Below are 57,671 nucleotides of genomic sequence, written 5' to 3'. Positions count from 1 at the left end.
CTTAATTCAAATAGCACTTATTAATCATCTGATTAACATCATATTTTTAGTGACCATCACTGATATACTTACGTTTAAATTTTCATCATACAGTCAATAAATCATGCTTCGCTATTTAATTTTCCATTCCTCTTTTTATTTTAAGCGCCTGTACGAGTGGTACTACCAATATCACAAATGAACAAACTCTAAACTCTGATGAAGCCTATGAAAAAGGATACATCGCGCTTAGCCAAAAGAAATATAAGGCTGCTTATGCAGAATGGCTACCCTTAGCTGAGAACGGAGATGCTCAAGCACAGTACTCGATAGGCTGGATGTATAGTAAAGGACTGGGTGTTGAAAAAAGTGTCGCGAAAGCTTTAGATTGGTACGTTAAGTCAGCAAACCAAGGTTTTGTAGACGCTCAATATAGTGCTGGGAGAATCTACCTTTATTCTCTTCAACAATACGAGGATGCATTTACGTATTTTAAGTTAGCAGCAGAAAATGACGAAAATAAAGCGCAGTTTTATTTGGGTTTAATGTACTACCGTGGCGATGGCATTAGCAAAGATCTAAAAAAATCAGCACATTGGTTCTTACAATCAGCAAAGAAAGGCAATAAAGATGCACAGTTCTACATTGGTCAAATGTATGAACTAGGTGAAGGTGTCCTACAAAATGACAAGTATTCTCTACATTGGTTTAACTTAGCCTCAAGGAATGGACAGCAAGACGCACAATATAAGCTTGCTGTTATTTACTATCAGGGGAAAATGGTACCTAAAAATGATATCACAAGCTATATGTGGTTAAATATCAGTCAATACAACGGAAAAGATATTCAAAATATGAAAGGAATAATATTTGATGACTTAAGCCAAACTGATATTGATGAAGCTCAATTCAGATCAATAGAATGTGTCGAATCCCTGTATGAACACTGCAATTGGTAATTTTTGGTACGCAATCAGAACTATGCTGTAATGGTTTATACTCGCGGCTGTTTCCATAGCTCGAAAATAAAAACATTCCCTTCGTTAATATCCGAGGCTACGGTGATGAGAATGAGAATTTAAATTTTTACTTAGTTATAGCACGCACACTAGGAATGAGTGTTCGATAGGCAAAGTGTGAGCTTTACTCTCAGTTACGTTTCCGTTGTATTTTTCTCTCCCTATATTTTCACTAAATGTTTGAACTTCCCATATCATAACGCTCGACTCAACTGACGCCTAAAGAAAGGTCCTTCACCTACCGAGCGCACTATTTTTCTCAAGATCAACACACGCAATCTGTAACAGAGAAAAGTATCACCAACTTGCCCTACATAATCACCAAGCACACGACCAATGACTACTGCTGCAACACAAACTCGTGGGCCAATCGCAGCAAGAAGAGCAGCATCAAAAAACGTCTCATCATGGGATACAATTGCGGAACCGTTCCAAGTTCGAACCATATCCCTACTCACAAGAAGACTATCCCATTCTTTGGCTAATTTAACCTGCTGAAAGATATCAAGAGGTACTGGAATGACGGTAGTAAGTTCTTCGGCTGAACAGGCACCAACGATTGGTATGGTGTCTCTATCCAACTGACCTGTCGTTACATCAGCTAAAAATAAACTTTGTTCCGGCAATACTGAGCAAAGCAATCGCAACATTAATTGTTCATCCACTGACTGGCCAACCCAAACGACATAATCACCATCGCGTTCGAGATCCTGATAACTCTGCAATATGGGCAGTCCTATATGGTCGGATAACCATGACCATAAGTCTGGTTCATTAATAAGACCACATACCCCCTTAAACCAATTGCTACGTAGAGCACGTCCCTGCACAGTACCATAATTAATTAGAGGACCATAAGCCAACGGGTCACACAGCTCTACCACCCGCTTATTTTCATCTGGTGCAAGAAGAGAATTCAAAATGCCAGCAGCTGCGCCTCCTGTAACAAAGTGAGTCACCTTACGAAGGGTCATGACTAAACTCACTTATCATATCAGCACATCGTCTCTCTATTCTCATCATCGATCCTTGTCTGCTACCAACTGCTAATCACTTATCGATCTCCATAACCTTAGAATTCATAAGTTGGTTTACTCTATTGTTTCTATTCCCCGGTTAGACGAACAAATATACGTAGGAACGCAACATTTACCACGTTTTATCAAGGTCTTTTGCATAAAGCAGAATGGCTCGCTGGTAACTTTTGATTTTCTTACTCTCAGTGGTTGATAACAATAACTTAATTAGTAACGCCGTTGCTTCTTTGTGTCGTTCTAAGTTGTACAAACACATGGCATAGAACGGCTGTACTTCCAGTGAATCAGGGTATTCAGCAATGGTTCGCTCAAAATACTCTAACGCTTTAGTGTATTTACCCAAACTGCGATAAGTACTCGCCAACCCAAACAGAGCATCAAAACGTTCAGTTATGGAAAGATCCCCTTCCAATGCAAGATGATAATGTATAAGCGCTTGCTTCTCTTTGCCTTCATTATCATAAGACCAAGCCATGTATAAATTTGCTTTGGCTGCATATTGACTGTCATCCAATAGCGTACGCAGCAAAAGCCGAGACGCATGATAATTTCCGGCCTCTCTAAGATTGATGGCTTCGTGGATAATGGTTTTCATGTGCATCTCCTCTATAATTGACTAATAGAATGAAATTTATTTACACTCTGTGCTAACTCTCAAATCGTCCAACGATAAATTATCAATGATAAAATCTTAAACTAGATGAATAAATAGTAATAAAGGAATCCAATGTTTATAAGATTTATTGCCAGTATGGAGGAGGAAAAGCGACTCCAGCATACTCATGGTATCATTACCCAAGCACAAATGATGCTTGTCGACGGATTGATCCTTTACGAGTACCATCAGGTGCATATTAAAGAAATCTTCACTCAACTTAATGAATCACTACCATGTCCACCGTTCCACTCAAAGTCATGGCCAGACAATGCTATCTCTTGGTTTTTAGACTCAAGCGTCAAACATATATCACTCATGTATGAGCTAAAATATATATTAGAAGAATATGATACAAAGGTGGCGACATTACATTATTCAGACGTCGGCACCATTTTATACAGAGATGACTTTCAAGTGGTGGCTAAGTCTAGCCTCTTATGAAAAACAAAATAATATATTGATAATAAAATGAACCTTCTAAAAATATATACCCTCGCCAGTTAAAATGAGAACTGCAACCCAAGCTCATAGCTCACTTCCGCCTCATCACGCTCTGCATATTCTAAATTTGCAACTAAGCCAAACACTGAGCCGAATTGAAAGACGTTATTCCACTTAAACTCATCTCTTGCTAGATCTAAGAAATCATGCTGATAGGAAACTCCCATCAACCAATGATTAGCTATTTGTTTTCTAACCATCGCTTGACAGTATGTTCCACGCTCGGAATATGGTGAACTGTAATCACTATCAGCACGATAGTTTACTGCTCCACAGGATAAAGAGCTGGCCATTGCCCCTCCCAAACGCCCAATGAGTCCTCCGCCAGCTTGCCAACTATCTACCTCCGAACTAAATCGAGTGAGAAAGTCTGCTTTTCCTTCAACGAATACGTAGTCAAAAACTTGAGCACTGACATCTAAGTATAACCCTCCCATCGTCTTATTCTCTGTATTGTCATACTTATCGTTAAGGTAAGGTTTTAACGCTCCCGACTTAAAACTAGCTCCTTTATAACCAAATCCTATGTGAGAAAAATTATCAACAATCTCACTTGATGCAAAGCTTGAACACGAAACTAACAACATCAGAGGAACAACTTTAGTTATCATAATACGATATCCTGTGGCACTTTTTTGACATGAAAGTTTATTCTGTACATTGCATATTGACAGCAACATACGGAAATAAACTATAACAAATCAATATGTAACATCCGATAAATTTAAACGCAAACTATGCGTTGCGTTCACATTTCCATCGTTGTCTTAAAGCATGTTTAAATTCCAGTGCCAATCCTATCTAGGCTGTCATACCAATTCAAAACATGGCTAGTCAGCATTTCCCCTGTGAAAGCGTTACTCGTAGACAGCAGCCACTTCAACGTCCCATAGACGATATAGTCTGAATACATGGGCGCATCGCCCGATAAGTATCGTGTCTTAGCTAAATAAGATTCCAGTACTCTCATTTTTTTGAGTAAGTCGGCCTTTGCTAACTCTTGGCTGTTGCTTTGTACATTTTCTAAGCTGTCCTGAAAGTGTTTCTCTCTAGAGGAACGAAAGTAATCTTTATCGCGATCTTTAAGCTTGCAGTAAATGTCGAAGATGGCAATTTTGGCGATGTCCGAATGTAATGATGCTGCCCACTCATGGAAAAAAAGTGCCATTAAACGCCCTTTTTCACCGCCAAATAATGAAGGTGATTCAGGGTAGTGGGCCTCAAGATAATCAGCGATGTTAAACGAATCAGAGAGCACCGTTTCACCATCTTTGATGGCGGGGAGTGTAGAAAACTGCGCCTTAAACTGAGCCTGAATGTCGACAAAAGAAAGCTCAGTGGTATCAAACGCTATATTTTTGTGTATCAAGCACATTTTCGTTCGCCAACAATAAGGACTGAATTTTAAGCCATCGCCCCCACACAGTTCGTAAAAAGTGATCATAGGTGTCTTACTCCGAGAGTTGCTAAATAGGTGTAATGGTTGTGCTGGGCACAGTATGTTCAATCTTGGTCGCGGTTCTCAGTCGAGATTAAGTGGGTTCTTTAACTGCTAGAATACCTGCGGCTCCCAGCAGTAAAGCACCACTTCCTCTTGTCACAGCGGTAAGAGATAGTCGGCTCGCATCAACAATCCGTCTGGCCGAAAACGCATAAAACATCACTAAACTGAAATCAAGCAACGCCATGGTTGGGCACATCACTAATAGTTGAGGGAATACGGGTAAGTCGGGGTTGATGAATTGCGGAAAAAAAGCCGAAAAGAATAGGATGGCTTTGGGATTGCCAGCCGCGACTAAAAAGCCAGAGTAAAACAACTTTTTGTTTGAGGCCTGTAAATCTGATTCGTTGAGGTTTAAGTACTCAACTTGTGCCGGTTTAGCGAGGAGCATTTTTAGCCCCATGTAAACCAAGGTGATCACACCAAAGACTTTGATGACAGTAAATGCCATTACCGAATTGGCAAGAATGGCACCTAAACCCAAGGCGACTAACACCATTTGAATAAAGTTAGCTGAGATGTCCCCAAGGGCGGTATAAAGCACGCGTTTATGCCCATACTTCAGTGCATGTGCAATACCTAAAAATATGCTAGGCCCCGGTGTCGCGGTAAGAATGAGCGATGCCGCGACAAAGCCGAGCCAAAGGTTAAAATCCATTTTCTATCCTTAATTTTCCGTTAAACACTTCAAAAAATCGCCACTGACACACTATCATACCAGCGATTACTCCAACCACATATTGACCAAAGACATGACACCCATATTGTTGGTTTCGGTGCCATACAAATTGTCCGCGCGAGTGACGGTGAAATGATTGCGCCACAGAGGACAATAATAATAGTTCTGGATAAGCCAATCCTCCGCTCGATACAGCTTGTGCAGAAACTCCTCACTGTCGTTACTTTCCTGCATGAGCATATCAATAAAGGTTAATAGGCTTTGTTTTCCTCGTTCAGACAAACATAGACTAAACACATTGCCACAAAGTAGCCATTCGTAATACTGGAACGTCAGGTCGTCGCCAAATACGTAACAGTCGTAGGAGACATCAACAGCCACATCTTGAGACTGTCCTTGAAGACATACCTGCCAAATAACCCCTTTTTGAGACAACGCATCAAGCAAAGGTTGCAACTCCCTCATATGACTGTCTATCACTTCAATGACCACCGGACGAGATGGCAGTTTCATGTCGTGATTGAACAAGTGAAACCCCTTATCTTGATGGCAATCCATCACGCTGTTCGCTGCTCTTTTTTGGCTATCAAGTGTAAAGCGGCGGCTATGATGAACAAGCCAAGCTCTTTCTTGAGCGGACAAGGCGTTTGCATGATGATGAAACTGCAAAACAGTACACCCACTGCGATCGACTTTTTGTGGTTGAGCGGGTTGAGATTCGCAATAGAGCAGTTCTGCCACGTGCATAGGCGTTTGAGGTCGGGCATCGCTACACCAAAACTCTACTCGTTCAATATGGCCACCAAAGCCAAAATAGTGGTTGTTACGAACCAAACTCCAATACTGTTTTTCCAGACTTTCGACCCGATATGCTCCACATCCGATAGGTTTTGATGCCTGATAATCAAAAATCGCACTGTGCGAATCGGCTAATAAATGAAGCAAAACGGGGTCAGATTGACGCATAGAGAAAATGACCCACTGCTTATCTATGTCAATTCGCTCGACATGGCGAAATAGAATTTGATATGGGTGCGGCGTGTTGAGACGCATCTCGATATTTTTTTTGACCAGCTCCGGTGTCAGCGCTTCTCCATTGTGCATCATGATGTCATTACGGATGCGAAGACGAATTTGCTTGTCACTGTAATGAAATTGGTGTGCGATGTGAGGCGCAATATCATTTTGAACGGGGTCATAACGCACTAAGGTGTCGAACACGCTTTCGATCAATAAAATAGAACGAGCGGACTGTGCCAAATGTGGACGCCATTCAGGCAGCATATATGGCACTAAATACATTAAAGTGTTCTGCTTTTTCAGCTCCTGTTGTGCGTCCCCTAACCAGAGAGGCAAATGATCTTGAAATAGGCGGACTTCGCCAAATTGAGTGGCTAGCCGAAATGCATGGTTCATTCTGCCAGACCGAGCCATTTGCTCTAACTGAGTCAGCAGTGAGGCCTCAAAGCTTTTAAGTAGTGTCAGTTTAGAGCGGTGGCCACGTCCCTGACCCGACGCCCAATGGATAAGCCCAAAGCTTTCAAATGAAGCCATTAACTTGCTCACGTACCTTTCTGAACAGACCAAAACTTCAGCAAGGGAAGCAATATCAACATCATAAGTTTCATTGCGAGAAAAATGTTTCTCGAGTTGCTTTAAGCGTTGTAGATGACTCGTGGACAACAACTGAGAACCTACCATGTCAACCTCAAAATTATCTTCATTAGAAACGACGGCTCACTCTGTGACTTGGCGACATAACATAAAATAGTGTGTTTATGATCTCGCAGGCCGAGATTAATAGATATGGACTATCTGGCCGACTATGAATCCCACCAAGAAAACTATACCAGACAAACGAGGACGGCTTTGAGCTTGTATCACTGTCATCGTTTGAGGTGGTTCCGGTAAGTACTGTTTCGCGTTTAAAGTATAGAAGGTGTAGTCTAATGGATTCATGGTTCACTCACACAGTTGGGATCATGTCGCTATTATCAGGTAACAAACCCGAAGTAATAACGTTCTCTTTAATGTGAATAGTTCACCTTTTAATTAATAAAGGAAGGCTCTATTTTTCATCTGCCACCAAACCAACTAATTCAACAAACACGTAGAGGCAGATCAATCCCAGTCACATTCAATATTAGCAACCAACGCTACACCGATTAATCTTCAGGTATATATTATCTATAAAAACGCTTAACGCTACCCTAAGGACGAATTACCATTATAGGGATAAAGCAAGAATACGACCGCACAGCCTGCTAGCGGTCTGCTAACAAACTGTGCACATAGCCTTAATCAGCCTCTGCCGCTTCAACGGCTAACAAGTCTGCCATGTCGTTACCTTTATCTCCTGAATGGGCTTTGACCTTAAACACCTCAACGTATTTCTTTGAACGTAATTCGTCGATTTGTTGCCATAGATGTCGGTTCTTTACTGGCTTCTTGTCTGACTTACGCCAACCTCTCTCTTTCCAGTTATCTAACCAATCGTTGTAGCCCTTTACACAGAAGTCACTGTCTGAGTAGATGGCGTCACCATCCTGCGCATACTCTAAACCTTCGACTAATGCCATTAGCTCTAATTCGGCATTGGTGGTTTTACGCTTAATGGTGATGCTATCTTGATGCTCTAGTTCACCCTGCTCATTAAAAGCTGCGATACCAATCCCACCTTGTCTGCATCCGTGTTGATTATTTGGTGCCGCGCCGTCTACGTAAATTGAATAACTCATTTTTTATCTCTCTCTAATTGCAAAAAGGGCGCATGACTTTGCTTAGCCAGCGCCCCGTTGATGGTGTGATTTAATGTTTGTGTTACTGAAAGGATTCTTGGTTGTCTCGCATACTCAGACGCGATTCCATCCATTCCTCGATTTCACTTTCTACCCAAGCCACCGCTCGCCCACCGAGTGGTACACTCTTAGGAAAGTCAGTTTCATCTGCCATGAACTTGTAGATAGTTGAACGGCCTAGCCCTGTAATCGCCATTACGTCTTTGAGTCGTAGAAATCTCATTGGGAATCGTCTCCTGCTTTGTATATACCCATGAGATAAGCCGCCCCTGTAAAAAAATGCAGTCGGTCTACTCCAAGCTAGAGCCAAAGCAGTAACGCTTTTCTTCCCACGCTTCAGCAAGGCTGCTCATACGGTGAAAAAGCGTGTTCTTTATGTTGGCGTCTTTGCTACGACAACGAGTCCCCCCCCCATAATTGCCTCGGTCATTGAAAAACACCAATGAACGCGCTTCTCCGCTGTAGTGCTTTTCTATCGCTTCTTGCCAAGCCCCTTTAAGATGCTCCACCAATTCATTGCGCTTGTCCCAACAAATAGCGGAACCAAAGTGCTGGCTATAGTCAGTAAACAGCATCACTCGATAGTTGTGTGATGGCACCTTGTCTTCCCGCTTACGCCATACATAGAACAGAGAATCCGTATCAAGCTTTTCTTTAAGCAGATTAAAGTAATCGTTGAGGATACTGAGGTCGGTATCTTGATGGTCTTCTGGCAAGAACAAGTCCAAACGTGTGGCGAGAGCGATGTCAAAATGACTGAGTGCCTGTTCAAAGACATCGACCATAGAGGTCAGTGCTGACTCGTATAACCCCTTGTCGCTGTAATACAGCGGGTAATCTTCAAAAGTTCTATCTAGAGTAATGCTTGGGAGGTGGGTTCTATTTGACATGAGTAATACCTTTTCGTGTGTGAATGACATAGGTATTACTCACGTTGTATTTTTTAAGGTAAGTCGTGACAGCAACCAAAACTCATACTGCGAATATCGGCGTGTTTGGTGATGGTTAGGTGATCAGGCGCTTCAGAGCGACTGTGAACTACATTGAGTGGCTTAATCATTTTAGTTCCTATGGTTTGTTGTTCACCCCACAGGGACTGTGACTACCGTTACTTTTAAGCTGACTAACTACTAGTGCCAAAGTTTCTCGCGTTTCCCTCATAAATCTTTGAGTAAGGTTTAGCGAAATAGCAAACTCTTTTGAATAACTCATTCTTCGAGCTCTGAACATCAGATGAGTTAAGATTCAAGTAGTACACACCATTCTTGCAGAAATGGACTAGTGCAGGTTTATCCTGTTTGATAGCACTACACCAAGCTTGCTTCATTAGAGCCGCTAGACCCCCTTCTGATGCACCTACGTCACCGAGTCGATGATAGATGTCTTTATTCAAGAAAATAGCCACATGGTAGTGATACTGCTTAGAGGTATTCTTCTCTTTTGCCCAGATGTAACTGGTCTTGTTCTTTAAACCCCTTCCCCAGCTTTTCTCTTTACGTTTTATATCTACGTCCAATTTGGCATTTAGGGATTTGAAGAATCGGGTGATGACTTTCGAATCTGCATCATCGAAATCTTCGGGTAAGTGTAGGTCTATCCGAAACACGGATAGCCTAGGGTGATACTTCAATGCTTTCTCTATCAATTGAGAAATCTTGTAGAGGTGAAACTTGCGATAGAAGAATCGTTGCTTTCGTTTCGTTGGTTGAGGTAGGTCGTAGTTGTTGAATTTGTCTTCAGATGTGTACTGGTGATTCATGGTGTTGTTATCCCTATTCGTGTGTCTCTCATACACACAGGGAGTAACGTTAATTTTAGTAGTTGGTAGTTATGTATATTACCTATACCAACACGCTTCATATCAGTGTGATGAGATAACAGTGTCACAAACCACACCTCCAGCAATTTTTTCCCTTCTTTATCCTCACTAACCTGTATTTTTTCATTGAATTAGAGTGTCATTCGAACAACTTGATTACTCGAACTTTATGCAGCAAGTAAAAATAGGTAAAATCCATAGAAAAAAGACCAACATCATGCACTAAAAACTAGCTGTTGCTGGTAAAAATGGACGACATCAACAAAAATACAGGAACTTTTTTACTACGAAAATAAATCATAAAAACACTCAATATAGACATAGTAAAACATACTTAATTTCATCATTTATTCGTACGGAAAAACATCGTGAGCAAGAAGAGCATATTTGAAGAAAAATTAGCGGAGAGAGGACTCTTTCGAGTCAATAACGTGCGTTATTTGAAGTACTACCTGTTCTATATTTCTCAAAACACAGACATCTCATACAGCGTAGAAAGCGAAGATAAAGAAGAGTTACAACGAAAGATCAATATGGCAATCAACAACGTGCATACGAAAATTGATAGCCAAATAGAAAAGATGAATGAGCAAGCAATAAAGCACTTATTGCCTAACCGTTCCTTTCGTTGGATCGAAAAAAATGAAGATAGAATGGTCTACTTTGTTTGGTCAATGTTGAGGTTTTTTTCAACAAGAACCGACGATTTAGATGACCAAGAACGAGCATTTAGTTACGAATTTGCCGTACGCTACTGCTTACGGCACTTACATGATGAAGAAAGAAATCCATATCATATTTCAGGATTAAATAAGTTACCGCTTAACAGTGCTGAAGCATTGGAACTTGTCTATGATTTTTTTGACCAATGGGATGCAAAAGCCTCTGCGAAAGAAAATCTCATGAGCATTTTAAAAGAGAAATGGCGCTACATAAGTCATCACTTGAATCCAAACTACAGCTGGATAGAACCAAAAAACAAAGCACAGAACATATGGATTTATAACTACATCAAATCCAAGCTGGAATTTCTACCACACTTGATACAACCCGTGTCAGCAACGCAGTATTACAATAGCAACATTGCCTTACTCGACACCTTATTCACATGTGATCAAGATAAAATACCCAACCCAAATAGACGAAGAAATAAAAGGAAAAGTTCATCGAATGCTGAAAGTTCATCTCGTAGCGAAGAACGGTTCATAACCAGTAATGACGTTATGTATAAGATGATGAAGGCTTGGAAGCAAAAGCAGTTTAGAGAAAAGACCGGACGCGCATCAGCTAAATCTTAATCAAGCAATACCGCTCTTACTCTATGCATAAAGAGCGGTTAATCTGACCGTAAAGCAAAGACTAAATTAGGCCATCTTAGCTGAAGGTAATGGGTGGACGTTCGCTTCCATTAGCGATTGCAACTTGTTCCCCCATGCCTCCAGAACCTTCAACTGCTCATCAATATAATCGTGATGGTTATAGACTCTGAGCATACCTGGAAGCTGGTGGCCGACTGTTTTTTCAATCGCTACGATATCTAACCCCATTTCACTACAACGGCTGATAAAGGTACGACGCAAGTCATGAGGTGAAAAGCGCTCAAAATCGGTAGGTAGATTACGTTTGATCAATGCCCGTACTGCCGCAGGTTCTTGCACTTTATCGACCATTAGCTGGGGCCATACCAATTTCCACTTACTTGGCACACTGTCACGCTGCTCTTTTAGAAGTGCAAACAAGTAGCCACTCAAAGGTACTTTACGTGCATCTTGGCTTTTAGTGTGTCGCTCTTCTGAGCTGGCTGGTAATAGCCAAATTCCCTCATCAAAATCTAATTCACTCCAACGCATTTCCAGTACGGCACTGATACGCTGTCCACAACCAAGTAGGAACTGCATTAAACGGATGTTCGAGGGATCTGTACGCCATGACGGCATACTCGTTAACAGAATCTTTAACTCTGAAAAGCTTAAATTACGTTTTGTGACTTTAGAGCCGCCACCAACGTCTTTTGCTTTCAGTTGTGGTGCAGGATGAGTATCGAGCATATTTAGTGCTAGGGCATGGTTAATCACTTGATTGATAATTTTATGGCAAACACCAATAGCCCCTGCCATACGCTTACCATCTTTATCAACCTTCGCATCAAAGACCCTATTGAGATCATATATGCTTAAATCTGCCAATTTGATGTTACCGAGAATTGGCTTGATATCTCGATTGTAAATGGTCCTAGACTGGTCACCCCGTAGCTGTTTTGATAGCCGTTTCTCATCGAAGCTAATAAACGCATCATCAAAGGTCTTCGCTTCATCTTGCGCTCGTTTCTCTATATCCAGTTCAACCTTTGGGTTCTTACCATTCTCCAACCAACTTCGATAACGGCCAGCTTCCTTTCGCGCCTGATCCAATGTCATCCCGCGCTCTGGTTTGATCTTAATGTATCGACCCATAGAGATTTTTTCGTGTTTCTTCCCTACTTGAAAACGAAAGATCCAAGTCATTGTGCCTGTTGGACGAACTCGAATGTTCAATCCTTCGACCTTCTTATCGGGGATCGAGTATTCCTTATCCTGTGGCTTCAATGCTTGCAACGTTGCATTGGTACTGATTCGTTTCGTCATCGTTGGAAAACCTCTGTATTTCTGGGTACGGCTCTGGGTACGGCCTGGGGTACGGGAAACATCGAGTTTCTATTGTACGGCTTTGGACTTCACCGGACAACAGGATCATAAAAACATATAAAAATCATGACTTTATTATTTAAAAATATAACTCTGTAGACTTTGATGGATTAAAGCTTCGATTTACCCACCATATGGAAGCAGGTGTGCTTCTAGAGCGTATTAAATAAGGGATTAAAAGGTTTTAGTTCTGAGGGGCTTAGGGTACGGGAACACCTGAAATGCTGAATTGCAATAATGGGATTTGATATGATCACCACCAGCACTGCTCGTAGCTGGTGTGTAGATAATAGCGAAAGAGATAAGGCAATGGTCGTTCGACCATTGCCCAATTAGATAGTGATCACTTAGCTTTGAAGCTGTACTTTTGACCCGCAATTGATGCTTCATACATCAAGCCACCTTTACCCATGGTGACAACTGCCATGCCGTTGTTGTAAGTGATGCCTGCTTGGTTGGAGTTTTCTGATGAAGAACCTGCGTTAGCGGAAGAGCCTGAAGTTCCGGCTTGGGCTTGTGCACTGGCAGTGATGGCGATAGCAGAAGCGCCCGCAGAAAATTCAAAGTTACCGCTGGTAAAATTGTCAAGTGCCGCCTGATTTTCAAAAAAGATGATTTGACTATACGCTTGACCACCGAGCTGTAAACCGATTGAAAGCTGTGACATCTTCGTCTCACCAATAGATTGACCATTTACAAACACCCGCCCCTTGCCATGCGCTCCACCGATCCCAATACCGCCTTTACCTATGGTTGGAAAAACCGCATAAGCACGAGCAGTAGAAAACATCTGCGCAGTTTCTGGGGCAGACTTGAAATTAGCGACGGTATCGCTGTAGTCATCAGCCAACGCTTGAGTGGAAGTTAAGGTTGCGAAAATCGCCATAATAGAGAATAGTTTACGGAACATAGTATTGACCCTCAAAAAAAGATAGGAAAAGCGGACTGCCAATAAGAAATGTTAGTTTTTATCATTGGTTAGTAAGTTTAAATAGCCCTGTTCTCACTACAAATAATACTGCTATTTTAACCCGAGATAGACTGTTCAGCTACTGGTTAATTGCCGACCCAAACACGCCAGATATGTGTGACTGACTGAGGATACCAACACGACAAATGTTATTTGCATTGCACTCGAATAGTAGCATCACAACTATCGATGCCAACGCTATCCATCAATCCTCCTAACCAAACAAAGAGCACTAGCATAATGACAGAAATGAGCATCACCACCCATGGTAAGGAACACATCAAGATCCTGACCAATTCGTAACAACGGTCAACACTACGACTCGGCTATTGCTCTTTAGTGTTGCGTTATTGATTTCTATCACAACATTTTAAAACACTATTCAACTCGTGGCTTACCAACGAAGCCTAATTTTTTCCCAACCCACAGCAACAGTAATAACGACACTAAAATAGCGAAGAAATTTGAGCCAGCATCCGGATACTGGGCTTTAATAAATGCAGAGTGGCCAAATGCGCCGACAAAGAAACACGCTAGCCCCACCAAAGGAATATCTTCAGCAACAGGATTTCGCAAGTATTCTTGATAAAGAGCCTGTACGGAAAGCACTAAGGCAATCACAGGGAAAATGGAAAAGGAAACGTCACTCATTGTTATCCAAGACAACAAAGCGTCACCACAAATACCTGCAACGACAGCCAGTACTAGTGTCTTTCTTTCTGATCCACGGTTGCTCATGCTGTTTTCATTCGACATTACTCTATCCCGCCTTTTAGTCGATTACGTTCACGTTCTTTGCGATACCAATACGCCCCTTTGGCTAGCATTCGCAACTGCATGATCAAACGTTCAGCGAGCTCATCTCGCTCACGTCGATCTAAATCTAATGCTTCAGCACCAGAGCTAAACACCAAAGTAACCGATGATTCAGCTTGAGTAAATGCCTCTTCTCGGCTCATGCCTGTCGTCATTAAATACTCGGTTAATTCGGCAGAAAAGTGCTGTATTTCTCGTGCCACCGCGGCACGAAATTCAAAAGAGGTTCCCGAACGCTCACGCAGTAATAAGCGAAAAACGTTAGGGCTGCTTTCGATAAATTCCATGAAGGTTTCTACCGAAGTACGGATAACACTGCCTTCTTTGACAATGCGTTGACGAGCTTGGCGCATTAATTGGCGTAATAACAATCCACCTTCGTCAACCATGGTTAAGCCTAACTCATCCATGTCTTTAAAGTGTCGATAAAAAGAGGTTGGCGCAATACCCGCTTCACGTGCGACTTCTCGCAAACTTAAGTTCGAAAAACTACGATCAGCGCTAAGCTGACTGAATGCCGCATCAATTAATGAACGACGTGTCTTTTCTTTTTGTAATGCGCGGATTCCCATTGATTTCATATGAGTCGGTTCTCTTTTAATCTCTGAGGCATACTATAACGTGATTAAGAGTGTTGTCTAAGCGACAAAACTGACCTCTTTGAAGGAAGTGACAAATTACACGGCAACATGAACAATTTTCAACCACTTCCAAAGAAATAAGCGAAAGTCACACCATAAAATAACGTTTTTATATAATCCGCGTGATCCTCTCCACTCTCTCACTGCAACATCATTTACCACACTCCAAGATCAGTTAAAATCTCGCTACAGCAATGTTAAATAAATACAACAAGGAATAGATATGGCTAACATGAACCACTTTGATGTCATTGTCATTGGCAGCGGCCCTGGCGGTGAAGGGGCTGCAATGGGATTAACCAAAGCCGGGTTGAATGTCGCCATTATCGAAAAAGAGAGCAGTGTCGGTGGAGGCTGTACGCATTGGGGGACAATCCCATCCAAAGCTTTACGCCACGCGGTGAGTCGTATTATTGAATTTAACAGCAATCCCCTATTTTGTGCCAATAACACCAGTTTACACGCCACTTTTTCTGACATTTTAGGTCACGCAAAAACCGTTATTGATAAACAAACTCGCTTGCGCCAAGGCTTCTATGATCGCAATGAATGTACCTTGATTTTCGGCACAGCAAAATTCACGGGGAGTAATACCGTTTCAGTCACGCAAAGCGATGGCACTATCGAGCACTATACGGCAGATAAATTTGTCATCGCCACCGGTTCGCGCCCTTATCGACCTGCGGATGTTGATTTCAACCATGAACGCGTTTACGACAGCGATTCTATCCTTTCTCTTAAACATGACCCTCGCCACATCATCATTTACGGTGCTGGTGTTATCGGTTGTGAATACGCTTCGATTTTCCGTGGATTAGGTGTCAAAACCGACCTAATTAACACCCGTGATCGCCTATTGTCGTTTCTGGATAACGAAACCTCCGATGCTTTGTCATACCACTTTTGGAACAGTGGTGTTGTGATTCGTAATGATGAAACGTATGAAAAAGTAGAAGGCACTGAAGACGGAGTCATTATTCACCTTCAGTCTGGCAAAAAAATGAAAGCCGATTGTCTGCTTTACGCTAATGGACGTACTGGTAATACCGATAAATTAAACTTGGCCGCCGTCGGTTTAAGTGCCGATTCACGGGGCCAGCTTGCCATTAATAGCAATTACCAAACAACGGTTGAACATGTTTATGCGGTGGGTGATGTGATTGGCTACCCAAGCTTAGCAAGTGCTGCGTATGATCAAGGGCGCTTTGTTGCTCAAGCGATTACTCAAGGGCAAGCGCAAGGGCACCTCATTGATGACATTCCTACCGGGATTTACACCATTCCAGAAATTAGCTCTGTTGGGAAAACAGAACAAGAGCTAACCGCGGCCAAAATTCCATATGAAGTAGGCCGATCTTCTTTTAAACACCTAGCTCGCGCGCAGATCGCAGGAAAAGACATCGGAAGTTTGAAAATTCTCTTCCACCGCGAAACCAAAGAAATTTTAGGTATTCACTGCTTTGGTGAGCGTGCCGCTGAGATCATCCACATCGGCCAAGCCATTATGGAGCAAAAAGGCGAAGCGAATACTATCGAATATTTCGTTAATACTACCTTCAACTACCCAACTATGGCTGAAGCCTATCGTGTGGCGGCGTTGAATGGGCTTAACCGCCTATTCTGAATTAGCGGTGTGTGGAATGTAATTAGCATGGATGAAACGTAGTAAGTATCAATGTGCAGCAATGCACATTGATATACGCAACTAAAAGAGCTTAAGCGATTGATGAGATGATCTTGCTGCGGCTAGTGCAAAAATTCACCACGTCGCCATTGAGAAAGCAATACAATACCAAGTCCAATACCTCGCATTGCCATAAAGCTAAGCATCGCAAGCCATAGTGCATGGTTGTCTAAAAATGAGAATGTGTAGAACACTCCAAAGAAACAACACATAGCAACAAACATACTATTGCGCATCTCTTTACCTTTGGTTGCACCAATAAAAATACCGTCTAGCAAGAAACACCACATCGCCGTTAATGGCATCGCCACCAGCCATGGTAAATAACGCTGAGCTTCTAACTGCACACTGTTAATATCAGTGATCAAAGTGATCAATTGCGATCCCGCAACGGTAAAAGCGATAGTTAATAGCAAGCAAATGATCGCACTCCAAAAGAAGCTCCCGATGATAGCCCCTTTGAGTTGTTGCTCGCTCTTCGCGCCAATAGCTTTGCCAACCATGGCTTCCATCGCGTAGGCAAAACCATCCATACCGTAAGAAATTATCATCAAAAAGCTCATTAACACTGCGTTTGCCGCGACGGTTTGGTCACCAAAAGCAGCTCCTTGAAAGGTCATAAAGCTAAACGCTGCTTGCAGGCAAAGTGAACGCAAGAAGATATCTCGATTCAATTTTACAAAACGCGCGATACCATGAGTTGCGGTCGACAATAATGTAAAAGGTGAAGGCAGTTTTTGAGCAACCCAATAGCGCCAGACACAAAATAGCCCAAAGCTCATACCGGCATAATCGGCAATTACAGATGCCAACGCCGCCCCTTCAACTTTCCAATCTAAGCCGATGACAAAGACAATATCAAGTACGATATTAGTTAGGTTGGTAATAATCACCATCCACATCGGGGCTTTGGCATTTTGCGTACCGAGCAACCAACCTAACAACACAAAATTGGCTAAGGCCGCAGGTGCGCTCCACGCACGGATCAAAAAATATTGTAAACCGTAATGCTTAACTTCATCACTGGCGCTACTGAACGAAAAAATGGCCTCACCCAACACGCGGTGTAATAACAAAAATAGCAAAGCAAAGACCAATGCCATCAGTAAACCTTGAATGAAAACTAACGCTAGTTGCTTTGAACTTTGTGCACCATACGCTTGAGCTGTTAAGCCGGTGGTCGACATACGTAGGAAACCCAGCAACCAAAATGCCACGCTGATCATGGTACTGCCAAGCGCCACACCACCTAAATACCAAGCGTGTTCAAGATGGCCAATAACAGCGGCATCCACCAAACCTAAGAGCGGAATAGTAATGTTGGAAAGCACCATCGGAATGGCGAGCAATAATACCTGCTGGTGCACAGCACGATTAGACAAAGTCTGGAGAATAGATTGCGACACGTTGACCTCTCTCAATAGAAAGCAAAGTGTAACTGAGCCGTAAAGTGGCGGCTAGATCTTACTCAGGAAGGAGAGCCGTATTACTCAATTTACCAATGGATATGAACCAAAACAGGGGTCAAACGTTGTTTTGAGACAATCACTTTGCTCAACCAACGTTGCCACCATTTCCAACGTCCACAATGACTGTCTAATGGAGAATATGTTTTGACTGATTCAGCCCAGGGTAAACAATTAAATATTGCCTCACTCGGTATACGAAAACCGTGCTGATAGTAGCCTGAACCCATACTTTGTCCCAGAGCTGAGGCTGTTTTATCGCCAGCTAACATCAAACAAGCACTCGCATGAGAAAAATACAAACCTAATGCACGAATGAAACGTGTTAGCTGATGTGCATTACAATCTAATAACGCATGTTCGCATACAATCAGTACTGGTGCAGAATCCGTAATGGTTAACGTATCTAACCATTGCAAATCATCAACACTACCGCACACATGTTGGTAACGTTCACTATGATGAAACAGTTTTTGTCGCCACAATAAATTTTCGGTTATATCCAGCTCAACCCACTGACAACGTCCATTGTCGACCCGATAAAAACGCGTATCTAACCCCGCCCCAACATTAATGATGACCCCATCGGGGTGACGCTCAATAAACGCTCGAACCTGCTGGTCACATAATTGGGTTAACGTAGCGTGCAGTAACTGTTTTTGGTCAATATTACCTGATAAGCACTCAGGTGCTAACTGGCAGCGCTGACAAGCCGTTGCAGCAATGGGATCATAAACCAAACCATTATCAACCAAGCTTTCACGGCTACGAAACCATAATGGCTGAACTAAATTGGTAGGTATCTGGTAACGTTTTAAAGCCGAAGGTTTAGGTGGCATCATCATCTTCCTTGAATATCAGCAAAGAAGATGATAATGAATATCAATTGCAAAATCAATTTATTGAGAATTAATCTCAATACATCCAATACGATTAAGATTGGGTTACATCCAGTCGGTGTTACGAATGATTCCAACTGCAATGCCTTCAATCGTTAATTGTTGCGCATTTAAATCAACTTCAATCGGTGAAAACTCTTGGTTTTCAGCATGCAGTAAAACCGTTGAACCTTTACGCTCAAGTCGTTTCACCGTGACATCATCTTCTACACGCGCGACTACCACCTGACCATTACGCACGTCTTGCGTTTTATGAACTGCGAGCAAGTCACCATCCATAATGCCGATGTCTTTCATACTTTCACCATGAACGCGCAATAAAAAGTCAGCTTGCGGTCGAAACATACTAGGGTCAACTTGATAATGAGCTTCAACGTGCTCTTCGGCCAAAATCGGCTCACCAGCAGCGACTCGACCAATTAAAGGTAAACCGGTTTCTTCATTAGCCGCTTCAAGCAGAATGCGGATACCGCGTGATGCACCGGGAATAATTTCAATGACTTGCTTACGAGCCAATGCTTTTAGATGTTCTTCTGCTGCATTGGCAGAACGAAAACCAAGCTCTCGTGCAATTTCGGCACGGGTTGGTGGCATTCCTGTCTCATCAATTTTGCTACGGATAAGATCAAATACTTGTTGTTGGCGTGGCGTTAACGGCTTCATGAGTCACCTGTCTGTTTATACAGTTAACTGTGAGTATATCCAGTAATATGATAAATGGAAGAGTAAGTGTTTATTTTTTAGCTATTTGTAGAAATTGGGCAAGTTGTTGACTCCGTGTTTTTCCGTTCTGCTCATCCCACATCGAGCGAAATGATGTTTTACTAATCAATAAAAATTAAAAGGTTTGACCAGTTTCTGGTATTCTTGCCGTTCAAAAATAGTTAGCTGCTTAGGCGTATATCAATTTTTCTTGTTTCTTATTGTTTTTACTTGGGAAATTGAAATGCGTTTAGGTTTATTGAAATATTCTTGAGGCTATGAACCTTTATGTCTTCTGGACAATCATTCTCACGTTCATTACTAAAACTGCCATTATCAGTTTTGGTCAAAGGCACGGCGATTCCTTCAAATCCAATTGAAGATCACGGCATCGATGTTAATAAGCCCATTGTATACGCCTTACCTTTTCGCTCTAGTGTTGATTTACTTACACTTCAAACTCACGCGAAACAGCTCGGACTGCCTGATCCTTTACAACCACTTGAGTTAAACGGCAAAAGCTTTCAACGTTATGTCTTTATTTCTGCACGTCCAACATTAGTACAGAATGATCAACACATCCCAAGTGACTCGATTACGCTCTTTTCTGAACTGCTTGAAATGCATCAATTTGATACAGAATTAGATGTGCAAGTGATCCCTGCGACAGTACTTTGGGGACGCAAGCCAGGTAAGGAAGGTCAAGAAAAGCCTTACCTACAAGCCATGAATGGCTTACAAAAAGCGCAAGCCGTCATCTTAGCCGGGCGCGACTGTATGGTGCGTTTCAGCCCAGTAGTTTCTATACGTTATATGGCAGATGCCCACGGTACCGATGCCTCCATTGCGCACAAATTGGCGCGAGTGGCTCGCATTCACTTTTCTCGTCAAAAACTAGCCGCTTCCGGTCCAAACTTACCGAATCGCCAGGCATTATTTAACCGCTTGATAAAATCACAAGCGATTGAAAAAGCGATTGAAGATCAAGCCAAAGCACAAAATATCTCTATCGAAAAAGCGCGTAAAGAAGCGCATGACATTATGGATGAGATTGCGGCTGATTTTTCTTACTCACTGGTAAAAAAAGGCGATCGGATTTTAGGCTGGTTGTGGAACCGCATTTATCAAGGCTTAAACATTAACAATGCTGCTACCGTTCGCCGCCTTGCACAAGATGGACACGAAATCGTATACGTTCCTTGTCACCGTAGTCATATGGATTACCTACTGCTTTCTTATGTTCTATACCATGAAGGCATGGTGCCTCCGCATATTGCAGCCGGTATTAACCTCAATTTCTTTCCTGCAGGGCCTATTTTCCGTCGTGGCGGGGCATTCTTTATTCGCCGTAGCTTTAAAGGCAATAAACTCTACTCAACTATTTTCCGCGAATATTTGGCAGAGTTATTTGCTAAAGGCTACTCGGTAGAATATTTCAGCGAAGGTGGTCGCTCGCGTACTGGGCGCTTATTACCGGCGAAAACTGGCATGCTTGCTATGACAATTCAAGCAATGTTGCGAGGCCTTAACCGACCAGTCACACTGGTGCCAGTATACATTGGCTATGAACATGTTATGGAAGTCAGTACGTATGCCAAAGAGCTACGTGGCAAACGTAAAGAAAAAGAGAACGCCGGGCTTGTTCTACGTACTATTCGCAAACTGCGTAATTTCGGACAAGGTTATGTCAACTTTGGTGAGCCAATTCAGCTCAATCAATACTTGAACGAGCAAGCGCCGGAATGGACGCAAGATATAGACCCTATGGGCTCAACGAAACCGCAATGGATGAACCCGGTAGTCAACCAACTTGCGACCAAAATGATGACACACATTAATGATGCGGCCGCTGCGAATGCACTAACGCTCTGTGCAACCGCTCTGCTCGCTTCACGGCAAAGTGCTCTCTCGCGTGATAACTTAATCAAACAGATCGACTGCTATTTATCGCTACTCAATAATGTGCGCTATTCAGAAACCTGTACCGTACCTAAAGCGAGCGCAGAAGAGTTGGTTAAACACGCAGAATCACTCGATAAATTTGTGATTGAAACCGACACCATGGGCGAAATCATTTCGCTGGATCGCAACCAGTCAATTTTGATGACCTACTATCGCAATAACATTATCCATCTGTTTGCGATCCCATCAATGATTGCACAAATGTTGATTCGCCAACAAAGTTTGTCATTGGATCAAATCAAAGCCAATGTGGCACTGGTTTATCCATTCTTAAAACAAGAGCTGTTCTTAAGTTACACACAAGATCAACTAGCCGATGTGGTCAGCGATTATATTGATGAGCTCCAACGCCAACAATTAGTCAATCTAAACGATGACGGTATGGTCACCATCAACCAAGCAAAAACTCAAGTTTTGATGCTGCTAGGCCGTACCATTGCAGAAACACTGCAACGCTACGCGATTTCGTTGAACCTATTGGTTGCAAACCCAGACTTAGGCAAATCAGATTTAGAGCAGAAAAGCCAAGAAATTGCTCAGCGTCTTGGTCGCTTACACGGCATCAACGCACCAGAGTTCTTCGATAAAGGGGTTTTCTCTGCAATGTTTGTCACGCTAAAAGAACAAGGTTATTTAGAGCTTGATGGCAACTGTAACCGCGAACCGACCACACAGCTTGCACGCTTACTCTATTCGATGCTCTATCCTGAAATTCGCTTAACCATTCAAGAAAGCGTCTGCCAAGTCGACTAAAGGCAAGAAACCACAAAGGCATCATGATGATGCCTTTGTTTTACCTACCCTGTGGAAATCACACCTCTACCAAAAGGCGATTAGCAGACCCAAGGTTAATACCATGCCAACATGGTTATTATTCAAAAATGCATCAAAACATAAATCACGATCACGATGACGGATTAAACGTTGCTGATAAACAAACAGCGCTGCCGCCGCAAGTACACACCAGTAGAAACTTGCCCCTAGGTGATAATACCAGCCCAATGCAATCATCATCACTAACACTAGCAATTGTAAAATACCGATGATCATCTTATCAAAACGACCAAACAAAATGGCCGTTGATTTAATGCCAATTTTGATATCATCGTCGCGGTCAACCATGGCGTACTGTGTGTCGTATGCCACTGTCCATACCGCATTAATCATAAAAACAAACCACATCACCATCGGCAATTCATTCGCTTGTGCTGCCCATGCCATGGGAATCGACCAGCTAAATGCCAAGGCTAAAACTAACTGTGGAAGATGGGTATAACGCTTCATAAAAGGGTACACAAACGCTAATACTATCCCAGCAAATGAAAGCTGAATCGTCAGCGGATTCATGGTCAGTACTAGCAAAAACGAGGTCACGCCTAGTACCAAAAATAGGATAATCGCCTCTTTAGTGCTGACGATCCCTGCGGGTAGTGGCCGCTGTTTGGTTCGTTTGACATGCCCATCCACTTTACGATCGGCAAAGTCGTTGATCACGCATCCAGCCGAGCGCATCAACAAAACTCCCAGCACAAAAACCACTAACACATGAAGATCCGGCACTCCTTGCGCAGCAATAATCAATGCCCACAACGTCGGCCAGAGCAGCAATAATGAACCAATTGGACGGTCCATTCGCATTAACTGCCAATAAGCACGGGCCTTAACTAAGGTCATTAGACTCTCTCCTTAGAGTAAATAGGGCAAGACGGTAAAAACAGTTCCGCCACTAACATCGGTTTGTGGTTCATCCATAATCGAGAACGGCGCGCGAGAAATTGCCCCTCAGCCGTTTTAGCCCACCCGACTTGTAATGCATCACGCTTAACGTTTTCAGCGCTAAAAACCGTCAGCCCAAGAGGAATTTTACCTTGACGAGTTAAATCATATTGCTGACCAAGCATGGAAGATTGTGGAATCAAGGTTCGACCCACTACCCATGGTTCGCTATCACCACACAATACCACCTTGCGTAACAAGCATTCTTCTTTCGATAACAAAGCAATTTCATCATGTTGCAAACGTTCTGCTTTTACTATTTTATTGTGCAGTAGCTCGACACCCAATTGCTGGCAATGCTTTTCTAAAACACGAGATAATGAGCCTTGCTCCAAAAGCCAAGACTGAGAAACCTGATCTGGGAAGCAAAAATCGTCAGGTTGCTGCCAAATTACTTCACGTAAAGCAGACAGATAGAGCGAAATTGATTGATTCATACTAGTATTCAATTAGTGGCTTTATCAACATACAATAAAGATCCATTTTGGAGTTAAAATAACCACAGAAAACGCGCTCTCTCAGAAATACTGATTAGGTTAGAAATCAGAAACCCATCCATAAAAAAATGACTGGGTGGAAGAAGCTGACACAGCATATTCCTAACAACGAGATAGGCATTTTGATTACAATTAGATGCTCTATTGTAACAAGACTAAAGCGATTCGAGTATCGTGAACAGAAGAAAGAAAAGATAGAAATATGCTTAAACGTTATGTAGCCCAAATAATTATCGCCATGAGCCTACTTTGTGCCCTACCCAGTAAGGCCGAAGAAGAAGGCGTACCTAAACTCGCTTACTTTACCTTGGAACCGGATCTGACAACGAACTTTTTTACCAAAGGGAAAAAACTTGGTTATATTCAAGTTCGTATCGATGTCATGGTGGCCAATAGTAAAGATTTACCCATCGTTGAACTGCATCAACCTCTTATACGTGATGCCGTAGTCGAGTTACTTGGTAAGCAGACAGAAGAAACCATCAAGTCTCTTGCTGGACGTGAAGACTTAAGAAAGTCACTGGTAGAACAATTAAATGCAGTATTGCTACCAGAAACGGGACGAACCGTTATTGCTGATTTACTGTTTACTAAATACATTTACCAATAAAGCGGCAACAGCCGCTTTATTTTTTCCACTTTGCTCACCGCTGAAAGCAACTAACGAGCGCGATAGCGAGAGGCGTCATTAAGCCCCAAAACAACACCAGCAACTAACCCTGCTAGGTGAGCACTGTTGGCTATCGCCATGAAGGGTTGTACAAAACCAAGAACTAACCACACCAACATAAAACCGATGAGCGGCTTAGGCATTTGCAAACCAACATTAGGGGCTCTCCAATCGAGCATCCATAAATATCCAACCAACGCATAAACCACACCCGATAAACCACCAAAATTGGCGCCTTCAACCCAGTACTGAGCTGCACCGGATAAGGCGGCTGATAGTAAAAATAACTGGCCTAGTTTGAAAGAGCCCAATTTCTTTTCAATATCCCCACCTAATTGCCACCACCATAACAGGTTAAAAACAATGTGCAGCACTGAGAAATGAAGCAACGCGTGACTAAACCAACGCCAAATTTGCCATTGCTGGCCAGTAACGGCAGGAAAATGTAATGCGGAAAAAACCTCATTAGCCAACCCGAACTGCTGAAGAGTAAAAATCACAAGGCAGACACTCATTACACCCAAAGTTAAAGGGCCTGCTTTTGCTTTAACCATAGCTAACATGCTCAGGGAACGGTATTGAAAATGGTTATTGCGGGTTTCAGCGACATCCCAAGAGGCAGCTTGGTATTTTTTGTTATTCGGATTTTGCAAAAATTGTGTCAGCTCAGCTTCCGTTTCAACTTGGTATTGGTCGTCTAGCAGCCATAATACAAACTGACCACTCCCCTCTGGCATCATTTGGATCTCGATACGTCGAGATGCCATGTAATCAATAAAAGCTTGCGCCATTCTGGGGTTGTTGAGAGTGATCAGCCTTAACATATATTTGTATTGTCCTAGTTGGTTACTATTGGTAAGTTGGCGCGATGCCAAGCTTCAAATCCACCATCAACACTATACACCTGTTCAAAACCTTGGTTAACCAGATACTGCGCAGCTCCTTGGCTACTAATACCGTGGTAACACATCACTAAAACTGGCTGTTCAAATTCAGTATCGTTCATGAAAGCCACCATAGTGTCATTGGTTAAGTGGAAAGCACTTTGGGCATGTGCCACTGTAAACGACTGCGTATCACGAATATCCACCAATTTTGCATTATTTTGTTCAATTAAAGCTTGTGCTCCATGAGCATCAATATGTTGAAATTTATCCATCACTTTCTCTTTCTATCCGCATTGTTTTTAGACACTCATTGTAACCTATACAATATTGATCAAGTACACAGCCTTTATAAGGTTATCCACCACTGAACACTTTATCGCCATTTGTGGATAATCTTGTGGATTACGTTGATAAAGTAGCAAAGTGAAAATTGATCCACAACATGTAGTGATGATCCTTACTTTTCTGTGTGTAACGTAATACATATCCCCAAACATAAAACGCTGTTCAAGCCTTGATTTAAACGACTTGATGACAGCTCGCAAATAATTTTGTCACAGAGTTATCCACAACTCATAACGATAAATTGTGTCACTTATTTTCGATCGGACATAAAAAAACCGAGATCATAAAGATCTCGGCCTTCAAATAACTCTTATCGCGTTAAGAAGTTAGAATTCGCCAACAGCCTCTTTCAACTTCTTCATTGCGTTCTTTTCAAGCTGACGAATACGCTCAGCTGAAACGCCATACTCTTCTGCCAACTCTTGCAGTGTCGCTTTTTGATCATCTAACCAACGCGAACGTACAATATGTTGACTCCGCTCGTCTAAGCTTGCTAATGCTAAACTTAAACGATTATTGGTGTGGTGTTCCCAATTCGCCGCTTCAACATTTTCAGCTAGATCCGAGTGCTTATCTTCAAGATAAAGCATTGGTGCACTGTAAGAAGCACCTGAGTCATCATCGTCAGCCGACATTTCAAATGTCGGATCTTGTGCGGCTAAGCGAGATTCCATTTCACGCACTTCAGCTGGAGCAACCCCTAGCTCACGAGCAACAGTTTCTACTTCACCGTTATTGAACCAACCTAAGCGTTTTTTAGACTTGCGTAGGTTAAAGAACAATTTACGCTGCGCTTTCGTTGTGGCAATTTTCACAATACGCCAATTACGTAGCACGTATTCGTGGATTTCGGCTTTGATCCAATGCACAGCAAATGAAACCAATCTCACCCCGACTTCAGGGTTGAAACGCTTCACCGCTTTCATCAAACCGATATTACCTTCTTGTACAAGATCAGCCATTGGCAGACCGTAACCAGAATAACCACGAGCAACGTGAACGACGAATCGAAGGTGCGATAAGATCAATCCTTTCGCGGCTTCAATTTCACCTTTGTAATGTAATCGCTCTGCGAGTGACTGCTCCTCTTCCTGTGTCAGCATTGGGTAGCTGTTCACTGAACGAATGTAGCTGTCTAAGCTATCTTGTGAAACGAGAGCCATTGTATACGTTTGGTTTGTCATTCAATTCCTCATCAATATCTGATCTGGAGTAATGGATGTTTTAACCCGCCAATCTTGAACCCAAAATGAACAAGAATCAAGCAGGGGGAAGCTATTATGCATAAACAAATCGTCTATACAAGCCCGCTATGCATAGCCACGTCATAGTTATTAACCATTTTTTGACCCCCTTAGCCTAAACTGGTTCAATTTCTTTTAAATGGCGCTTAGCTGAAACTTTTGCAGCAATGCAACCTAAGAAGGTGCCAAGCATAAGTAGTAATAAAGATTCATCCCAACTCAGCCCAATCAAACGAAAACGACTGTCATAAAGAAGGGCGAGATCTTCCACCGCACCGTTCAGCAGTACCGTAATGAAAGCGGTTAACAACCAAGCAGTACACGCCCCTAATAAACCAAACCACATCCCCGAGTACAGATAGGGACGTAATATGTACCCATCAGTGGCCCCAATCAGCTTCATGGTTTGGATTTCGTCTTTATTGGCCTGCACATTAAAACGCAGTGTATTACCAACAATCAAAAACACGGACCCCAACATCAAAACCGATAAGCTGGCAACAATCACTGTCGCTAAAGCACGGATTGCGTCTAACCTTGCAAGCCAGTCTTCATCTAAACGCACATCAGTTACTTCTTGTTCTGTCTGTATTTTTTTCGCCAAGGCTTTGATTTGATCTTGCTGCTCAACGTCTGGGGTAATGATCAATACGCCAGGTAAAGCGTAATCATCCAATAAGCTTATTGCCTGTTCAAAACCAGCATATTGGCTAAGGTCAGCCAGCCCTTGCTGCGAAGAAATATACTCAACACTGGCGATGTCCGTTAAGCTTTCTAGCTCATCCTTCAACACCATGATCCGAGCTTCTGGTGTGTTTTCTTGTAGATAAACACTTATTTGTGAAGGACTGGTTACATTGCTCGCAACAGAGGCAATATTTTTGCTTAATAGGTACATACATGCTGGCATTGCCAAAGCCATTGAAATTACAGCCAAGGTAAGGATATTACCGAGTGGTCGTAGCCATAATGATGAAAATGAGGCTTTAGCTTGCTTAAAATGAACCGTGAAAAAACTATCGGTTTTCACGCGTTTTGGCTCACGCACTTTCGCATTCTTCTTATTGTTTGGCTTAATTGCCATAGTCTTCTACCTCGCTTAAAAATCCTTGATTAAGCTCTAAATGACGGTATTGAGGACGTGTATTCACTAAGCTAATATCGTGTGTTGCCAAAATAATAGAGACACCAGCACGGTTAAATTCTTCAAACAGTTTAAGCACTCGATTAGAAAGTTCGGGATCTAAGTTTCCGGTCGGTTCGTCAGCGAGTAATAATGTTGGGCGGTTAACGACCGCTCTTGCGATACCAACGCGTTGCTGCTCGCCGCCAGAAAGCTGACTCGGCAAGCAACGTGCTTTGTCAAGTAAATCGGTTTTATCTAAGGCAGCCGATACGCGGCGTTTAATCTCACTTTCAGAGATCGATTCAATTCGCATTGGCAGCGCCACATTATCAAAGACAGTTCTGTCCATCAGTAAACGATGATCTTGAAACACGATCCCAATATTACGGCGTAAAAATGGAATATCTTGGTTTGGAATGCGCGTGATATCGTGGCCGTTAAAGCTTATCCGCCCATCGGTTGGACGTTCGATAGCACAAATTAGCTTCAGCAAAGTACTTTTCCCTGCGCCCGAATGACCACCTAAAAATGCCATTTCTCCACGACGTAAGTGAAAATCAACTTTTTGCAGTGCCTGACGGCCGCCGCGATACGCTTTGCTCACTTGTTGAAATCTAATCACTCGCTATTCCCCTACCAGTGCCTTATTGGTTAATGAGGTGCTCAAGGAGCACCTTAACGATCTTATTCTTCGCGGCTAAATAGCGCCTCGATAAATTGCTGCGTTTCGAATGGACGCAGATCATCGATCCCTTCTCCAACACCAATGAAGCGAATAGGAATTTCAAACTGGTTCGCTAAGGCAAAAATAACGCCACCCTTTGCGGTGCCATCAAGTTTAGTCAAAGTAATGCCTGTCACCGGAGCCACCTCACTAAATAATTTGGCTTGGCTAATGGCGTTCTGCCCAGTCGCGGCATCTAAGGTCAGCATAATTTCGTGCGGAGCGGAATCATCAATTTTCTTCATTACTCGCACAATTTTACGCAACTCTTCCATTAGGTTGCTCTTGTTTTGCAAACGACCTGCGGTATCAGCGATAACAACATCAACACCACGCGCTTTAGCAGCCTCGATCGCATCATAAATAACAGACGCACTATCTGCGCCAGTATGCTGCGCGATGACGGGAACATTATTGCGCTCACCCCACACTTGCAACTGCTCTACCGCAGCGGCGCGGAAAGTGTCTCCCGCAGCCAGCATGACTTTCTTACCTTGTGCTTGAAATTGCTTGGCAAGCTTACCGATGGTCGTCGTTTTACCGACACCATTTACCCCTACCATCAAAATGACATAGGGCGTTTTACTGCTATCAACCACCAACGGCTGCTCGACTTTAGCCAGAATATCTGCCATTTCATCTTTGAGTAAACCATACAGTGCTTCACCATCTTTTAATGCTTGGCGAGATGCTTTCTCTGTTAGGTTATTAATAATTTTAAGCGTGGTGTCCATACCCACATCGGCGATCAATAACTGCTCTTCTAGCTCTTCAAAAAGATCGTCATCAATTTTTTTGCCTTTAAAAAGGCCAAAAAAACCGGCGCCTATATTGGCTTTAGTACGAGTTAAACTGCGCTTTAAACGAGCGAAAAAGCTTTCGCTTGGCTTTTCTTGCTCTTGAACTCGAACTTCTGCTTCTGCTTCTGCTTCTGCTTCTGCTTCTGCTAAAACAGTGTCAGACTCATGCATTACCTCAGCAACGACTGTTTCTTCAATTTCTGCTGTTTCTGCATGTTCAACCACTGTTTCTTCAACTACAGATTGATCTTCAGTTTGCTCTGTTGCTGTGGTTGGTTTGCTTGATTCTTCTTCACCAAAACCTAGCCAAGAGAGTAATCCGCGTTTCTTTTTTTCCGTCATCTGGGGATATCCTAGATTTACTAAACTAACTACGACCTTTTTCTTAAAGAATTATCTCTCTTAAGAAAAAGAAAAATGACAAAGCAGTGAAAACTTTCCAATTAGCTTGGTAAACTTTGTCATTATTGAAATTCAATGGCTATGCCAACACCCATTTTGGTGGGTAGACTGGACATAGTATCACTTTATTAGCGGTCAAAAAATCTATGGTAAGACGTCGCCAGCAAAACTCATCACAAAATAAGCCATCCACCGGCTTTGTTCGCATTATTAGTGGTTTATGGAGAGGTCGTAAACTGCCAGTTCATGACGCCCAAGGACTTCGCCCAACGACTGATCGCGTCAAAGAGACGCTATTTAATTGGTTGGCACAAGAAGTTCCTGGTGCAAAATGTCTCGATTTATTTGCCGGCTCCGGTGGACTCGGGTTTGAAGCTGCATCCAGACAAGCGGAATCAGTGACACTGATTGAGCTCAATCCGACCGCTTTTAAACAAATTCAGCAAAATATCGCTGCGCTCAACGCCTCAAACGTGCACGTGGTGAATAGCGATGCGCTGACGTTTCTGCAACAAGTTGGCACACCTCAACATATCATCTTTATCGACCCTCCATTTCGCCAAGGTTTACTGAATGAAACCGTAACACTTTTGGAGCAAAACGGCTGGCTTGCAGACGATGCAATGATCTATATTGAAACTGAAAAAGAACTTCCTCTTGATGGCATCCCAAACAATTGGTGCCTACACCGTGAAAAAACGGCAGGCCAAGTGAGCTATCGACTCTTTGAAAGGACATCCGAATGAAAGTGTTACTCGTATTAGCAAAAGCGGCCATTGCTTTTGTTTGGTTTATTTTATTACTTAATATTTTTATGCCATTTCCAGGGAAAGCGGCCATTGCGCTTTATATTATGACGGCATTTTTATTCATCATGCATGGCCTGCAAATGCTGATTTTTATTGGCGCATTCGGTGACAAGATAAACATGAGCCGTTGGGAGAAATGGTCAATTCTTGTGTTTGGAGTCTTCTCACTGCTCGATATTCGCCGTAAACACATGATGTAACCCCTCGCTATAAAAAGGAAAAAGCCGCACACTGCTTGCCAGTTGTGCGGCTTTTTTCATTGGTAAATTTAACGGTATTCTTTTTCCTACATACCCATATAGCTTTTCACGCCATTGAGGAACATTTGGGTCGAAATCATTACCAACAGCAGCCCCATTAACCGCTCTACCGCTTTCAGCCCTCGCTCACCTAATACCTTATGGAAGAAGTTATAGAACATAAGAATGAGGAAGGTTCCGCCCCATGCTAGTAGTACCGCGCCAGAGAGCTCGAATAATTTATCGGGATGCTGAGTCGAGAGTAAAAGCAGCGCGGCGATAACAGAAGGCCCTGCTATCATTGGTATTGCCATCGGCACGATAAACGGCTCTTCACCCGCAGCCAAACCGGTGATGCTGCCTGCGCTTGGGAAAATCATCTTAATTGAGATGATAAATAAAATAATACCACCAGAGATGCTCAAGGTTTCGGGTTGCACGTGCAAAAAGCCCATAATGCTTTTCCCAGCAAAGAGAAACAGCATCAAAATAATCAGCGCAAAGAAAAGCTCACGAATTAGGACTACTCGACGGCGCTTCGGATCAAGATGCTTCAATATCGATAGCATGATCGGCAAATTGCCAAGTGGGTCCATGATTAAAAATAGCATGGTTGCAGCCGATAGAATTTCCATCTCGCACAACTCTCATTAGTTCAAAGTTGGCGCAGTATATCAGCCTAATTTACAGATTTCGATGCTAGTCACAGCCAGCGTTTATAAAACCACAGATGCGGTGATCAAAGCTTGAGCCAACAGATAGCTGCCCGAAATTAAATAGCGGCCAAATGGAAGAGGACGACGGTAATCATGAATAGCTAACAAAAGAGCTGACAGTATTAGCACTAAGCTACCCACAAATCCGCACAAAGCCCCCATGGTATGAGTTTGTAACCATAGCTCACCGGAAGCCCACGCCAATTGGATTAACATCAACCCCATAATAGCAACGGGAAAAATTAATGTATCAATTTGGGGAAGTAGCAGGAAAAAGGCGACGATACTGGCTGCAATCAGTAATGCGGGTAACCACCACACCATCGCCCCTGAGAGTTGCAACCAAAATGCCTTGCTGTACATCAGCTGCGCTAAAAGAAAGCTAGTAAAACACACTCTTGGGTAGCGCTGTAGTACGTGCAAACTATCAGCGAAGGCGGATACGCATAAACCGAGGCTAATCCATAACATCGGAGAAGATAACTGATTTGTTTGGCTCAATAAGATAACAACCAACAGCAACATACTGAATGTTTTAAACATTACTGCTTGTTTTATGTTGTTACTTTCAAGTGCAGAAATACTGATGAATCCTGACAAAGCAACGGAGAGCCAGCTCCACATGTCATTACCCCTTTATGAATCTGCCGCCAGTGTAGGGATGTGGTCGTTGAAGTCCAGCATATGACTACAAAAGTTGGATCTTGATAGCGAATCCACGGATTCACTTCGCGTTGTTTAAAACAGATAAATAATAAGCCACCGACTAATACTTATCCAACAACATACACTTTTGCAGTCCAGCACCACCCCACCATAGAAAACACTGTTTTTTATTGAATTTAAAAAGAAACACCAACCAAAAAACGCACATATCACTGACCATAATTTTTAAATTAGAAATAAAAAATCAAATAAAAACATATAACTATAAAAAACAAGCCATCATAAAACCACACAACCCAACCAGAAGCAAAATCAAAGCGATAATCATGAGATTAATATCAATAAATACCGTACTAACCAGATAGCAATACATCCACCACTAAAAAACCATTCATTTTTTCTCAGAAAATGAGAATTCACCAAACTTTGACAGAGTGAGATCACCCAAGCACCAAAACCAGAAAAAACCATACCAATAACAATAATTCAAACTTTAAAAATCAATAAAAAACAACAAGATAAAAACATAAAAGGTTAAATAAAACCCAACAAGCACACTATACAACCACTTCAAAAACATAACTAAACATAGCCAATATAGGTCAATACAAGCCACTTTTAGTTATATTTTTAGATACTTCATCAAATTGATGTTGATCAAGCCACTAAAGTAGTGCTATTGTAAAAGACATAAGATGAATTCACTAATTTAAAGGAGCAGTGTTATGATTTCTTCATCTCAAAAACAGGGACTTGTAATGATCGCAGTTATCGTTGGACTAATGACACTGCCGATGATGTACTAAGTACTGAATACAAAAAATGGGGATGCACATGCATCCCCATTTTTTTATCAAATTTTTAACTATCTCATTGTAAATGTTTAGATAAAACTTCCCAATGCATGTAGTAAAACGCCAATGCAGCAAGTGTAATCAGAGTCATCAATGAAATCGCAACACGCCAAATAAAACGGCCACTCCGCGGGGTCAACTCCTTCTCACACTCTCCACAAACATTCAAAAACTCTTTACGATTATCTAATTGGTACCCCTCTTCGTGTACCACCTTATTACGAATTGTCGCAATATAACGCAGCTTACTAATCACATCGTGTGGTAAGCGCTCTTCACAACTAGTGATCAACTGGTGAAGGCCTTTACCGTTGGCGTGATACTGCTCTCTTAGTAAGGTTTCTAATTTACGCGTTCGCAGTACAACTTGTTCAATATCAGACATGACCGCCCTCCTTTGCCAATCATAGTGGAGCTTAACTATCTGTATCATACTTTTTCGAAGGGTTATGACTTATTTTAGTTGGCTAACCTGCCAATAAAGTGTGATATCAGCCGAAAAAAAATTCTCTAAACAATTCTAGATCACGCTTTGCTGAGACTTATAACTCTTTAATATATGTTGCTCGTTAAAATAGTGACTTCATCCCTAAGGAGTGCATCATGCCATTTTTCTTGATCATCACAGTAGCTTTACTGGCCATTGCAGCAGCTTGGGCATTTAACCATTTTTATCGTCGTCACATGCAAGGTGAAAATGCTCCCGAGCGTACAGCCAATGTCACCATAATCGACAAACAATCCATTGCTATTCCCCATCCTCGCCCCGGTGAAGAAGACCAAGAGTTCTGGATTTATGTCCAGAAAGGCAAAATAGGCCCTAAACGAGAATTCCAAGTTGGCGTACATTATTACCATGCATTAAACCCAGGCGACCAAGGGACGCTGACCTATTGCGGTCATAAATTTCTACACTTTGCTCTCAAACGCTAAGGGAGTAGCCAGCGCGTTTTAGCCGAACGGGAAACAAGCCAGCTGACAGCGAGTGATCCCGCACCACTGACGATAATCCACAACGGAATAACCCAAGCTGGATGCCCTTGATCCCATCCATATGCTTTCACGGGCCATAAGAAAATCGGATGTAAAATATAAATGCCCAAGCTGTATTGACTAATAAAACTCACCACTTGGTTTATACGGGCAGATAACCCCTCACCAAAATAACGGCACAGCATAAAGACCATGCTGGCAGCTAACACCACATTTAGCGTTTTATAAGAAAGCCAGCGTCCTATCGTATACTCACCAGCCGCAATACTATGGCTCGTCACCATCCATATCGTCGTAAATAGAGCAATGCCTCCAAGTAGCGTGGCCGTTGTAACCGATAGACGATTTAACGGCACTTTTTGATAAAGGATATAACCTAAAGGCAAGTAACCAGAAAATAACCACAGTTCATGACTCCAGGGGCCATCAATCCCGAACAGAAATAAGGTGGTCGTAAGTAACCATACACCGACCAACGCATACAAGGCTTTATCATCTACTCGTCTCACCAAGACTTGCAGAAATGGAATCACAAAATAGAGCGGAATAAAGTAGTAGAAAAAGCCAAGATGGTAGTAAGTCGCATGCTCTGGGCTATGGATCAATACATCTTTCACCACTTGAGCATTAAACCCGTCAGCACTCCAGCCGGACAAATAAGCGTAAAACAACGACCAAATTAAAAATGGCAGTAACACTTTGCCTAAACGTCGCTTTACATAATATTTCGCATCAAAAGGGCGTCGATCACTGAGCATTAATGCACCGGAAATAAGAATGAATACCGGAACAGCCCAACGGCTAACGCTATTAACAGTAATCGCGGTCAGCCACTGCTCAAAAGGAATATCACCAAATTGCTGACGATAAGGAGCCAGAACATGAATGCCAATAACAGCAACCGCTGCCACACAACGGAGAAGATCAAAAAAGAGGACACGCTGTCTCATAAGCTACTCATTTGAAAAGAAACTTGTCTGACTATAGCAATAAAAATAAAGACGCAGCGAAGCACTGCGTCAAATTTAAGTTAAAAAGTATTAAACCGTTTGTAATGAAGCTTTAGGTAATTTGAAAGAAATTAAGGTCGTGATGGCAAGAAAAGCAAATGATACCCATAAACACGCCGCCAACCCAGCCACTTGAAACACGTAGCCTGAAAGAATAGTGCCAATTAGGCGCCCCATGGCATTGGCCATGTAATAGAATCCAACATCCAGTGACACGCCATCACCTTTGGCATAACTGACAATCAAATAAGAGTGGAGCGAAGAGTTAACCGCAAAAACAGCACCAAACAACATCAGCCCGATGACAATCACCCACTGCGGCTGCCAACCTATTTGCACACAATAGGCAATCAAAGCTGTGATTACGGCAAGTAAACCAACCCACCCAACAGCCGCGCTGCCGTCCGGTACTTTTCCTTGCGCTTTTCCTGTTATGCGCGGTGCAATACTTTGTACCATACCGTAACCAATTACCCACGCAGCAAGAAAGCCACCTACCCACAAATGGTCCCAACCAAACACAGTGCCAAGATAAACAGGCAAAGCCACCACAAACCAAACATCACGAGCACCAAATAAGAATAAGCGCGCCGCAGATAAAATATTTACTGAGTCTGATTTAGAAAAAAGCTGGCTAAATTTTGGTTTGTTTTTCGCTTTGCCAAGATCGGTATCGAGTCCAATTAAACTACCAATCAACACCAAACCAAGCATACTAGCCATTAAAATCACTGAATATTGGAAGCCAAACAAAGACAGCAGTACTCCACCAAGGAAGAAACCAACCCCTTTCAACGCATTTTTAGAGCCAGTTAGGATGGCGACCCATTTATATAATGCGCCTTGCTGATCATCAGGCACCAACGTTTTGATGGCACTTTTGGCACTCATTTTGTTGAGATCTTTCGCAATGCCTGAGAGTGCTTGCGCCGCCATTACCCACACAATGGTTAACCACTCATTGGGAACCGCCAGCATACTCAACGCAACAATCTGCATCAGCAAACCGATGTTCATGGTTTTATTCAAGCCTAAACGTGCTCCTAGCCAACCACCGATCAAGTTAGTCACAACACCAAAAAACTCATAAAACAGAAACAGAGAAGCGATGGCGAGTGTGCCGTAACCCAAGTCGTGAAAATACAGCACCACCAGCATGCGTAAAGCACCATCTGTTAGTGTGAAGTTCCAATAATTAAACGTCACTAAAATGTATTGTCGGATACTTTTTTCCAATGTTGAAAACATAAGATAGCCACTGTAAGCATTGAAAGGAGAGGTTAATGAGCTTTGAGAACATCATAGTCCCAAAGCTCATCATATTAGGCAGATTGAGCAACAGCCTGGATATAGTCACATTGAACTGGCTTGGTAAAAGCCCCCGGACGCAGCACTTGAACACGTTCAATGATCGTATTGATATCCCAACCACGATCTAACAAAAGATGAGCAGCGAGTAACCCAGTTCGACCAGAGCCTCCCATGCAGTGCAGCGCAATTTTTTGCTTGTTGTCCAACAGTGACTGCAATTGTGGTCCAATGCTTGCCCATTGAGAGGCAAAGTCAGCATCAGGGGCACAATCATCTTCAATAGGTAAATGGAACCACTGCATATCAAGCGCTTGGGTCATTTCACCTAGCGCTAGCACGCCTTTCTCTTGCATTTCACTAGTATTGATTGCCGTAACAAGCGCGGCTACCCCTTGCGCTTTTAGCTGACGCAGTGATGTTTCCAAGCTTACGCCCTTCGTGCCCGGACATGGTGTAAGGATTAATGCCGCTTCATCAACCGCTAATTCCCAAGTTGGATGTGTCATTTCTAGCTCCCTATACCAAGCCAACATTACGGACCAGCTCTGCGGTGCGCGTTGCGTAGCCCATTTCATTGTCATACCACGCGTAGATCTTCACCATGCGTTTACCGACCACCATCGTTGACAGTGCATCGACAATGGTTGAGCGTTGATCGCCTTTATAGTCAATCGACACTAATGGACGTTCTTCATAACCAAGAATACCTTGCAGTTCACCTTGTGCTGCTACTTTCAGCAGTGCATTGACTTCTTGCGCTGTGGTGTCTCTTTTGACATCAAAGATAATATCGGTCAACGAGGCATTCGCCAGCGGCACACGTACCGCGTGACCATTAATTTTTCCTTCCAGTTCTGGAAATATTTCGACAATGGCAGTCGCGCTGCCTGTGGTAGTCGGAATTAAACTGGTACCACAAGCTCGAGCGCGGCGTAAATCTTTATGCGGCGCATCCAAAATAGTTTGCGTGTTGGTTAGGTTATGAATAGTCGTAAATGAAGATTGCTCAATGCCTAGTTGCTCATGAATCACTTTAACAATCGGGGCAATACAATTCGTTGTGCAAGAAGCCGCCGTGACAATACGATGCAGCTGTGGATCAAAAATATGGTCATTGACCCCGACAACAATATTGGCAATACCCTCTTCTTTAACAGGCGCAGAAACGACCACTCGCTTTACTCCCTGCTCAAGATACTGATTCAAAAAAGAGCGGCTACGGTGCACGCCTGTCGCCTCAATAACGACATCACATCCTGACCAATCAACACTGGCAATTTCACGCTCTTGAGTCGTTTTAATGCGTTGACCATTGATGATAATCATCTCTTCTTCTGCACTAACCGCATGCTGCCAACGCCCTTGTACAGAGTCAAATTCGAGCAAATGAGCCAAGGTCTTAGCATCACCAGCGACATCGTTGATCTGTACAAATTCTATTTCTGACCAATCAAACGCGGCGCGCATTGCCAAACGACCGATACGGCCGAATCCATTAATTCCTACTTTAATCGTCATGATTATCTCTCTTGTTCAGGCACATGGGCGCTGAGTTTCTGTCTGTAAACGTTGGCTGTCAGCAGCATATTGCTGCTGCAGACAATTTGAATTTTTAAGTCCTTCAATTACTTTACGCAACCAACCAGGTAATTGATTGGATACTTGGTAATAGACCCACTGCCCATGGCGCTCATCCACCAGCACCCCAGATTGACGAAGTAGGGCTAAGTGGCGTGATATCTTCGGTTGGCTTTGTTGCAGGGCGCCCGTTAACTCGCACACACATAAGCGTCCTTCACGGGCAATAAGCAACAAGCACCGCAGGCGGGTTTCATCGGACAACATTTTAAAAAACTGATGAGGCAACATATTTCAATCTCACACATACGCATATCCATATATATTAGAAATAAAAAAACACGCGTCAAGGCGCGTGCTCTTCATGTCATAAAAAATTCACGTTAAATTAAGCGATTCACATCTTGGCTCCAACGCAACGCGGCAGATAATTCGTCACTGACAACGCCTAACTCCAAACCAAGCGCATCACAACGCGCTTCCACACCTTGCCAATCGGCTTGTTCAAAGCACTCTTCTAGCGCTAACAGCTCACCAATAGGACCTTCACGCCTTTGCAGGGCTATTTTCACCGCGTCAGAAAGCGGTAATTGTTCGACAAGCTCTTCAATAGAGATATCTAACAGAGCATCCAGTACTGAAAAAAGACCAATCAAAAAAGCCTGTTCACGGTATTCGTATAGCGAGTGATGGCTTGCCATTAACTGACAAAACTGAGCTCGCTGCAACGATAAGTTATACAACTCTTTCGGCTTCTTGGATGAAACGAACGAAGCCACGGCCAATGAAACAAACGTTTTCAACCGGTCTTGACCAAGGTAAACCAGAGCCTGACGAAAAGAGGAAATCGGCATCGAGAGGCGATCCGACATGGTATTAACAAATCTGAGCAGTTTGTATGACAACGCAACATCTTGCGACATAATGCACTCAATTCGCTCAAAATCGACGTCAGGTTTACACACTTCACGAAACAGCTCTAACGCGATAATTTGCTCGGGGCTAACGTAGCGTTGCTTAATGATCTGTGGCTTACTGAAAAAATAGCCTTGGAAAAAAGTAAACCCAGCGGAGCGCGTAACATTAAATTCATGCTCAGTTTCTACTCGCTCTGCCAAAAAACGTCGCTTACTTCCCTCTGCAATCCGCTTACGAACAAATTCGCACGCTTCTTCCAAGCCCAGCGCCATAATATCGAGTTTAACGATGTGCACATAAGGTAGGAATCGTTCCCATTCATGCGAATACACAAAATCATCCAACGCCACAATATAACCGCGCTTATAAAGATCTTTAATCACATCCAATAACTCATCACTTGGAGCACAAGTTTCCAACACTTCAACCACGATTTGATCTCTTGGCAAGGTCAGTGGCAGACGACGAATTAAACTCTTATAGGGGAAATTGATGAAACAACGCGATTTGGCAATTGCAGGATTCATCCCAACAGAGAGGAAGTTTTCAACAATCAGACGATAAGTGGCACGATTTGACTCAATATGAGCAGGGAAAGCATTATTTTCTCCGTCTCGAAATAGGAGTTCATAACCAAGCGTGTGTTGCTTCGCGTTGAGAATCGGTTGTCGAGCTACGTAGGTATAATACATCTAACTAACGACGACTTGAGTAAGTAGCAACACGTTAAGACTTCGCTGCAGCAAGTAACGCACCGCACCCAACAAACATTGACCCGAACACTTTATTGATTTTACTCATAACGCGATCAGAACGAATAAAACGTCCCATCTGAGCCGCTAATGAGGTGTAACCCAACATCACGATAGAATCAATCACTACGGTGGTAACACCCAATGCAAGTAGCTGAGTCAGTTGATCTTTGCTTGGGTCAATAAATTGAGGAAAAAGTGCCACTAAAAAGACAATCGATTTGGGATTGGTCAAGTTAATCAATACCGCACGACGCAATAAGGAGCCACTCGACAGTGCTTGTTCGGCAGCACTGGTCACTAAACTGGAATGATCTCGCCATTTTTGGATACCAAGCCAAACCAAATAAGCCACACCAACCCACTTGATGATGCTAAATGCCAACGCTGATTGTGCTACTAACGCACCGATTCCCGCGCCAACCAAAATAATATGGAACGCTAGCCCTATCTGCAAACCAACAATCGCCGCCAGAGATTTGCGAGTACCATAACTAAGCCCGTTGCTAATGGAATTGACTGTGCCCGAACCGGGCGCCAAACTAAACACAATCGCGGTCAGCACATAGGCGAACCAAACATGAGTATCCATTGCAATTCCTCTCGACTAGACTAATCTAGCGTAAACAAATTATCCCTCGGATCTGTCCAATAAAGAATATCTATGAATCAGACGAGTCAAAACACTCCACGTTATACTCAAGAGTCATCTTTTGAGCAAGTGATCAATACCACGATTGCCGATTTCTGGCATTCTAAAGAAGAAAATTTCATCAAATCTTTCGATAAAACAAAAATTTATTGCTGCAAGCTCACCTCATCCGAACACTCTAAAGCGATTGTGGTAGTGAACGGCAGAATTGAGTCATGTTGGAAGTATCAAGAGCTGTTTTATGACCTTTTCCAACAAGGGTACGACATTTATTCCTTTGACCATCGTGGTCAAGGGCTTTCTCAACGCCTAATCGACAACCCACAAATGGGCTATGTCGAGGAATTCGATGACTATGTCCAAGACTTGCACCATCTGATCCAATATTTTGATCTTAGCCGTTATTCGCATCGTTTTATTGTAGCTCATTCCATGGGGGGAGCCGTCGCAACACGATATGTGCAAACACATCCCGAGCATAATTTCGACGCCATGGCTCTCAGCGCCCCGATGTTTGGCGTCAATATGCCTTGGCAGTTACGCCCAGTGGCGATGCAACTGAGCCAAGTGTTAACAGCAATCTACTCGAAACCAACCTACGCTCCAGGTTATCAGGCTTATACCCCGAAACCTTTCGAAATGAACCCTTTAACGCAAAGTGAAGTACGCTACCGTTGGTTTAGAGAGCTGTATGAACACAAACCAGAGCTGAAAATCGGTGGCCCAACGACGCGCTGGGTATGGCAAGGATTGATGGCTGTCAAACAATGCCAGTTACTCACTCGACAAGTAAAACTACCGACTTTAATTCTACAAGCTGGGCAAGACACCATAGTCAGTAATGCCGATCAAATTCGCTTTGCGACTAAATTGGCAAAAACCAACCCAGATAGCCAATTAGTTACCATTAATGAGGCTAAACATGAGCTACTTTTTGAGAAAGATGACTACAGAAACCAGGCTCTTGATGCAATATTTGAACTGTTTCAGCAGATAGAAAGCAAAGCCTAAATGGTGGGGGAAATGGGGAAATTTCAATTTGCAGTTTTACCCTCTTTTTCCTCTTTAATATGGCGTAGACTAGGCAACCTAAAGGTTTGTTCATGACCAGAGCGAACAAACCCAAATAACCATGATAATGAGGGTTTTATGACCACCGAACGCAAAGATAACGCTATTCACATTGTCGCTTCCGATCTCGACGGGACTCTGCTTGCCCCAAATCATCAGTTGAGCGACTTTACAAAGCAAACACTGAAAGAGCTGCACCAAAAAGGCTTTACCTTTATCTTTGCAACCGGTCGTCACCACGTGGATGTAGCAGGTATTCGTCAGTTAGCGGGCATCCCCGCTTATATGATCACCTCAAATGGTGCTCGCGTGCATGACCAAAACGACAACTTAATGTACAGCAAGAATGTTCCACAAGATCTCGTTCAAGCGATAATTGACGTTGTTAAACAAGACTCACAAATCTATGTCCATATCTATCGAAATGAATCTTGGCTATTGAATAAAGAAGACGAAACCCTGCGTAATTTCCATAAAGAGAGTGGTTTTAACTATCAAGTATTTGATATAGACCATGCTCCAACCGATGGCATTGCGAAAATTTTCTTTACACACCCAAGCAAAGATCATGAGCTACTCACTCAATTTGAAGACCGTCTGAACGAAAAATTTGGTGATAAGCTCAACGTTGCTTTCTCAACCCCTTGGTGCTTGGAAGTCATGGCGGCCGAAGTGTCAAAAGGTGATGCGCTTAAAGTGGTAGCTGAATCGCTTGGTTGTACCCTCGACAACTGCATCGCTTTTGGCGACGGCATGAATGATGTCGAAATGCTATCCATGGCAGGTAAAGGGTTAGTGATGAATACATCGCATCCAAAAGTGATGAAAGCATTGCCAAACAATACCGTTATTGGCAGTAACGCTGAAGATGCTGTCGCTCATTATCTGCGTGAACATTTATTCTAGTCATCAACGTTTGCATGCCCTCTAGAGTACGCCGCTTGAAGCCCACTACGTAGTAGCGAATATCAACCAAAACCAAGGTTTTGTTCGCTGACTGTTAATTAACGTGGGCTTAAGTTCAGTTCTAAGCACCCAATGTGCCATAATATTGTCCTATCTGTTTGTCTTAAGGACGGTATTCAATGAAGGCGTTTAACACCCCTATCCTATTATTGTCAGCTCTAGCACTGCAGGCTTGCTCAATGCAACAAGCTTCTGTTGAAGCAACAACCAGCGCGACACTCGACAAGCCAAGCACTATAACACCACAAACCTTTGTGATGCGTGGTGAAATCGTGGTCGGTCATGAAGCCCGAACGTTTACACCTTGCGGCAGCAACCAACAGTATTGGTTGGCTTTAACCCCAGAGCAAGCTAAACAAGCCTTACTATTATCTCGTTCACCCTACCAACCAATGTACGGTGAAGTTGTAGGTTATTTAGCAGCCCCAAAGCAAATAGGATTAGATGCTGACTACAATGCACGCTTAGAAGTAAAGAGCATTAATCTACTCAGTGCTGAAAATCCTAAACGTTGCAACCAACCACTCAAACCAACGCGAGCTTTCGGTAATGAGCCATCATGGTCTGCTAGCTTTGATAGTAATACCGTTATTTTTCAAACCATTAGTGGTGAAAAACAGCAGTTGCCGATCACTCAACGCCAACTATCTGCACAACAACGTGACTACCAGTTTGAAAATGGCTCACTGCAACTTAAGCAACAAGCTTGTAACGATGGGATGAGTGATAGTTTTTATGGATGGCGTTCTAGCTTAACTCTGGACGGCAAAACCTATAAAGGCTGTGCGACGTTAGGCAATAGCGACCCAACTCTGCAATGGGTTGGTGTTTACCAAGCCGCGTCAACGCAAAACAATAACTTTAGCGTAAGCTTACAGCTAAATGCTGACCATTCGGCAACCACCAGCTACGACTACAACAATGGTGACCCATCTATGGTTGAAAAAGGATTCTGGCAGCAGCTTAATGATAAACAAGTGCACGTTGTGATGACTCGTCATCAGCGGCAATACCTGCTTGCGGAACGCATTTTCACTCGTAATGGCAATCAGATCCAAGCAGAAAAAGAAAAGGTGGGCGACATTATTTACCCCATCAGTAATGGTGGATTAACGCTGTTTACTGAAGATCTAGCGCAGTAATCAATGAATTCCCAATTACCCTGTTCGCGCTGCGGTTTCGTGCATCAATGTGTTTGCCAAGCTTATCCGAGACTCGATAGTAAGCTACGCGTTGCATTATTGATGCATGAAAATGAACAACGCAGAGCAACCAATACTGGCAAGCTACTCTTGTGCAGCTTGCCGCAGGCTTCAGTGCATGTGTGGAGCCGTGTATCGCCCGCAGAGTCATTACAAATACTCATTGAAAGCGAACGACTCACGCCTGTGCTCATCTTCCCATCACCATACAGCAAACCACTCGACGAACAACAATGTCAGTCTTCGGCAAACATTGAAAACACATTGTTTATTATTCTTGATGGCACCTGGCAAGAAGCGAAGAAGATGATCAATAAAAGCCCTTGGTTGTCAGCATTACCACACGTACACCTCACGCCTCATCACCAGTCACTCTACACATTAAGGCGTAACCAAAGTGAAGGAAATTTATGTACTTTGGAAGTGGGGCTTGAACTGCTTAACCATATCAATGAAACAACGAATGCTGACACACTAAGAGATTTTTTTGCTTACTACATGAAGGTTTATCAGGCCGACAAAAGCGGCCATGCATTAAAGCAGCAGTAACGAACTCAATTGGTTGATTTCAATATCCGGTAAGATTTTTGCCTTGCGGTTGGCAAGCAAGGTATTGCCTTGGTCATTGTACCAACAGGCTTGAAAACCATTGCATTTCGCGCCTTGCACATCAGTCACTAAATGATCACCGACGTGCAAAATTGAGTTTGCTGGCAATGCCAAATGGATACGCGCTTTATCAAACAATTCAGGATGAGGCTTGGCAAAACCATCCGGCCCAGCTTTTAAAATCACTTCGAAATAGTCACCCAAACCGATACGGTGCGGATCCACATTACCATTGGTGATCGCGACTAGCGGCATACGCTTAACTAACTCCGTCATCACGCGGTGAGTCTCTTGCGGCACCGCCACAAGGTTTCGCAAGCGTAATACTTCTTCAATCGCAGCATTTGCCGCCTCAAGCGCTTGTTCCACACTGTAACCTAGCTCAATCAAACCTTGTTCAATCTGCTTAAAACGCCATTGAGTAACATCATGGTGCAGCAAAGGTTGCTGTTGAACTAAGCGCAATTTGAGTTGCTGCCACCATGCTAAAGAACGTGTGGCCGACAGCGGATGATGACTATGTAGCCATAACACCATTTGCTGCTCGACGTGGCGTATCACTGGACGGTTATCATAGAGCGTGTCATCTAAATCAAAGCTCATTGCTTTAATTGGCCCAATACTGCGATAAAAATGCATGAGTTACTCGTCTTGTTTCTTTTTTCTTGCTCTGGGGTGCGCTTGGTCATACGCTTGAGCAAGATGTTGAAAATCCAAATGCGTGTATATTTGTGTGGTCGAGATATTTTCATGGCCAAGCAGCTCTTGCACCGCACGAAGATTATTGCTTGATTCCAGCATATGAGTCGCAAACGAGTGACGTAACTTATGCGGGCTGATATGACTAGATACCGCCTGTTTCTGTCCCCACTCCGCCATACGCTTTTGTACATTGCGGTGAGAGATTCTGACACCTAGCTTAGAAACAAACAGCGCTTTTTCATCGCTATTAGCCAACTGAGCTCGTAACTTTAGCCACTTCGCGACCCACTCTTTTGCTTTGCCAGCAAATGGAGCTTTACGCTCTTTGTCACCTTTACCGACTACTCGAATTTCACCTTGGCTAAGGTTAATGTCTTTGACATTAATACTCACCAATTCAGCTAAACGCAAGCCAGCCCCGTACATCAGCTCCATCATGGCGCGATCACGCACTGACAGCGGATCATCAGCATTCACTTCCAAAAGTTGTGCAACTTCATCGACATCTAAGTTTTTCGGTAATGGACGCTTTTTGCGCGGGGCCGATACACCTTTAGCCGGGTTAGCAGTGATCTCTCCACGTAAAATCAAAAAATCAAAAAAGCTGCGTAATGAAGATAAACGCGTCGCCAAACTACTGGCCTTCATACCTTCTCGCATGCCTTTACTGGCTAATTGGCGCACCCAAGCTGCATCAACCTGCTGCCAATTTTTTAGCCCCATTTGCATTAGGTGCTGCGCCATCGTTTCAAGTTGCTGCTTGTAATTACGTTGCGTGTGCAAGCTCAGCCCTTTCTCACTTCGTAGATATTCATAGAAGCGATTCAAGGGCTGCTGCAAGCCGTTAGACAGAGGTATGACTGATTCGCTCATGCTCAATAGGCTGCCAAGGTAGAGTATCAATTAGGTGAGATAAAACTAACGCCAAGTGACGCAGGAAAAGCGTATCCATACTCGGTTGGAAATGACCGCCATCTTCACTGGCGAAAGCCAAAATACCTTGCGGTGACGCTTTGGTTAATGGTAGTACCACATAAGAACCCATTTCTGGTGCTAGCGTTTCATCACCAAATAACGCTTGGCGATCAACCTTTCTCATCCGGCCCAAATACGCCGCCTTACCGTTGAAATGGTTGGTTGAAAAACGCTGCCATTGTTCCTGTGTGATTTGGTAATCCGCTTTAGGAGAAGCCAGTAAACGCACATAAGCTAACAAGCCTAATGCTTGCGCTTTATTTTCAATCGCTTTTACCACTTGCGTCATATCGCTGCATTTTAGGATCTGCTCTTGAAGATCCATAAATTCATGAAAAGTGCGGTCATTATTGGCCGCTAGAGACATAAAAGCGGTGATCTCTTCTTCTAATTCTTCGATACGCTGACGCTGACGATTAAGCTGCACATGCACCAAAGAGACTGCACCTTGCTGATGGTGCGGTAAAGAAAGTCGATCAACCAACTCTGAACGATGGAGGAAAAAATCAGGGTGATCCCGTAAGTACTCCGCTACGATTTCAGCTGTAAGTACATCCGCTTCAACTTGCGACAAAACAATTCCTTAACTTAACAAGACACTTGGCCATCAAACACATGGGTTGCAGGCCCCGTCATATATAGCGGCTTGCCTGGACCTTGCCACTGAATATGCAATGAACCACCCGGTAGGTGTACCTTGACCTCTTCAGCTAATAACCCTTGAACAATACCTACCGCCACAGCACCACACGCACCACTACCACAGGCTTGCGTTTCACCCGCGCCGCGCTCATAAACTCGCAGTTTAACTTCATTGCGATTAACAATTTGCATAAAGCCAGCATTCACGCGTTCTGGAAAACGTTCATGAGATTCAAGTAGCGGGCCTAGTGTTTCTACATCAGCAGTAGCAACATCGTCGACCACGGTTACTACGTGCGGATTGCCCATACTCACTGCGCCGCAGAAAATAGTTTTATCTTCTACTCGTATAATATAGGTCTTCTCTGCTTGCTTAGCGCGGAATGGGATTTTATTTGGCTCAAACTCAGGGATCCCCATATTGACGGTGATCTGGTCATCCTCTTCAATATTTAGAATCATCTTGCCTTTTTTGGTCGTCACTCCAATGCTGTATTTATTGGTCAGCCCTTTCATACGAACAAACCGTGCGAAGCAGCGAGCCCCATTACCACACTGTTCAACTTCACTACCATCGGCATTAAAAATACGATAGTGGAAATCACTTTCGGGGTCATAAGGGGCTTCAACCACTAAAAGCTGATCAAAACCCACACCTGTATGACGATCCGCCAAACGGCGGATCAAATCAGGGGAAAAGAAGACGTTTTGTGTAATGCAATCAACAACCATGAAGTCATTACCCAAACCGTGCATTTTAGAAAAATGGAAATGCATAGTGCTTCAATTTACTCCGGCAAAATACTCTCTAATGCCCATAGGCTCGATAGTTCTTCACGCTGGCGAACTAGATGATGCTGTGAACCATCAACCATCACTTCCGCTACGCGAGTACGTGTATTGTAGTTTGAAGACATCACAAAACCATAAGCCCCTGCAGAGCGAACTGCTAACAAATCACCTTCAGCAAGGACTAAAGAACGGTCTTTACCTAAAAAGTCCCCCGTTTCGCAGATAGGCCCAACGAGATCATAGGTTGAAGCTTCACCCTGACGCGGTGCAACAGGAACAATATCTTGCCAAGCTTGGTACAGCGCAGGGCGCATTAAATCATTCATTGCAGCATCAATAATGGCAAAGTTTTTGTGTTCGGTATGTTTGAGAAATTCAACTCGAGTCAGCAGCACGCCCGCATTAGCAGCAATCGCTCGGCCAGGCTCAAAAATCAGTTCTAAATCTTGATGATTTTCTAAACGGGCAAGCAAAGCTTTTGCGTAGTCAGAGGGTTGAGGAGGCAGTTCATCACGATACACAACCCCTAAACCACCACCGACATCTAAATGTTTGATGTTGATGCCTTGGTGCTTAAGGTCATCAATCAATGCCAACAGGCGGTCAGTTGCATCAATGAATGGCGCAATCGCTGTCAATTGAGAACCGATATGGCAATCAATGCCATGTATGCTGAGGTTTTCTAAACTCTGCGCCAAGCGGTAAACATCTGGCGCACGGTCAAACGCAATACCAAATTTATTATCACGTAAACCGGTTGAGATATAAGGGTGAGTTTGCGCATCAACATCAGGGTTAATACGCAGAGAAATCGGCGCTTTCACACCAAGCTCTCCTGCCACTTTATTGAGGCGTTCCAGCTCTGGTTCAGATTCAACATTAAAACATTTAATCTTCAGTTCTAGCGCACGCTTCATTTCCGCTTCGGTTTTACCGACACCCGAAAAGACTACTTTAGATGGGTCACCACCGGCAGCCACAACACGTTCGAGTTCCCCACCCGATACAATATCGAAGCCAGAGCCTAAACGCGCCAAAGTATTCAGCACACCTAAATTCGAGTTTGCTTTTACGGCATAACACACCAAATGTGGGTGCTCACCGACTGACTCATCAAAGGCATGCCAATGACGCTCTAGCGTCGCACGTGAATAGACATACAACGGCGTGCCAAATTGCTCAGCCAAATGAGAGAGTGAGACATTTTCAGCCCAAAGTTGGCCATCGTCCTGATAATTGAAGTAATCCAAAATTCGTTTCCCTTAATCTAAATCAACCACTATGGCTGAGGTTGTTCATTCTGCGTCGGTTCATCTGGCATATACAATGGGCCGGTTTGACCACAGCCTGCCAATGCAAGGACTGACAACATAAATAGTGCAGTGATTGATTTTTTCATTTTGCATATCGTGATTATTGATTCAATGCCCCCTATAATCGCACCACAATCAGGAAAAGCAATAGGATAGATAGGATGAACGATACTGAATTTCATCAACAAGTCGATGAGCAGCTCGAAATTATTGAACAAGCTATCGATGATGCTGGCGCAGACATCGATTACGAAACGTCTGGCAATGTCATGACGTTAGAATTTGATGACCGTAGCCAAATCATCATTAACCGCCAAGAGCCGATGCATGAAATCTGGCTTGCGTCTAAATCGGGTGGGTTTCATTTCAAACTGCAAGATGGCCAATGGATCTGCTCAAAAACTGGCTTGGAATTGGTTGCGATGGTCAAACAAGAGTGTGAAAAACACGCTGGTGAAAGTATCGAGTGGCGATGATAAGGTTCTATCTAGTTGAGAGCGCTATCGTTAAATAGGCGTTGGAATCTAAATAAGAAGGAACCAAGTTGCGCTATTTCAACGGTAGCTTGGTTCCATCACTGTTAAGCATTAACCGCTTTAGAAGGGCGAGAGTAAAGAGCTGAATCATTACGATAAGGGACAACATAACTTTCGCCGTCTTCAGGATGTACTATCTGATAATACTGAGGCAAATTGAAGTTAATGAACTTAGCCGACAGCTTGTTATCATCTAGCACTGAAGTATAGAAACCATTTACGCTGGCAATCATCTCATCTTTTTCACCACTAAACTGGTGATACACTTCAATTTGATTAGACTCATCTAGTACATAAATGTTGAAGCCTTTGTCAGTATCTTCAAAGAAGAACTGCACCAAACCTTCGCTGGCAAAACCATCAACCACTTCAGGGAGCTGATAATCTTGATCGCGATCGAGCATTAACAGTGGTGAGCCTTTCAGCTTGTTGGTTGAAATACTGCGATAAAAATCGACCGAGTTTTCTAATTTCTGTACCGATACACCGCGACGTTCGAAGAACAAACCATACATTTGGTCCCCAATGCGCAATGCTTTAAAACGACGACGTTTTTCTTGCTCAACTGGTTTTAAGCGTAACTCAATGCATTCTGCGAGCAATTGGTACACCATATTACGCATCACGCCACGTAAGTTTTTACTGTAACAAAAAACATCAACAGATTCCGGTGGAAGTGCATCTTGGTGCATTTTTCCAAGCACCGTTTTCAATGCATCAAGCATTGCGGTTTCACCAGTAAAATGCAGCGTACGCACTTCGTGCCATGAATTGCGATACACTAAATCAACACTGCCCACTAAACTTTTTTGTTCTGAGCCGAAGCTGAAAATATCAATATTTTTCAAATCAACTTTTAACGACTTACCACTCAATTCTGCGGTTGGATCATTTTCAAAGTTAATAAACATTGCCAATTGGCTTATTTCACAAGGGCTAGCCAACGCTTGCATCGTTGGACGACGTTTGCGTAACGAAAAGGTATTACGTAAATCGCTGACCATTTGGTAGAACTTGTCTATATCCAAATGAGCATCACGCACCACGGAATGCAAACGTGTCGACTCGGTGATCAAACCATTAAAAAATGCCCAAGAAACCAACTTACTCAAGTATTCATTATGCTCTAAAAAAGGCTGACCAATAAGGCGATGAGCAACTAATGGCTGCTTGTAGAGATACCAACCAGCTTTGTTAGTTCGGCCTTCACGAACCTCAATGAAGGAGAGGTCTGGCTCATGGAGATCTGGAGAAATTTGTGGGTTCAGCAGCGTAACCTTACCCGGCAATACTTCGAATACCGCATACAATTTACGCGCTAAAATAGAGATATCTTGTGGACTGATAGCAGAAGTAATGTCATTGCGGCGTGCAAACTGAATCAAGTTTCGATAACTCAGCATTAAGGCATCAAGCAGAGCATGGTGCACTACTTTAACTTGTGCGACTTTCCAGTTGCGGCGGTTATCTAACTCTTGTACCACCGACTCAGACCAATTCCATTGTTTAATCATGTGACCTAGCGCTTCACGACGCCATGCCACAGAACCGATACCCGGCTCACGCGATAATTTTTCATGTGTTTTGAGATAAAAACAGCGACGGACTAAATCAAGACGAGCGGAGTCACCAATGCGTTCGAGGTAACGCGTCACTTTTTCGAGCATCAAATAGTAGGCATCCATGCTATAAAGATCAGGCTCGTGAGCGAAAAAACGGCGTTTGGTATCAATACTAAGTAATTGAGTATGTGGGTACTCCCACGAATACGCCTCAAGCAAAATAGCTTTCAGTACCGACTTGTAGGGCGAGTCGATACTTTTATACAGTTGCCAAAGATTAGCGCCGAAATATTCTTCGGCCGGAATGCGATTGAGCTTACCAAAATCAATCCATTCTTCGCAGTTAATGTAAGCTTTACTACACAACTGATTGACGTATTCGTCGTAGCACTCTTCCATTTCAGGCGGCACAATTTGCCACAGCAAACGCTTACCAGCAAGACGCACAGCCGAGCGATAAAACTCATCCAACAATAAAAGATGCTGCGAAGAGCCACAGTTTTCACCCGTCATTTGCTCGGAGTGATTACTGCGAAAACGCTTTTCATCCATCAAGAAAAAGTTAGCTTCAACCCCTTGGCTTTTCGCCCAATCGGTAATCAATAAGCATTTATTACTTAAGCTTTCACGTTCATCGCAACTCATCTCTGATGAGACACAAACCCAAATATCTAAATCACTGGATGTACTTTGACCGATCGAAGAGGTACTTCCCATCGTATACAAACCAAGAATGGCCGGGGTTTGTGAGGTTTTTAATGATTGACCTAACGTTAGCTCGGTATCTTCAATCAGTTGGCGCTGAACATCATTGAGTTCGAAGTTATGTATGCCATAAGGGACGTTAGCATCGTAATAGCCAGGAATAACCGGGTGATTAAAGTGAAATAAAGCGGGGATAAAATGGAATACACGCTGACTTTGCAAATCCATAAGAGCCAGCGCACGATCAGTTCGTTGCTGGTTAAGATTATCTAATCGTTTGATTAACGTCTTTGTGTAAGCCTGCAAGGTTGATTCCTTGGTTGAAACATTAATAAGCGCCTTGATTATCTTTTATTCTAAAGCGCCGAAAAAACGTGATCAATTTAACACTTTCTTTTGTTTTGGTAAAGTAATCTCGGCGCATATCACACCAAAGCTACCTCTATTGACCACTCTACTTTCACTGACTCGCTACAGTGTCGTTGCTATCTAGACTTTGTAATAATAGCCCATTATATAAAGGAGAGCTAAATCACACTATTTTACCCAATCTATGCTATGTCATTAGCAATTTTTCACTGATGCGATCTAGTAGTAAACCTTTCTAGTATGGGATGGTAGGATTAAGCCCTTCATTTCTTTCATGCGGGATTATCATGAATCACAGTACACCTATTCGAATTGCCACTCGTAAAAGTCCACTCGCCTTATGGCAAGCTTATTATGTTAAAGATGCGCTACAAGCAGCTCATCCCGGCTTAGAGGTGGAATTGGTGACCATGGTAACCAAAGGCGACATCATTTTGGATACGCCTTTAGCTAAAGTTGGCGGTAAAGGGCTTTTTGTTAAAGAACTCGAAGTCGCAATGCTTGAAGGTCGTGCCGACCTTGCCGTTCATTCAATGAAAGATGTCCCCGTCGATTTCCCTGAAGGATTAGGACTAATCACGATATGCGAGCGTGAAGACCCTCGTGATGCCTTTGTTTCCAATGGCTACAACAATATTGATGAATTGCCACAAGGAGCCATCGTGGGGACATGTAGCTTACGTCGCCAATGTCAGATAAAAGAAGCTCGCCCAGACCTAGTCATCAAAGAATTACGTGGCAATGTAGGCACTCGCTTAGGTAAATTAGATGCTGGAGAATACGACGCTATTATTCTTGCTGCCGCCGGTTTGAAACGATTAAAGCTGGAACAACGTATTCGTAGCTTCATCGAACCAGAACAATCACTACCTGCTGTTGGTCAAGGTGCCGTTGGTATTGAATGTCGCATCGATGATCAACGCTTGAAAACACTGCTAGAGCCATTAAACCACAAAGACACGGCAGATCGCGTCTTATGTGAGCGAGCGATGAACTTAACCCTAGAGGGTGGTTGCCAAGTTCCGATTGGTAGCTATGCGCTGCTGGATGGTGACCAACTATGGCTGAGAGCCTTAGTTGGCGAACCTGATGGTTCCAAAATTGTACGTGGTGAAATTAGAGGCCATCGTTCTGATGCTGAAAAACTAGGTATTTCACTGGCAGAGCAACTCCTTAATGAAGGAGCTCGAGAAATTCTCACCAAACTCTACTGCGAGCACGAATAAATCATGGCAGTGCTGGTCACTCGTCCTGAAATTCAAGGGCTTGAACTATGCCAACAGCTCGCGGAGGTCGGCATTTCTGCCATACACCATCCGCTTATTCAAATTCAAGCGGGAGTTGATCTCCCACTTTTACTGCCAGACATTCACAACTGCGACATCATTATCGCGGTCAGCCAACATGCAGTCACATTTAGCCACCAATTTTTGCAAGATCACAGATCTTTTTGGCCAAATGAAGCAAGATACCTTGCCGTTGGTCAAAAAACTGCACATGTTTTAAGCAAACTAAGCCAACAAAAAGTACACTACCCCGCGGTGAGTGATAGTGAGCATCTCATCGAAATGCCGCTATTACAGTCAATATCAGGTCTTAAGATCATGATTTTACGTGGTAATGGTGGAAGAGAACTGCTCCACAATACGTTGACTGAGCGTGGTGCAAAGGTGACCTATAAAGAAGTGTATCAGCGCACTATGCTGGCTTTCTCGGCCAACCAACACGCTCAAATTTGGCAACAGCAAAATGTTCACCAATTAGTCGTAACCAGTGGTGAACAGTTAGAGTTTTTGGTTACTCAAATGTCTGAAATTGCATTGCCATGGTTATTTAATTTACATCTTTTTGTCCCCAGTGAGCGCATTCGACAAGCGGCACTACTCATGGGGTTTAGTTGTGTCACTAACGTAAAAAGCGCATCCAATACCGAACTCGTGGCTACTCTTAGCCAACATAAACAGGACTCTAAGCATGACAAGTAAAAATAAGAACCCGCATATTGAACCTGAAGATAAACTAACCTCATCAGCATCTTCTTCTTCTCCAGACAAAGATGCGGCCACTAATGTTGACTCATCCAAAGTAGAAACATCGCCTCCTCTTACTAGCTCTCAACCGACACAAAATGAAGAGAAACAGGGCAAGCGAGGAGTGAAACTGGCCGCTGTTGCCATTGTTCTATCGGTTATTTTTAGCGGTGGCATTGTCTTTCAAATGCAGCAGAAAGACGCCTTCTATCAAGCAGAAATTGCAGCGTTAAAAACACAACTGACCCAGACTCAACGCAATGTAGAAACTGAACTCAACCAAGTAAAGCAAGACACTATAGCTAAAGCGGCAGAAGCGACCCATAAAGCAGAAGTTTCTTTGGCTCAACAACAAAAAAGTATTGAGAGCTTACAGTTGGCTGTCGCTGATATTAAAGGTCGTCGTCCTAATGATTGGCTACTTGCCGAAGCAGACTACTTGGTCAAGCTGGCTGGACGTAAACTATTTCTAGAGCATGATGTTGTCAGCGCAACCCAACTAATGGAAAGTGCAGACCAACGTATTGCGGCATTAAATGACCCTAGTTTGGTTCCTTTGCGTAAAGCGATGGCTAATGACATCACGAAACTGAAAGTTATACCTCTTGTTGACCGAGAAGGGTTAGTTTTACGTTTGACTAGCTTGCAACAACAAGTCGATGCACTACCTCTAGCGAACGCCATTTTGCCTGAAGCACAACAAGAACCAGTCGCTCACGTCTCAGAAAACATCAATGATTGGCAAAATAACCTGCTGACTTCCCTCAAAGAGTTCTCGGAAAACTTTATTACCTTCCGAACTCGTGATGGCAACGTCGTGCCTTTGCTGTCACCACAACAGCACTTTTATTTAAAAGAAAATCTAAAAGCCAAATTAGAGACAGCAATCAAAGCGGTCTACGTCGAACAGCAAGAGATCTATACCACAGCATTAACCACCGCAGACAAATGGTCAGCCGCTTTCTTTAACCAAAATGACAACGCCGTCAAACAGTTCAACGATACGGTATTGCAACTAAGTAAGCAGAACATACAAGTTGAATACCCTGTAAAATTTGAAACTCAAAACAAACTGGCAGATATCATCACTGAACGTCTGCGCCGTGAAGTTTCATCCGTCATTACGGAGGAAAAATAATGTTTCGTATCATTTTCCTCTTTGCGATTTTAGGGGCGGGTCTATTTGTTGGTACTCAATACTCAGGTCAGCAAGGTTATGTGCTCATCTCTATTGCGAACAAAACTATAGAGATGAGCGTCACAACTTTAGTTATCTTCATAATCGCAGCTTTAGCTGGGTTATTCGGTCTAGAATACCTATTGAAAAAAGCGATGTACGCAAGCTCAACAACTTGGAATTGGTTCAGCGTGCGTAAACTGAAACGCTCTCGTCGTTATACTAATCAAGGCATCATAAAACTTCTTGAAGGTGACTGGAAACAAGCAGAGAAAAAAGTCACTCGCTGGGCTAACCACCATGATATGCCTTTACTCTGCTATCTTGTTGCCTCTGAAGCAGCGCATGGTATGGGTGACACCGCTAAGCGTGATCACTATTTAAACTTAGCCAGTCAGCAAGAAAACTCAAGCCTCGCTGTCGAACTCACCCGAGCAAAACAGCAAGTTAGGCAAGAAGAATACGATAAAGCACTCGTAACCTTGGCGGCGCTAGAAGAACAGCATGCTAACAATACGATTGTGCTTAATCTCCTAAAAACGACGTACCTGAACCTCCATCAATGGCAGCCGCTTCTCACTTTGCTGCCAAAACTTCATAAAGCGAAACAATTAGACGATCAAGAATTAGCTCTGCTCACCCAAAAAGCACAAGCAGGATTAATGTCAGATATCGCTCAACAGCAAGGCAGTGAAGGGTTGATCAATTACTGGAATAAACTTCCGAGAAAAACCAAAGCTGAACCCAACTTAACTCAGTGCTTTGTTAAACTGCTGATTCAAAGAAAAGCCGATTCAGAAGCCTATACCATCATCAAAGAAACCCTAAAGAAACACCCATCGTCAGAAATGTATGCATTACTGGCAGAGCTGAACTTGCTTGATAGTCATCCTGCTATATTGCTTCTGCAAGAAGCCATTAGGAAAGATGGTAATAATGCAGAAGCTCATAGCTCTCTCGCTCAATTTTATATGCGCGAACAAAAATGGTCACAAGCACAAGAGCACCTAGAAAAAGCCTTGTCTATCCGAACCAATATTTCTGATTACGCCTACCTTGCTGATAGTTTAGAGAAACAAAACTACCCGAAAGCGGCAGCAGAAGTTTCTCGCAAAGCGTTAAGCTTACTGAAACCTGAGCAGGCTTAATTCATTTAAGCAGAGCGAAACTGAAAGCCGATGCCAAAGCATCGGCTTTTTTATATCAATCACTTTAAGTAAGAGTAATCTAAGTAAAACATAATCTGATTAAGGTTATTCAATGTGCGGATTTATATGCAGCAAACCACCCCAAAATATCGACATCAAAAAGCTTACTAGTCAGCAAAAATCCATTCAGATGAGAGAGATTGCTGGCCCTTGCTCATTTCAAAGGTAGACGCTCTCGCACTCAAATCGCTAAATTTCTAAAGGTGAGCGGTAGCAGTGTCAATAAGTGGGTTCAAACCTTTCAGGAAGAAGGCTTGGCAGGACTGTTGGGAAAGCCAAGAACCGGAAGGGCACCGTTTTTAACTTCTGTTCAAAGAAAACAATGGAGCCAACGAATCAAAGACAAAGCTCATAATACACAAGGTGTACGACTGACTGATGCGCTTAGATCGTGCAAGAATTTGGCAAGCAATGCCACCCAGACTCCATCTATTATCTGCCCGACTATATGGGCTTTTCACGGATAACTCCCGCTCTAAACACCCTAAGTAATCTCAGGAAATACTGGACGATTTTAAAAAATTCAAATTCGAAACGATCCTTGATACCTATATATGGACCCTTTCTTATTGCAGAATCAAAAAAGCAAAAAGCCCGCTGATATTCAGCGGGCTTTTTAATAGTGGCGGAGAGATAGGGATTTGAACCCTAGAACCGCTATTAACGGTTGCCGGTTTTCAAGACCGGTGCTTTCGACCACTCAGCCATCTCTCCACAAATTGTTACCGAAATTTAGTCTTATATTAAAAATGCTATATTTCAGTGTTATTTTCAGATGATTTTCTTGAAGAAAATAAAATCTGAAAACGTTTATCAAGCCTGGCGATGTCCTACTCTCACATGGGGAAGCCCCACACTACCATCGGCGCTATTGCGTTTCACTTCTGAGTTCGGCATGGAGTCAGGTGGGTCCGCAACGCTATGGTCGCCAAGCAAATTCTTAAATTCGGAAAGCTGTCTTCGTTCTTCACATTCAATGTTCTTTAATTGAGCCCACAAAACCCCTTCGGTGTTGTATGGTTAAGCCT

General features: G+C 43.1%; 59 protein-coding genes, 1 tRNA gene and 1 rRNA gene. 17 read left to right on the top strand and 44 right to left on the bottom strand.

The features are described from left to right. The first annotated feature begins 125 nt into the window (after nt 1–125). A complete protein-coding gene (locus EYW48_RS14730) occupies nt 126–938 on the top strand; it encodes a tetratricopeptide repeat protein (RefSeq protein WP_346780435.1) in 813 nt (270 codons plus the stop codon). 254 nt (nt 939–1,192) lie between these two features. On the opposite strand, the gene EYW48_RS14725 is transcribed toward EYW48_RS14730, so the two are convergent. From EYW48_RS14725 to EYW48_RS14680, 10 genes are all read right to left on the bottom strand, one after another. Further along, the gene (locus tag EYW48_RS14725) at nt 1,193–1,972 is read right to left on the bottom strand and encodes a DUF3658 domain-containing protein (RefSeq protein ID WP_277432602.1); all 780 of its coding nucleotides are present in this window, start codon (nt 1,970–1,972) and stop codon (nt 1,193–1,195) included. 175 nt (nt 1,973–2,147) lie between these two features. Then, nucleotides 2,148–2,630, bottom strand: coding sequence for a tetratricopeptide repeat protein (locus EYW48_RS14720; protein WP_277432601.1), 483 nt, complete (start codon nt 2,628–2,630; stop codon nt 2,148–2,150). Nucleotides 2,631–3,193: 563 nt separating this feature from the next. Then, nucleotides 3,194–3,805 carry a hypothetical protein gene (locus tag EYW48_RS14715; RefSeq protein WP_065679791.1) on the bottom strand — a complete coding sequence of 204 codons (612 nt, stop codon included), beginning with the start codon at nt 3,803–3,805 and terminating at the stop codon, nt 3,194–3,196. A 167-nt stretch (nt 3,806–3,972) separates the two neighbouring features. Beyond that, the gene (locus tag EYW48_RS14710) at nt 3,973–4,638 is read right to left on the bottom strand and encodes a glutathione S-transferase N-terminal domain-containing protein (RefSeq protein WP_017099647.1); all 666 of its coding nucleotides are present in this window, start codon (nt 4,636–4,638) and stop codon (nt 3,973–3,975) included. An 88-nt stretch (nt 4,639–4,726) separates the two neighbouring features. Beyond that, complete coding sequence (locus EYW48_RS14705) at nt 4,727–5,353, bottom strand: LysE family translocator (protein WP_277432600.1); 627 nt, start codon at nt 5,351–5,353, stop codon at nt 4,727–4,729. Between the two features lie 66 nt (nt 5,354–5,419). Further along, on the bottom strand, nt 5,420–7,075 hold the full coding sequence (locus EYW48_RS14700) for an SgrR family transcriptional regulator (protein WP_277432599.1): 1,656 nt from the start codon (nt 7,073–7,075) through the stop codon (nt 5,420–5,422). Nucleotides 7,076–7,671: 596 nt separating this feature from the next. After that, nucleotides 7,672–8,112 (bottom strand): ribonuclease HI, encoded by a 441-nt coding sequence (locus tag EYW48_RS14695; RefSeq protein ID WP_072610185.1) that lies wholly within the window; start codon nt 8,110–8,112, stop codon nt 7,672–7,674. A gap of 82 nt (nt 8,113–8,194) precedes the next feature. Beyond that, on the bottom strand, nt 8,195–8,395 hold the full coding sequence (locus EYW48_RS14690; RefSeq protein ID WP_039437545.1) for an AlpA family transcriptional regulator: 201 nt from the start codon (nt 8,393–8,395) through the stop codon (nt 8,195–8,197). Nucleotides 8,396–8,462: 67 nt separating this feature from the next. Continuing rightward, a complete protein-coding gene (locus tag EYW48_RS14685) occupies nt 8,463–9,062 on the bottom strand; it encodes an inovirus Gp2 family protein (protein WP_277432598.1) in 600 nt (199 codons plus the stop codon). Nucleotides 9,063–9,295: 233 nt separating this feature from the next. Then, the gene (locus tag EYW48_RS14680; protein WP_277432597.1) at nt 9,296–9,931 is read right to left on the bottom strand and encodes an inovirus Gp2 family protein; all 636 of its coding nucleotides are present in this window, start codon (nt 9,929–9,931) and stop codon (nt 9,296–9,298) included. Nucleotides 9,932–10,359: 428 nt separating this feature from the next. Here EYW48_RS14680 and EYW48_RS14675 point away from each other — a divergent pair, with 428 nt between their 5' ends. Then, nucleotides 10,360–11,289, top strand: a complete 930-nt coding sequence (locus tag EYW48_RS14675) for a hypothetical protein (RefSeq protein WP_277432596.1) — start codon at nt 10,360–10,362, stop codon at nt 11,287–11,289. Between the two features lie 66 nt (nt 11,290–11,355). Here EYW48_RS14675 and EYW48_RS14670 read toward each other — a convergent pair whose 3' ends face one another. The 4 genes from EYW48_RS14670 to fabR form a co-directional block, all read right to left on the bottom strand. Beyond that, a complete protein-coding gene (locus EYW48_RS14670; RefSeq protein ID WP_194566572.1) occupies nt 11,356–12,615 on the bottom strand; it encodes a site-specific integrase in 1,260 nt (419 codons plus the stop codon). A 403-nt stretch (nt 12,616–13,018) separates the two neighbouring features. Next, complete coding sequence (locus EYW48_RS14665; protein WP_168523726.1) at nt 13,019–13,585, bottom strand: YSC84-related protein; 567 nt, start codon at nt 13,583–13,585, stop codon at nt 13,019–13,021. A gap of 438 nt (nt 13,586–14,023) precedes the next feature. Beyond that, nucleotides 14,024–14,401 carry a YijD family membrane protein gene (locus EYW48_RS14660; RefSeq protein WP_171980623.1) on the bottom strand — a complete coding sequence of 126 codons (378 nt, stop codon included), beginning with the start codon at nt 14,399–14,401 and terminating at the stop codon, nt 14,024–14,026. Then, the gene (gene fabR, locus EYW48_RS14655) at nt 14,401–15,042 is read right to left on the bottom strand and encodes an HTH-type transcriptional repressor FabR (RefSeq protein ID WP_053311443.1); all 642 of its coding nucleotides are present in this window, start codon (nt 15,040–15,042) and stop codon (nt 14,401–14,403) included. Before fabR ends, EYW48_RS14660 begins: the two co-directional genes overlap by 1 nt. A gap of 283 nt (nt 15,043–15,325) precedes the next feature. On the opposite strand from fabR, the gene sthA reads away from it, so the two are divergent. Continuing rightward, nucleotides 15,326–16,726, top strand: a complete 1,401-nt coding sequence (sthA, locus tag EYW48_RS14650; RefSeq protein ID WP_053311442.1) for a Si-specific NAD(P)(+) transhydrogenase — start codon at nt 15,326–15,328, stop codon at nt 16,724–16,726. A 122-nt stretch (nt 16,727–16,848) separates the two neighbouring features. On the opposite strand, the gene dinF is transcribed toward sthA, so the two are convergent. The 3 genes from dinF to lexA form a co-directional block, all read right to left on the bottom strand. Next, nucleotides 16,849–18,192 carry an MATE family efflux transporter DinF gene (dinF, locus tag EYW48_RS14645; protein WP_261915925.1) on the bottom strand — a complete coding sequence of 448 codons (1,344 nt, stop codon included), beginning with the start codon at nt 18,190–18,192 and terminating at the stop codon, nt 16,849–16,851. 89 nt (nt 18,193–18,281) lie between these two features. After that, a complete protein-coding gene (locus EYW48_RS14640; RefSeq protein WP_277432595.1) occupies nt 18,282–19,097 on the bottom strand; it encodes a class I SAM-dependent methyltransferase in 816 nt (271 codons plus the stop codon). 99 nt (nt 19,098–19,196) lie between these two features. Further along, nucleotides 19,197–19,814 (bottom strand): transcriptional repressor LexA, encoded by a 618-nt coding sequence (gene lexA / locus EYW48_RS14635; protein ID WP_171980620.1) that lies wholly within the window; start codon nt 19,812–19,814, stop codon nt 19,197–19,199. Nucleotides 19,815–20,141: 327 nt separating this feature from the next. On the opposite strand from lexA, the gene plsB reads away from it, so the two are divergent. Continuing rightward, a complete protein-coding gene (gene plsB / locus EYW48_RS14630) occupies nt 20,142–22,568 on the top strand; it encodes a glycerol-3-phosphate 1-O-acyltransferase PlsB (RefSeq protein WP_277432594.1) in 2,427 nt (808 codons plus the stop codon). A 66-nt stretch (nt 22,569–22,634) separates the two neighbouring features. On the opposite strand, the gene ubiA is transcribed toward plsB, so the two are convergent. Together ubiA and EYW48_RS14620 are read right to left on the bottom strand one after the other, a co-directional pair. After that, the gene (gene ubiA, locus EYW48_RS14625) at nt 22,635–23,489 is read right to left on the bottom strand and encodes a 4-hydroxybenzoate octaprenyltransferase (protein ID WP_277432593.1); all 855 of its coding nucleotides are present in this window, start codon (nt 23,487–23,489) and stop codon (nt 22,635–22,637) included. Further along, nucleotides 23,489–24,040: a chorismate lyase gene (locus tag EYW48_RS14620; protein ID WP_171375477.1), complete on the bottom strand. Its 552-nt coding sequence runs from the start codon at nt 24,038–24,040 to the stop codon at nt 23,489–23,491. Before EYW48_RS14620 ends, ubiA begins: the two co-directional genes overlap by 1 nt. Nucleotides 24,041–24,290: 250 nt before the next feature. Here EYW48_RS14620 and EYW48_RS14615 point away from each other — a divergent pair, with 250 nt between their 5' ends. Beyond that, nucleotides 24,291–24,698 carry a flagellar basal body-associated protein FliL gene (locus EYW48_RS14615; RefSeq protein ID WP_053311435.1) on the top strand — a complete coding sequence of 136 codons (408 nt, stop codon included), beginning with the start codon at nt 24,291–24,293 and terminating at the stop codon, nt 24,696–24,698. A gap of 50 nt (nt 24,699–24,748) precedes the next feature. Here the strand turns inward: EYW48_RS14615 and glpG are convergent, their stop codons facing one another. The 6 genes from glpG to ftsY all read right to left on the bottom strand — a co-directional run bounded on the left by glpG (nt 24,749) and on the right by ftsY (nt 30,226). After that, complete coding sequence (gene glpG / locus EYW48_RS14610; RefSeq protein WP_176313381.1) at nt 24,749–25,582, bottom strand: rhomboid family intramembrane serine protease GlpG; 834 nt, start codon at nt 25,580–25,582, stop codon at nt 24,749–24,751. A 14-nt stretch (nt 25,583–25,596) separates the two neighbouring features. Continuing rightward, nucleotides 25,597–25,917, bottom strand: a complete 321-nt coding sequence (gene glpE, locus EYW48_RS14605; RefSeq protein ID WP_053311433.1) for a thiosulfate sulfurtransferase GlpE — start codon at nt 25,915–25,917, stop codon at nt 25,597–25,599. Between the two features lie 399 nt (nt 25,918–26,316). Next, complete coding sequence (gene rpoH / locus EYW48_RS14600) at nt 26,317–27,174, bottom strand: RNA polymerase sigma factor RpoH (protein WP_261927376.1); 858 nt, start codon at nt 27,172–27,174, stop codon at nt 26,317–26,319. A gap of 175 nt (nt 27,175–27,349) precedes the next feature. Further along, nucleotides 27,350–28,318: a permease-like cell division protein FtsX gene (gene ftsX / locus EYW48_RS14595; RefSeq protein ID WP_277432592.1), complete on the bottom strand. Its 969-nt coding sequence runs from the start codon at nt 28,316–28,318 to the stop codon at nt 27,350–27,352. After that, complete coding sequence (gene ftsE / locus EYW48_RS14590; RefSeq protein ID WP_053311430.1) at nt 28,308–28,982, bottom strand: cell division ATP-binding protein FtsE; 675 nt, start codon at nt 28,980–28,982, stop codon at nt 28,308–28,310. The genes ftsX and ftsE overlap by 11 nt, the downstream gene beginning before the upstream one ends. 62 nt (nt 28,983–29,044) lie before the next feature. Then, nucleotides 29,045–30,226 carry a signal recognition particle-docking protein FtsY gene (gene ftsY, locus EYW48_RS14585; protein ID WP_171980613.1) on the bottom strand — a complete coding sequence of 394 codons (1,182 nt, stop codon included), beginning with the start codon at nt 30,224–30,226 and terminating at the stop codon, nt 29,045–29,047. 206 nt (nt 30,227–30,432) lie between these two features. Between ftsY and rsmD the strand changes: the two genes are divergently transcribed. Further along, on the top strand, nt 30,433–31,032 hold the full coding sequence (gene rsmD / locus EYW48_RS14580) for a 16S rRNA (guanine(966)-N(2))-methyltransferase RsmD (RefSeq protein WP_261918234.1): 600 nt from the start codon (nt 30,433–30,435) through the stop codon (nt 31,030–31,032). After that, nucleotides 31,029–31,295, top strand: a complete 267-nt coding sequence (locus tag EYW48_RS14575; protein ID WP_168523750.1) for a DUF1145 domain-containing protein — start codon at nt 31,029–31,031, stop codon at nt 31,293–31,295. Before rsmD ends, EYW48_RS14575 begins: the two co-directional genes overlap by 4 nt. 86 nt (nt 31,296–31,381) lie before the next feature. Here EYW48_RS14575 and EYW48_RS14570 read toward each other — a convergent pair whose 3' ends face one another. The 3 genes from EYW48_RS14570 to EYW48_RS14560 form a co-directional block, all read right to left on the bottom strand. Continuing rightward, nucleotides 31,382–31,969: a YhgN family NAAT transporter gene (locus tag EYW48_RS14570; RefSeq protein ID WP_168523752.1), complete on the bottom strand. Its 588-nt coding sequence runs from the start codon at nt 31,967–31,969 to the stop codon at nt 31,382–31,384. Nucleotides 31,970–32,050: 81 nt separating this feature from the next. Next, the gene (locus EYW48_RS14565) at nt 32,051–32,674 is read right to left on the bottom strand and encodes a lysoplasmalogenase (RefSeq protein ID WP_176246093.1); all 624 of its coding nucleotides are present in this window, start codon (nt 32,672–32,674) and stop codon (nt 32,051–32,053) included. A gap of 912 nt (nt 32,675–33,586) precedes the next feature. Beyond that, complete coding sequence (locus EYW48_RS14560) at nt 33,587–33,955, bottom strand: hypothetical protein (RefSeq protein WP_053311424.1); 369 nt, start codon at nt 33,953–33,955, stop codon at nt 33,587–33,589. A 218-nt stretch (nt 33,956–34,173) separates the two neighbouring features. Here EYW48_RS14560 and EYW48_RS14555 point away from each other — a divergent pair, with 218 nt between their 5' ends. Next, nucleotides 34,174–34,503: a DUF2500 domain-containing protein gene (locus EYW48_RS14555; protein WP_053311423.1), complete on the top strand. Its 330-nt coding sequence runs from the start codon at nt 34,174–34,176 to the stop codon at nt 34,501–34,503. On the opposite strand, the gene EYW48_RS14550 is transcribed toward EYW48_RS14555, so the two are convergent. From EYW48_RS14550 to rhtB, 7 genes are all read right to left on the bottom strand, one after another. Next, nucleotides 34,500–35,513: an acyltransferase gene (locus tag EYW48_RS14550; protein ID WP_277432591.1), complete on the bottom strand. Its 1,014-nt coding sequence runs from the start codon at nt 35,511–35,513 to the stop codon at nt 34,500–34,502. The two genes, EYW48_RS14555 and EYW48_RS14550, sit on opposite strands and share 4 nt — an antisense overlap. A 90-nt stretch (nt 35,514–35,603) precedes the next feature. Beyond that, complete coding sequence (gene arsJ / locus EYW48_RS14545; protein WP_053311421.1) at nt 35,604–36,821, bottom strand: organoarsenical effux MFS transporter ArsJ; 1,218 nt, start codon at nt 36,819–36,821, stop codon at nt 35,604–35,606. A 74-nt stretch (nt 36,822–36,895) separates the two neighbouring features. After that, nucleotides 36,896–37,390 carry a cyclin-dependent kinase inhibitor 3 family protein gene (locus tag EYW48_RS14540; protein WP_053311420.1) on the bottom strand — a complete coding sequence of 165 codons (495 nt, stop codon included), beginning with the start codon at nt 37,388–37,390 and terminating at the stop codon, nt 36,896–36,898. A gap of 10 nt (nt 37,391–37,400) precedes the next feature. Continuing rightward, nucleotides 37,401–38,402: an ArsJ-associated glyceraldehyde-3-phosphate dehydrogenase gene (locus EYW48_RS14535; protein WP_277432590.1), complete on the bottom strand. Its 1,002-nt coding sequence runs from the start codon at nt 38,400–38,402 to the stop codon at nt 37,401–37,403. Between the two features lie 15 nt (nt 38,403–38,417). Further along, nucleotides 38,418–38,753 carry a metalloregulator ArsR/SmtB family transcription factor gene (locus EYW48_RS14530; RefSeq protein WP_053311418.1) on the bottom strand — a complete coding sequence of 112 codons (336 nt, stop codon included), beginning with the start codon at nt 38,751–38,753 and terminating at the stop codon, nt 38,418–38,420. Between the two features lie 92 nt (nt 38,754–38,845). Then, nucleotides 38,846–40,072, bottom strand: coding sequence for an EAL and HDOD domain-containing protein (locus tag EYW48_RS14525; RefSeq protein WP_171980607.1), 1,227 nt, complete (start codon nt 40,070–40,072; stop codon nt 38,846–38,848). 34 nt (nt 40,073–40,106) lie between these two features. Continuing rightward, on the bottom strand, nt 40,107–40,724 hold the full coding sequence (gene rhtB / locus EYW48_RS14520; RefSeq protein WP_277432589.1) for a homoserine/homoserine lactone efflux protein: 618 nt from the start codon (nt 40,722–40,724) through the stop codon (nt 40,107–40,109). 72 nt (nt 40,725–40,796) lie between these two features. On the opposite strand from rhtB, the gene EYW48_RS14515 reads away from it, so the two are divergent. From EYW48_RS14515 to EYW48_RS14500, 4 genes are all read left to right on the top strand, one after another. After that, entirely contained in the window at nt 40,797–41,795 is a 999-nt protein-coding gene (locus tag EYW48_RS14515; protein WP_176246095.1) for an alpha/beta fold hydrolase, read from the top strand. 138 nt (nt 41,796–41,933) lie between these two features. Beyond that, nucleotides 41,934–42,761, top strand: a complete 828-nt coding sequence (locus EYW48_RS14510; RefSeq protein WP_053311414.1) for a Cof-type HAD-IIB family hydrolase — start codon at nt 41,934–41,936, stop codon at nt 42,759–42,761. A gap of 179 nt (nt 42,762–42,940) precedes the next feature. Then, on the top strand, nt 42,941–43,963 hold the full coding sequence (locus EYW48_RS14505) for a hypothetical protein (RefSeq protein ID WP_171980603.1): 1,023 nt from the start codon (nt 42,941–42,943) through the stop codon (nt 43,961–43,963). A gap of 3 nt (nt 43,964–43,966) precedes the next feature. Then, nucleotides 43,967–44,572: a DTW domain-containing protein gene (locus tag EYW48_RS14500; protein WP_053311412.1), complete on the top strand. Its 606-nt coding sequence runs from the start codon at nt 43,967–43,969 to the stop codon at nt 44,570–44,572. On the opposite strand, the gene yigB is transcribed toward EYW48_RS14500, so the two are convergent. Genes yigB through EYW48_RS14470 form a run of 6 tightly spaced genes read right to left on the bottom strand, consistent with a single transcriptional unit; the run spans nt 44,558 to nt 49,238 of the window. Further along, a complete protein-coding gene (gene yigB / locus EYW48_RS14495; RefSeq protein ID WP_171980602.1) occupies nt 44,558–45,271 on the bottom strand; it encodes a 5-amino-6-(5-phospho-D-ribitylamino)uracil phosphatase YigB in 714 nt (237 codons plus the stop codon). The two genes, EYW48_RS14500 and yigB, sit on opposite strands and share 15 nt — an antisense overlap. A gap of 3 nt (nt 45,272–45,274) precedes the next feature. Then, nucleotides 45,275–46,207 (bottom strand): tyrosine recombinase XerC, encoded by a 933-nt coding sequence (gene xerC / locus EYW48_RS14490; RefSeq protein ID WP_053311410.1) that lies wholly within the window; start codon nt 46,205–46,207, stop codon nt 45,275–45,277. After that, nucleotides 46,179–46,883 carry a DUF484 family protein gene (locus EYW48_RS14485; protein ID WP_171980600.1) on the bottom strand — a complete coding sequence of 235 codons (705 nt, stop codon included), beginning with the start codon at nt 46,881–46,883 and terminating at the stop codon, nt 46,179–46,181. Before EYW48_RS14485 ends, xerC begins: the two co-directional genes overlap by 29 nt. A gap of 14 nt (nt 46,884–46,897) precedes the next feature. Beyond that, nucleotides 46,898–47,728, bottom strand: coding sequence for a diaminopimelate epimerase (gene dapF / locus EYW48_RS14480; protein ID WP_053311408.1), 831 nt, complete (start codon nt 47,726–47,728; stop codon nt 46,898–46,900). Nucleotides 47,729–47,739: 11 nt separating this feature from the next. Next, the gene (gene lysA, locus EYW48_RS14475) at nt 47,740–48,993 is read right to left on the bottom strand and encodes a diaminopimelate decarboxylase (RefSeq protein ID WP_168523778.1); all 1,254 of its coding nucleotides are present in this window, start codon (nt 48,991–48,993) and stop codon (nt 47,740–47,742) included. 29 nt (nt 48,994–49,022) lie between these two features. Then, nucleotides 49,023–49,238, bottom strand: coding sequence for a lipoprotein (locus tag EYW48_RS14470; protein WP_168523780.1), 216 nt, complete (start codon nt 49,236–49,238; stop codon nt 49,023–49,025). On the opposite strand from EYW48_RS14470, the gene cyaY reads away from it, so the two are divergent. Next, nucleotides 49,218–49,532: an iron donor protein CyaY gene (cyaY, locus tag EYW48_RS14465; protein WP_053311406.1), complete on the top strand. Its 315-nt coding sequence runs from the start codon at nt 49,218–49,220 to the stop codon at nt 49,530–49,532. The two genes, EYW48_RS14470 and cyaY, sit on opposite strands and share 21 nt — an antisense overlap. 104 nt (nt 49,533–49,636) lie before the next feature. On the opposite strand, the gene EYW48_RS14460 is transcribed toward cyaY, so the two are convergent. Then, nucleotides 49,637–52,165, bottom strand: coding sequence for a class I adenylate cyclase (locus tag EYW48_RS14460; protein WP_053311405.1), 2,529 nt, complete (start codon nt 52,163–52,165; stop codon nt 49,637–49,639). A gap of 350 nt (nt 52,166–52,515) precedes the next feature. Between EYW48_RS14460 and hemC the strand changes: the two genes are divergently transcribed. Genes hemC through EYW48_RS14440 form a run of 4 tightly spaced genes read left to right on the top strand, consistent with a single transcriptional unit; the run spans nt 52,516 to nt 56,583 of the window. Further along, on the top strand, nt 52,516–53,454 hold the full coding sequence (hemC, locus tag EYW48_RS14455) for a hydroxymethylbilane synthase (protein WP_053311404.1): 939 nt from the start codon (nt 52,516–52,518) through the stop codon (nt 53,452–53,454). A gap of 3 nt (nt 53,455–53,457) precedes the next feature. After that, the gene (locus EYW48_RS14450; protein WP_176246097.1) at nt 53,458–54,213 is read left to right on the top strand and encodes a uroporphyrinogen-III synthase; all 756 of its coding nucleotides are present in this window, start codon (nt 53,458–53,460) and stop codon (nt 54,211–54,213) included. After that, nucleotides 54,203–55,396: a uroporphyrinogen-III C-methyltransferase gene (locus tag EYW48_RS14445; RefSeq protein WP_277432588.1), complete on the top strand. Its 1,194-nt coding sequence runs from the start codon at nt 54,203–54,205 to the stop codon at nt 55,394–55,396. Before EYW48_RS14450 ends, EYW48_RS14445 begins: the two co-directional genes overlap by 11 nt. Then, nucleotides 55,396–56,583 (top strand): heme biosynthesis protein HemY, encoded by a 1,188-nt coding sequence (locus EYW48_RS14440; protein WP_274694611.1) that lies wholly within the window; start codon nt 55,396–55,398, stop codon nt 56,581–56,583. Before EYW48_RS14445 ends, EYW48_RS14440 begins: the two co-directional genes overlap by 1 nt. Before the next feature lie 683 nt (nt 56,584–57,266). On the opposite strand, the gene EYW48_RS14435 is transcribed toward EYW48_RS14440, so the two are convergent. Then, nucleotides 57,267–57,357: transfer RNA gene (locus EYW48_RS14435), tRNA-Ser, on the bottom strand. 103 nt (nt 57,358–57,460) lie between these two features. Beyond that, nucleotides 57,461–57,576: ribosomal RNA gene (rrf, locus tag EYW48_RS14430) — 5S ribosomal RNA — on the bottom strand. Nucleotides 57,577–57,671: the final 95 nt, after the last annotated feature.

The sequence above is a fragment of the Vibrio sp. 1180_3 genome (assembly GCF_029478545.1).
Classification (GTDB): domain Bacteria; phylum Pseudomonadota; class Gammaproteobacteria; order Enterobacterales; family Vibrionaceae; genus Vibrio; species Vibrio aestuarianus.
Note: the sequence above shows the minus strand (reverse complement) of the source record. Positions and strands in the feature narration are given on the sequence as shown.

Bases quoted from the DNA above. Each gene is read 5' to 3' on its own strand.
- EYW48_RS14725 (WP_277432602.1), bottom strand. From the start codon at position 1,972: ATGACCCTTCGTAAGGTGACTCACTTTGTTACAGGAGGCGCAGCTGCT.
- EYW48_RS14720 (WP_277432601.1), bottom strand. From the start codon at position 2,630: ATGAAAACCATTATCCACGAAGCCATCAATCTTAGAGAGGCCGGAAAT.
- EYW48_RS14715 (WP_065679791.1), bottom strand. From the start codon at position 3,805: ATGATAACTAAAGTTGTTCCTCTGATGTTGTTAGTTTCGTGTTCAAGC.
- EYW48_RS14710 (WP_017099647.1), bottom strand. From the start codon at position 4,638: ATGATCACTTTTTACGAACTGTGTGGGGGCGATGGCTTAAAATTCAGT.
- EYW48_RS14705 (WP_277432600.1), bottom strand. From the start codon at position 5,353: ATGGATTTTAACCTTTGGCTCGGCTTTGTCGCGGCATCGCTCATTCTT.
- EYW48_RS14700 (WP_277432599.1), bottom strand. From the start codon at position 7,075: ATGGTAGGTTCTCAGTTGTTGTCCACGAGTCATCTACAACGCTTAAAG.
- EYW48_RS14695 (WP_072610185.1), bottom strand. From the start codon at position 8,112: ATGAGTTATTCAATTTACGTAGACGGCGCGGCACCAAATAATCAACAC.
- EYW48_RS14690 (WP_039437545.1), bottom strand. From the start codon at position 8,395: ATGAGATTTCTACGACTCAAAGACGTAATGGCGATTACAGGGCTAGGC.
- EYW48_RS14685 (WP_277432598.1), bottom strand. From the start codon at position 9,062: ATGTCAAATAGAACCCACCTCCCAAGCATTACTCTAGATAGAACTTTT.
- EYW48_RS14680 (WP_277432597.1), bottom strand. From the start codon at position 9,931: ATGAATCACCAGTACACATCTGAAGACAAATTCAACAACTACGACCTA.
- EYW48_RS14670 (WP_194566572.1), bottom strand. From the start codon at position 12,615: ATGACGAAACGAATCAGTACCAATGCAACGTTGCAAGCATTGAAGCCA.
- EYW48_RS14665 (WP_168523726.1), bottom strand. From the start codon at position 13,585: ATGTTCCGTAAACTATTCTCTATTATGGCGATTTTCGCAACCTTAACT.
- EYW48_RS14660 (WP_171980623.1), bottom strand. From the start codon at position 14,401: ATGTCGAATGAAAACAGCATGAGCAACCGTGGATCAGAAAGAAAGACA.
- fabR (WP_053311443.1), bottom strand. From the start codon at position 15,042: ATGAAATCAATGGGAATCCGCGCATTACAAAAAGAAAAGACACGTCGT.
- sthA (WP_053311442.1), top strand. From the start codon at position 15,326: ATGGCTAACATGAACCACTTTGATGTCATTGTCATTGGCAGCGGCCCT.
- EYW48_RS14640 (WP_277432595.1), bottom strand. From the start codon at position 19,097: ATGATGATGCCACCTAAACCTTCGGCTTTAAAACGTTACCAGATACCT.
- lexA (WP_171980620.1), bottom strand. From the start codon at position 19,814: ATGAAGCCGTTAACGCCACGCCAACAACAAGTATTTGATCTTATCCGT.
- plsB (WP_277432594.1), top strand. From the start codon at position 20,142: ATGTCTTCTGGACAATCATTCTCACGTTCATTACTAAAACTGCCATTA.
- ubiA (WP_277432593.1), bottom strand. From the start codon at position 23,489: ATGACCTTAGTTAAGGCCCGTGCTTATTGGCAGTTAATGCGAATGGAC.
- EYW48_RS14615 (WP_053311435.1), top strand. From the start codon at position 24,291: ATGCTTAAACGTTATGTAGCCCAAATAATTATCGCCATGAGCCTACTT.
- glpG (WP_176313381.1), bottom strand. From the start codon at position 25,582: ATGTTAAGGCTGATCACTCTCAACAACCCCAGAATGGCGCAAGCTTTT.
- glpE (WP_053311433.1), bottom strand. From the start codon at position 25,917: ATGGATAAATTTCAACATATTGATGCTCATGGAGCACAAGCTTTAATT.
- rpoH (WP_261927376.1), bottom strand. From the start codon at position 27,174: ATGACAAACCAAACGTATACAATGGCTCTCGTTTCACAAGATAGCTTA.
- ftsX (WP_277432592.1), bottom strand. From the start codon at position 28,318: ATGGCAATTAAGCCAAACAATAAGAAGAATGCGAAAGTGCGTGAGCCA.
- ftsY (WP_171980613.1), bottom strand. From the start codon at position 30,226: ATGACGGAAAAAAAGAAACGCGGATTACTCTCTTGGCTAGGTTTTGGT.
- rsmD (WP_261918234.1), top strand. From the start codon at position 30,433: ATGGTAAGACGTCGCCAGCAAAACTCATCACAAAATAAGCCATCCACC.
- EYW48_RS14575 (WP_168523750.1), top strand. From the start codon at position 31,029: ATGAAAGTGTTACTCGTATTAGCAAAAGCGGCCATTGCTTTTGTTTGG.
- EYW48_RS14570 (WP_168523752.1), bottom strand. From the start codon at position 31,969: ATGGAAATTCTATCGGCTGCAACCATGCTATTTTTAATCATGGACCCA.
- EYW48_RS14565 (WP_176246093.1), bottom strand. From the start codon at position 32,674: ATGTGGAGCTGGCTCTCCGTTGCTTTGTCAGGATTCATCAGTATTTCT.
- EYW48_RS14560 (WP_053311424.1), bottom strand. From the start codon at position 33,955: ATGTCTGATATTGAACAAGTTGTACTGCGAACGCGTAAATTAGAAACC.
- EYW48_RS14555 (WP_053311423.1), top strand. From the start codon at position 34,174: ATGCCATTTTTCTTGATCATCACAGTAGCTTTACTGGCCATTGCAGCA.
- EYW48_RS14550 (WP_277432591.1), bottom strand. From the start codon at position 35,513: ATGAGACAGCGTGTCCTCTTTTTTGATCTTCTCCGTTGTGTGGCAGCG.
- arsJ (WP_053311421.1), bottom strand. From the start codon at position 36,821: ATGTTTTCAACATTGGAAAAAAGTATCCGACAATACATTTTAGTGACG.
- EYW48_RS14540 (WP_053311420.1), bottom strand. From the start codon at position 37,390: ATGACACATCCAACTTGGGAATTAGCGGTTGATGAAGCGGCATTAATC.
- EYW48_RS14535 (WP_277432590.1), bottom strand. From the start codon at position 38,402: ATGACGATTAAAGTAGGAATTAATGGATTCGGCCGTATCGGTCGTTTG.
- EYW48_RS14530 (WP_053311418.1), bottom strand. From the start codon at position 38,753: ATGTTGCCTCATCAGTTTTTTAAAATGTTGTCCGATGAAACCCGCCTG.
- EYW48_RS14525 (WP_171980607.1), bottom strand. From the start codon at position 40,072: ATGTATTATACCTACGTAGCTCGACAACCGATTCTCAACGCGAAGCAA.
- rhtB (WP_277432589.1), bottom strand. From the start codon at position 40,724: ATGGATACTCATGTTTGGTTCGCCTATGTGCTGACCGCGATTGTGTTT.
- EYW48_RS14515 (WP_176246095.1), top strand. From the start codon at position 40,797: ATGAATCAGACGAGTCAAAACACTCCACGTTATACTCAAGAGTCATCT.
- EYW48_RS14510 (WP_053311414.1), top strand. From the start codon at position 41,934: ATGACCACCGAACGCAAAGATAACGCTATTCACATTGTCGCTTCCGAT.
- EYW48_RS14505 (WP_171980603.1), top strand. From the start codon at position 42,941: ATGAAGGCGTTTAACACCCCTATCCTATTATTGTCAGCTCTAGCACTG.
- EYW48_RS14500 (WP_053311412.1), top strand. From the start codon at position 43,967: ATGAATTCCCAATTACCCTGTTCGCGCTGCGGTTTCGTGCATCAATGT.
- yigB (WP_171980602.1), bottom strand. From the start codon at position 45,271: ATGCATTTTTATCGCAGTATTGGGCCAATTAAAGCAATGAGCTTTGAT.
- xerC (WP_053311410.1), bottom strand. From the start codon at position 46,207: ATGAGCGAATCAGTCATACCTCTGTCTAACGGCTTGCAGCAGCCCTTG.
- dapF (WP_053311408.1), bottom strand. From the start codon at position 47,728: ATGCATTTCCATTTTTCTAAAATGCACGGTTTGGGTAATGACTTCATG.
- cyaY (WP_053311406.1), top strand. From the start codon at position 49,218: ATGAACGATACTGAATTTCATCAACAAGTCGATGAGCAGCTCGAAATT.
- EYW48_RS14470 (WP_168523780.1), bottom strand. From the start codon at position 49,238: ATGAAATTCAGTATCGTTCATCCTATCTATCCTATTGCTTTTCCTGAT.
- hemC (WP_053311404.1), top strand. From the start codon at position 52,516: ATGAATCACAGTACACCTATTCGAATTGCCACTCGTAAAAGTCCACTC.
- EYW48_RS14450 (WP_176246097.1), top strand. From the start codon at position 53,458: ATGGCAGTGCTGGTCACTCGTCCTGAAATTCAAGGGCTTGAACTATGC.
- EYW48_RS14445 (WP_277432588.1), top strand. From the start codon at position 54,203: ATGACAAGTAAAAATAAGAACCCGCATATTGAACCTGAAGATAAACTA.
- EYW48_RS14440 (WP_274694611.1), top strand. From the start codon at position 55,396: ATGTTTCGTATCATTTTCCTCTTTGCGATTTTAGGGGCGGGTCTATTT.